Source organism: Massilia sp. Se16.2.3 (assembly GCF_014171595.1).
Lineage (GTDB): Bacteria > Pseudomonadota > Gammaproteobacteria > Burkholderiales > Burkholderiaceae_D > Telluria.
In genome coordinates, this window is sequence record NZ_CP050451.1 from 618,270 (window position 1) to 675,940 (window position 57,671).

The window sequence follows — 57,671 nt, forward strand, 5'->3', positions numbered from 1 at the left end:
CGCTGGAAGCGAAATTCTGGGGTGTGGTCCTGTTTGGCTCCTCGGTCGTGATCCTGGCCCTCCTGCCGTGGCTGGATCATTCGCCGGTGAAGTCGATCCGCTACCGTCCGAGCTGGCACAAGTGGGTGTACCTGGTGTTCGGCGCTGCTTTCGTGACGCTGGGCTACCTCGGCACCCAGGCGCCGACCCCGGCCGCTGGTGTCGTGTCGCAGGTGTGCACGCTGTTGTACTTCAGCTTCTTCCTCCTGATGCCATGGTGGAGCGCCGCCGGCCAATTCAAGCCGGTTCCGAAGCGCGTGACTTTCCAGCCGCATTGATTCCAGGACTCGAGCACAAGGACAACCATGAACTTCATGAAGAAACTGATCGCAGTCCTGGCGCTGGTGCCGGGACTGGCCTGCGCGAGCGAAGGCGGCTTCCCGCTCGACCGCGCCCCTGAACGTAGCGACATGGCGTCGCTGCAAAACGGCGCCAAGCTGTTCGTCAACTATTGCCTCAATTGCCACTCGGCATCAGCGATGCGCTACAATCGCCTGCGCGATCTTGGCCTGAGCGACGACCAGATCAAGGCAAACTTGTTGTTTTCAGCAGACAAGGTTGGCGAGATGATGACCACGGCAATGCGCCCGGCCGATGCGAAGGCCTGGTTCGGCGCAGTGCCACCGGACTTGTCGGTGATCGCCCGTGCGAAATCGTCGCCGGCAGGCAGCGGTGCCGATTATCTGTACACCTACCTGCGTACCTTCTACAAGGACGACACGCGTCCGACCGGGTGGAACAATATGGTCGTGCCGAACGTGGCGATGCCGCACGCGATGTGGCAGCTGCAGGGCGTGCGTACCCCAAAGATGACGGAAATGCCGGACCCGCACGAGCACGGCAAGACCATCCACAAGTTCGCCGGCTGGGAACAGGTGGCACCGGGTGCGATGAATGCGCAGGAGTTCGACACCGCAACGGCTGACCTGGTTGCTTACCTCAGCTGGATGGCTGAGCCAGCGCAAGGAACGCGCAAAAAACTGGGGGCGATCGTCGTGATTTTCCTGGCAATCTTCTCCTTCCTGGCCTGGCGTTTGAACGAGTCGTACTGGAAAGACGTGAAGTAATTCGTTTTCATTGCCCGCTTGGCTATAATACGGGCAATCATTTTTCGGGGTGAGTCGCTTGGCGCTTCACCCCTTTGTTTCTTAAGGAACTATAAACCATGATGGTTCTCTACTCCGGCACCACGTGCCCGTTCTCCCAACGCTGCCGCCTGGTCCTGTTCGAAAAGGGCATGGACTTCGAGGTCCGTGACGTCGACCTGTTCAACAAGCCGGAAGACATCTCCACGATGAACCCGTATGGCCAGGTACCAATCCTGGTCGAGCGCGAACTGATCCTGTACGAATCGAACATCATCAACGAGTACATCGACGAGCGTTTCCCGCACCCGCAGCTGATGCCGGCCGACCCGCTGATGCGCGCCCGTGCCCGCCTGATGCTGTTCAACTTCGAGAAAGAACTCTTCGTTCACGTGCACGTCCTCGAAGGCGACCGCAACAAGACGAACGAGAAGGCCCACGACAAGGCACGCGCGGAAATCCGCGACCGCCTGACCACGCTGGCCCCGCTGTTCCTGAAGAACAAGTACATGCTGGGCGACGAGTTCTCGATGCTCGACGTCGCGATCGCGCCGCTGCTGTGGCGCCTGGACCATTACGGCATCGAACTGTCGAAAACGGCAGCCCCGCTGATGAAGTATGCCGAGCGCATCTTCTCGCGTCCGGCCTATATCGAAGCGCTGACCCCGTCCGAAAAGGTCATGCGCCGCTGATTCCAGGGCAGTCAGGCGTGGTGCCGCATGCCGCGGCGCGCGCCTGTCGTATCCGTACTTCGTTTTACCCGCGTCACTGTTATTGTTACCCCAACCCGCAGGCGGCGACGCCTTGCGGTGAATCGCAGTAGACTGGCCCTACGCATCTTGCATAGCGCATCTTGCAGCAGCCTGCGCACGGCAGGCTTCAGGGCGACAGTCACGGCCCTTACCCGTTTGCCGGTTCATCCGCGGATCCTTGTTTACTGATTGCACATGCCTGATATTTCCACCAAACCCTACCTGCTGCGCGCCATTTACGAATGGTGCACCGACAGTGGTTTCACGCCGTATCTCGCAGTGAAGGTTGACGCGGCCACGACGGTTCCGATGGAATACGTCAGGAAAGGCGAGATCATCCTGAACATCAGTTATGGCGCGACCTCGGGCCTGAAAATGGACAACGACGCCATCCAGTTCCGTGCCCGCTTTGCCGGTGTCTCGCGCGAAATCTATGTGCCGGTACAAAATGTGCTGGCGATCTACGCCAACGAGAATGGCCAGGGCATGGCCTTCGACGTCAGCACCACCGCCGCCGAGATGCCGCCACCCGCCGAGGAAGCTGCCGCCTCCCCTGGCCTGTCGGCCGTGCCTGGTGTGACGAGCGAGACGCCGTCCACGACGCTGTCGCATTCCCCCGACGGCGACGACGAGCCGCCGAAAAAAGGCGGCCGCCCGACGCTGACTCGGATTAAATAGCGTTATAATTCCTGCCGTACAGATTACGCCGGCTTAGCTCATTTGGTAGAGCAGTTGATTTGTAATCATCAGGTGGCCAGTTCGAAACCGGCAGCCGGCACCACTAGCGTAGTCAAAAAGCCCAGCCCTTACCGGCTGGGCTTTTTGCTTATAGGGCTGCGCGCTTTCCTTAGCGCGGCAGGTACAGGTGGCTGGGCAGTACGAGGGCAGCGGCTGTGCGGGCTGTGGGGCAAATTCGGATGCTCGATCGTCGATACCGGGTATATCGTTTACGCAGCTCACGCCGCATATTGTGCAGCCCGTCGCACGGCGCGCGCAGCGCGCAAGGTAGCCCTTTACAGTGTTTCCATCGATTCCCATACGGAGACCACCATGAACAAACTGCTCGGCACCACCCTGATGGCATCGCTTTTCACGCTGAGTGCGGGCGCTGCCTGCGCGGCTGACCTGGTGCGCGAGACACGCGCCGTCGACACCCGCGTCACGCGAGTCAAGCTCGACGGCGTGGTCGACCTGCTTGTGCGGCAAGGCGCGCAGGCCTCGCTCGTGGTGGCGGGCGAGCGTGCCGATGTGGCGCGCGTGACGACCCGCCAGCGGGGAGAGACGCTGGAAATCGGCACCGAGAAACGCAACAACTATAGCCTTGGCCGCAATCCAAAACTGCGTGCCGAACTGACAGTGCCGAACCTTGCCGAGTTCGTCTCGGAAGGCGTGGGTGCAAGCACGGTCAGCGGTTTCGGCGGCGACAAGATCGTCGTCTCCCTGGACGGAGCCGGCGCTATCACGCTCAATGGCAACTACCGGAATATCGACGCCCGCCTGGGTGGCGTGGGCAGCATGACGATCGACGCGGCCAAGGCCGAGCGTATGGACCTGGCACTGCGCGGCGCGGGGCAGCTGGCCGTGACCGGGCAGACGCGCACCTTGCACGCCACCCTCGCCGGCGTAGGGGAACCTCGATGCGGAAAAGCTGCGCGCCGATACCGTGAACCTCGACCTGAGCGGCCTCGGCGGCGCAAGCGTGTATGCCAGCACGGCGGCGAACCTGAACCTGAGCGGCATGGGTTCGGCCACGGTGTACGGCAAACCGGCGCAGCGCAATGCCACGACCGATGGCATGGGCAAGGTGAGCTGGCGCTAAAGGCCCGCGTGGCGGCAGCTCCTGCAGTGTGAATGCAGCCCGCAAGGCCGGGCTGCCGCTGCGCTCGCCGCCATCCTGCGGTACGGCTATTTCAGCACGGTATTATTTCGCACCTCGCTCACGCCCTTGACCTGACGGGCGATCTGGACAGCGCGCTGCGCGCTTTCGCGCGAGGAAACGAAACCGCTCAGCTGGACCGTTCCTTTAAAAGTCTCGACCTGCACTTCGGTGGCCTTGACGGTGGGATCGGCCGCGAACGCGGCCTTGACCTTGCTGGTGATGAGGGCATCATCGATGTACTCGCCGGTGCCCTCGCGGTGCGCGGTTGGCGCGCAGCCGGCCATCAGGCACATCAGGCAGCCGGCCAGGATGGTGGTGAAACGCTGTGCAATTTTCATGGCAACGCTCCCGTGAGATGAATGGATATCGTCCCATTTTCGGAAGGGCGCGTCGACCGCGTTTGGTACTGAACAGAGGTACCAGCCCGGATGGCGGGTCAGGGCGCTTTGGGCACCGCATCGGCGGCGGCGAACCTGTCGCTGTCACGCAACGGCGTGCGCAGGACGAGTTTGCCGCGTGCCATGTCCTGGCCGAGGACCAGCCGCAGGTCGGTCGACGTACAGGTGACCACTTCGACCAGCTGAACATCGTCGAAGCGTTCAGCCAGGCGCTGTGCGGCATCGCGATGGGCGGGGCCGTGCTCGATGCGGGTGCGGCGTACCTTGAAGCCTTTTTCATTGCTCAGCCGCGTTACCTGCAGCCCATCGCCGTCGACCTGGCGCGACAGCGCACGTGCCATGCCGGTCACGCCGTTGCCGTTACGGATTTCCACCAGCACGACATCCGGCCGCGTACGCGGTGGCGGCGCCGGCAGCGGATCGGGCTCACGGGCTGGCAACGCTTGCGCGATCGCGCGCTGCGACGGCAGCCTTACCAGCTCGAGCATGCCGTCCGCCGTCGTGCGCACCTCGGTGGCGGCCCACTCGCGCTCGGCACGCACGGGTGCTGCCACCGCGACCTGGATCGCCGCCACGGCCGTACCGCCGGCAACCGTGTAGTCGCGTTGGAAATCGTGGTCGCGCAGTGCACTGGCCTGGCGGAACATCCGTTCGGCGCGCTCGTCCTGCCCGAGGCGACGCAGCGTTTCGCCCAGGTTGTGCCAGGCGCGGTGATCGAGCGGATCGAGCACGCAGGCTTTTTCGAGTGCGACAACGGCATTCTGGTAGTCGCCACCGAGCAGGTAGGCGTAGCCGAGGTTGGCAAACAGGTAGGCGCCGCCGGGGCCGCCGTCAGGCTTTAACTCGGCGGTGAGGCCTTGCCAGATCGGGATGGCGCGGGCGAATTCGCCCTGGCGGGCAAACGCGGCGGCCAGTGCGTTGCGGGCCTGCACGTGATGGGGAGCCGTCACCAGCGCTGCACGGTAGGACGCGATGGCGTCGTCGTAGCGGCCGGCGACATGGTGCGCGCGGCCCTGGTCATAAGCCAGATTGGCATCGACGCCGACCACGGGCTGTTCGACCTGGTGCGACATGTCGGCACAGGCAAGCAGCATGGCGCCGGCGCACAATACGGACATTTTCTTGAGGATTTTGCAGCTGGACATGATGGAGCTCCTGGTCGGTTCAACGCACACCGCTGACGTTGGCCAGCGTACGGCTCAGCTGGATCATTGCTGGTCCCAGCAGGACCATCAGCAGCGTCGGGAAGATACAAAAGATGAGCGGGAACAGCAGCTTCAGGCCGATCTTCGCGGCGCACTCCTCGGCCAGCAGGCGGCGCTTGTTGCGCAGGTTGTCGGCATACACGCGCAGCGAGTCGCCCACGCTGGTACCGAAGCGTTCGGACTGGATCAGCATTGCCACCAGCGTGTCGATGTCGTCGACACCGCTGCGCAGGGCGAAGTTGCGCAGCGCCTTTTCCTTGCTGAAGCCGGCGCGCATTTCCATCAGCACCAGCTGCAGTTCCTGCGCCAGCGTCACGCTTTTGATGTGGATTTCGCCGGCCACTTTGACGAAGGCGCGTTCCAGGCTCAGCCCGGCCTCGACGCACACGGTCAGCAAATCGAGCGCATCGGGCAGGGTTTCGAAGATCTCGCGTTTGCGCCGGCGCACGATGCGATTCAAGGTCATGTTCGGCAGGTAGTAGCCGACAGTGGCTGTCAGCAGCAGCAGGAACAACAGCTTGCCGCCCGAGAGCAGGATCACCGATGTCGCCACCAGCACGCCGACCGTGGCCGGACCGATCAAGGCGAGCAGCGTCTTCGATGCGAAGAACAGGGTCGGCGCCACGGGACTGCGCCAGCCCGCATTCATGAAGCGGGTGCGCAGCGCCGACTTTTCCCAGCCCTCGTCCGGCACCGACAGCTTGGTCAGCGGCTGCGAGACCTTGGCCACGCGCTCGACCCAGCCGTCGGACTCGAGCTGGGTGGTGTCGGACTTGCCGATGAAACGGCGCAGGCGTGTACGCAGCGCCCCTGGCGCGAACAGCATCATCGCCAGCCAGGCCAGCGCGCAAACGATGCCGAAGACGATCAACAGAAAGGATAATTGTGCGGCATTCATGGCAGCTCCTCAGATGCGGATCCGGATGACCCTGCGCAGCCAGACAACGCCGAACAGGATCATGCCGGCCGCGTACCAGAGCAGGCGTACCCCGCTGGGGTCGGTCCACAGCATGCTCACGTACTTCGGGTTGACCAGCACCAGCATCAGCATCACGCCAAACGGCAGCAGGCCCAGGATCCAGGCCGACATGCGCCCTTCCGCCGAGAGCACGCGCACCTGGGCCACCAGCTTCAGGCGGCCGCGGATGATGGTACTGATATTGCCGAGGATTTCGGCCAGGTTGCCACCGGACTCGCGCTGGATCAGCACCGCGATGATCAGGTAGCGCAGGTCGGTGAGCGGAATGCGCGCGGCCATGTTGTGCAGCGCCTCGCCCATCGGCACGCCGTAGTTGATTTCCTCACGCGCGATCCGGAATTCGCTGCTCAGCGGCTCGGGCAACTCGTTGCCGACGATCTGCAGGACGTTGGTGAACGAATGGCCCGCGCGCAGCGCACGGGCGATGAAATCGGCGGCGTCGGGTAACTGGTGTTCGATGCGGCGCAGGCGGCGCGTGCGCGCGCGCCGCACCAGGCAATACGGCACGCTCAGCGCCAGCAGCATCAACGCGAACCGTACCGGCCAGGGCATCGGCCAGCGCGCGCTGAGCAGTGCAACGAGCAGGAAGGCAGCCAGCGAGCAGCCGAGGAAGCGCGCGACCGTCAAGCCGCTGCCGGCCTGCACCAGCAAGGCATCGAGCCGCTTCAGCAAGCTGACCCGGTGCAGCAGACGATCGAAGCCTTCATGGGCACTGAATTTGCGCTGCTTGAGAATCGAGATGCGCTCGCCCGAACGTCCAGGTCCGCCCGACATGACCTGCAAGCGGCGCGCGATCCGCTGCGCTGCCTTGCCGTGGGTGCTCGACCACCACAGGTAGACGCCTTCGATCAGCAGGATCACGGCGGCGAACAGGAAGACGGTGAAGCTGTAGAAAAGCAGGTCCATGAAGCGGCTCCACTGCAGGCAAGGCCCGCAGATTCATTGGTAGATGCGGTCGGGATCGAAGGTGTCGTCCGGGATTTCGGCGCCGTACATTTTCAGGCGGTCGGCAAAGCGCGGACGCACACCGGTGGCGCTGAAACATCCCTGTACCTTGCCGTCGCGGTCGACACCCGTCTGCTCGAAGCGGAAGATTTCCTGCATCGAGATGATGTCGCCCTCCATGCCGGTGATCTCCTGGATGCTCACCACCTTGCGGCAGCCGTCGATCAGGCGCGACGCCTGCACCACCACCGTCACGGCCGAGCAGATCTGCTGGCGGATGGCGCGCGGGGTCAGGTTGGCGCCCGCCATGCCGACCATGTTTTCCAGACGTGCCAAGGCGTCGCGCGGCGTGTTCGAGTGGATCGTCGCCAGCGAGCCTTCGTGGCCGGTGTTCATCGCCTGCAGCATGTCGAGCGCCTCGGCGCCGCGCACTTCGCCGAGGATGATGCGGTCCGGACGCATGCGCAGGGCGTTCTTGACCAGCGCGCGCTGGGTGACTTCGCCCTTGCCCTCGATGTTCGGCGGGCGGGTCTCGAGACGCACCACGTGCGGCTGGCGCAGCTGCAATTCAGCCGCGTCTTCGATGGTGACGAGGCGCTCGTTGGCCGGAATGAAGCCCGACAGCAGATTCAGCAAGGTGGTCTTGCCGCTGCCGGTACCGCCCGAGATCAGGATGTTGATCTTGGCGATACCGAGGCCCTCGAGCACCTTGATCATCGGCGGCGTCATGCTCTTGTAGTCGAGCAGGTTCTGCACCGTCAGCGGGGTGGCGCTGAAGCGCCGGATCGACAGGATCGGACCGTCTACCGCGAGCGGCGGAATGATGGCGTTGACGCGTGAGCCATCGGGCAGGCGGGCGTCGACCATCGGGCTCGATTCGTCGACCCGGCGGCCGACGCGCGAGACGATCTTCTCGATGATCTTCATCAGGTGCGCATTGTCGTGGAAGGCGACGTCGGTCAGTTCCAGCTTGCCGCGGCGCTCGACATAGACGCGGTTCGCGGTGTTGACCAGGATATCGGACACGCTCGGGTCGTTCAGGAGCGGCTCGAGCGGGCCGAAGCCGAGCATCTCGTGCTGGATGTCGAGCACCAGGTTGTGGCGCTCGTGCTGGTTGAGGACGATGCGCTCTTCCTCGATGATGCGCTGGATCAGCAGCGCCAGCTCGTGCTTGAACTGCTCGGCGGTCAGGCGCTTGAGGCGCTCCAGGTCGATCCGGTCGAGGATCATCTGGTGCATCGACTTCTTCAGTTCCTGGTAGGCCTGGTTATTGGCCTCGGCCGGCAGGACGCCGGCCTTGCGGTCGTCTTCGGATACGGACAGGCGTTCACGCAGCGACATGGTCTCTCCTTCGTTTTCAGTAGTCGGCTTCGCTGCGGCCGAACAGGCGGTCGAACAAGCCACGCGACTCGGGCGGACGCCGCGCCGTCACCAGTTCGACCAGGTCGGCCAGGCTGCGCGCGGCCGCGCTCGAGCGCGACAGTTCGAGCACCGGGACACCCTGGTTGACCGAGTCGGTGACGGCCACGTAATCGTTGGGCACTGTATGGACGACTTCGCAGCCGAGCGCCGCGTGCAGGTCCGGCAGGCGCAGGCGCCCGCCCTTTTCGTAGCGATTGACGATCAGGCGGATGCTCTCGATCGGGTAGCCGAGCGAGCGGAAGATGTCGAGCAGGCGGCGGGCATCGCGGATATCCGGCAGCGCCAGCTGCAGCACCGGGTAGATGATGTCGGTACTGTCGAGCGCGCGCAGCGAGACGGCGTCGATCTGGCGTCCGACGTCGAGCACGATGTAGTCATAATGCTGGCGCGCCACGCGCAGGATGGTGTCGATGTGTTCCGGCTTGGCTTCCTTTGCATGGGCCGGATCGTCGGCTGCGGCCAGCACGCCGAAACCCTGCGTCACGTGCACCAGGCACGAATCGAGAAAGGGGCCGTCGATGCGTGCGATCTGTTCGCACACGTCAGACAGCGTCATGGTCGGCTTCTGGTCCGATACGTAGAGTGCGGCGTCGCCGAACTGTCCGTGCAGGTCGATCAGCAGCACCTTCTTCTCGGCCAGGGTCGCCAGCGCATAGCCGAAGTTGGTGGAGATGAAGGTGGCGCCGCTGCCGCCCTTGCAGGCGATGAAGGCAAGTACCTTGCCGTCGCGTAGCTGGGCGACGCCAGCGGCGGTGGAGATGCGGTCCATCGCCTCGTGGAAGGCACGGTGCACGAGCGGCAGTTGCAGCACCTCGCGCACGCCGGCGCGCATTGCCCGAATCAGGAATTCGGGCTGGTGCTGGCTGGTCAGCAGCATGAACTGGGCTTCTGGATACTGGCGTGCCAGGCGCTCGAGCAGATCGGCGTCATCGGGTGCACCGTCGCCCGCATCGACGATCACGAGGCCCGGCGCTTCACCCAAGGGGCGGTCGAGCGCCTCGCGCATCGAGACACGGCTGTTGGCCACGTTCAGCGGCGGCACCCGGGCCGCGCCTTGGGACGCAAGCTCGGCAAACAGCAGGCTGTCGCGGCTGATCAAAAGGGCTTTCATGACGATCCTCGTTGAGGCACTGATGGGGAAACGACGCTGCGGCCAGGCTCGACCCGCGAGCCCGGCGGGTGAGACCTAGCGTCCGCTGCCGAGCGTGTTGAGCATGGGGGCGCTGGCGGCGCTTTCGGGTTGGACGAACGAACGCTGGTAGCGTTCCTGCGCCGCCAGCGCGGCCGGTCCGTCGATGCCGGTCGTCGGGTTGGCGTTGGCCGCACCACGCGGGTCGATGGTCTGCGCCATCAGGTTGGCGCGCACCGCCGTGCCGAAGCTTTTCTCGAAGCGCGGGGCAGTCGAACAGGCCGCCAACAGCAGCAGCGCCGCGATCCATGCACAAGTCCTGGTTGCCATTGCTGTCTCCTATTTGAGTTCGAAACCGTCGACGCTCTGGGCCGTGCGCGCGACAGGCACTGGGTTCCTGGGCGCGCTCTCGAGCCGTCCTCCCAGCATCAGGGCGGCACGCGAAGGCGCATCGACGCCGTCGGTCGGCAGCGCGAAACCGGTCGCGGTCATGGGCTTGACCAGGCGCGCCGTGATCACGAATACCAGCTCGGTGCGGTCCTGCTGGAAGTCGGTACTGCGAAACAGCGCACCGAGTACGGGCACCTCGCCCAGGACTGGCAAGCCTTTCAGGTTGGTGATCAGATTATTCTTGATCAGGCCACCGATGGCGAAGCTCTGGCCGTCATACAGCTGGACCGTCGTGCTGGCGCGGCGTGTGGTGACGACGGGCAGAATCGACGCGCCGGAAAAACCTTGAGCGTTGATGCCGATGCCCTCGCGCGACAGCTCCGACACCTCGGGCGCGACGCGCAGGTTGATACGCCCGCCACTGAGCACAGTCGGGGTAAAGCGCAGGCCGACGCCGAACTCCTTTTCCTCGAGCGTGATCTTGTTGTTGTCCTGCGCGACCGGGATATAGAATTTGCCGCCAGCGAGGAAGCTGCCTTCCTGGCCGCTGATCGCCATCACGTTCGGCTCGGCCAGCACGCGCACCAATCCATCCTGTTTCTGGGCGTCGACGCCAAAGCCGTTGCCGTTTGGACGTACCGCTCTCAGTCCGCCTTTGGCGCTACCGCTCAGGAAGTTCGACGCCAGGGTGGCGGCCCAGCTGCCCGGGGAAAAGCTCCAGCTGGCGCCCGCCTCCAGTCTTTCCAGCAGCGTCTTCGACACCTCGGCGACTTTCACCTCGAGCTGAACCTGCTGGGGCGCAGCGACGCTCAGCAGATTCACCAGACGCACGGCCGGATTACTGGGAACGCCTCCCGCGGCGGCCCCGGTTGGCGCCAGCTCCTTCGGCACCGCGCCGAGCGCGTTCAGTGGCCGGCGCAAATAGGCACCGGCCAGTTCCGCCGCGCGCGCCACCGCGCTGGCATCGGAGACAGTCCCGGTCAGCACCAGCGAGTCGGCGGCGGCCAGCACCTTGATATCCTTCTCCTCGGGCATGACGGTCGCCAGGGTCGCCTGCAGCGCGCTCGGGTCCATAGCCACAGTGATGTCGAGTACGCTGCACAGGCCGCTGCGGCCTTGCACGATCATGTTGGTGGTGCCGACGTCGACCCCGGCGATATACATCGTGTCTGGCGCAACCAGCATCGCCTGGACGACAGCCGGGTTGCCGACACTGCGGTTCTGGACCACTTCGGGCATGCGCATCAGGGTCGACTTGCCCATCTGGAGCGCGACCTGGGCCGGGCGTGCCGCTTCGCCGCTGCAGCGCGGGCCCGCTTCGGCACGTGCACCTGCTGGCGGCGCCGCCTCGGCCTGGGGTCCCGGGCGCGCAGCTTTCGCAGTGCCGGCCAGCGCCAGCGCCATGGCGCCGAGCGCGACGTACAGCGCCGTGGGGCCGGACAGCGCGCGGCAGACTGGGCCGACGGGAAGGCCGGACAATTTCGTGGGGCGTGTATTCATGGTTGCACCTGGCACGGTAAGGGAATCAGAAGCACTCTTGCGAGGAATGCAGGCCGTTGATGACGTTGACACAATTGCGCCGTACGGGCGGCGTGGCGACGCGGTAGACGGCAGGCTTGTCCGGACGGCGCGGTGCGGCGGCCGGTTTCGCCGGTGCCGGCTTGACGACCGCTGGGGCGCCCGGCAGCAGCGTCAGTTTGGTGGCGCCGGTGGTCTGGGCCGACTGCGGGTCGACCTGGTTGCGCAGCGCCAGCGACAGCGTGCCGACACTGCGCGCCAGGTCCAGCGCTTCGGCCTGTTCCGGCGTCACTTCCAGTGTGACGGCATTGACCACACGCGGCTTGGTCTCGTCCCGATTGACTTCCTGCGCCACCGCCAGCACCAGGATCCGCTCGAGCACGATCTTCGAGATATTCTGTTCACGCGCATTCGCTTCCGGCCCGGGATCCTTCTCGGTACTGACGATGATGTCGACGTAGTTACCCGGCAGCGCGAAGCCGGCCACGCCGATGACGTCGTTGACGCGCACAGTGATGGCACGCTTGCCCTCGGTGATCAGGGCAGACAGCCCCCCCAAGGTGCCAACCGGCGCCAGCTTCGCCTCGCTCAGCGGCTCGCCAGCCAGCAGGCTGGTCTTGAGCACCCTGCCCACCAGCTTCTGCGGGTCGGTGAAGGCGCCTTTCGGCATGCTGTCGGCGGGCCACTCGGCCAGTTTCAGCATGTCGGACGTGAGGCGTTGGCCGAGGCTGGTGTCGGCGGCGGCCACTACGATATGTCCGGCACTGGCGGTGGGCTGCAGCAGCAGCCAGCGCGAAGCAAGGACCACGGCCGTCAGGCCGAACAGGATGGCGACTGCCATCACGACAAGGGCGCGCTTGTTTTTCATGGTTCGATTCCTGCGACGTGGCACGAGGCCGGGGCGCTGCCGCTGGGGGAGATGCTGTTCCACGCCTGCTCCAGGGCAGCAATCGTCAGGCGCGGTTCGGTTCCGGCGAAGCCGGCGAAATCGAGCACACGGCCAAGCAGCTCGTGCGGATAGCAGGCCAGCAGCGGCGTGCCGCTGGCGCGATGCAGACGCATGACCGGTGGTCGAGCACGACCTCGTCGCAGTCGATGCCGCGCAGCCGGCAAGCCCGCCGCAACACGGCGCGGTACGCCGGTTCAGCCAGCGGGCCCAGGCCGATGCGGTAGCCGATGCGGCGCAGGAAGGCGGGATCGAACACGCTGGCCGGCGCCAGGTTGGTGGCAAAGACCAGCATGGCGTCGAACGGCACCGTGTCGCCGCTGCTGCCACCGAAGCCAAGACGCATCGGCGCACCGTCGAGGGCGCTCAGCCAGCCGGCCAGCATCTCGGCCATGGGACGGCGCTGGCGGCCCGGGTCATCGATGACGAAGATGCCGTTGTTGGCTTGCAGCTGTGCCGGCGCATGGCAGGTGCCGCTGTCCGGATCCTGGCGCAGCGCCAGCATGCCGGATCGAGCTCGGCGCCGACATGCACCAGCGGACGCTGGCAGATTGCCCAACGCGCATCGCAGCTGCGCCGTTCTTCCTGCTGGCGCCCGATCGGCAGCGGCGCCGGGTGCAGCAGGGGGTCGTGCATCCGTACGATCTTGCCTTCGACCAGGATGGCGTAAGGCAGCGCAACGGCGCCCGGTAACAGGCGTCCGAGCTTGCGCGCAAGTGTGGTCTTGCCCGAACCGGTAGGACCATGCAGCAGTAAGGGACGCTGCGCATGGAGGGCGGCCCCCAGCAGTTCGCGCTGCGCCGCGTCGAGGCAGTCGTCGGCCAGCACCGCGGCCAGTTCGGCCGGCGTCGCACGGCGCGCCTGCGGCTGGCGCAGCGACTGACGTTCGACCATGGTGCGATAGGCGCCCAGCGTGACCGGCGTCGGACCGATGTAGCGGCACTCGGCCAAACTGGCAAGGGCGGCACGCTGGCCAATCGCGGTCAACTGGTACTGGACGTCGATGTCCGAGTCGCCCGACCACGCCACCTCGACCTGCTGTTCGTTCCCTAGTCCATTCAGGACTTCGCGCAGGACACTGATCGACAGCCGCAGCTTCCCGGCCAAGAGGGGCAGCGGCGCGCGGCCAGTTGCGTGCAGGGTTTTCAGGACCAGGGCGCACACCAGACGCGGTTCGAGCCCGGTATCGCTGACCGTTTTTGGCTGGCGCGGCAGGATCGCCGTCACTTCCGGGTCAGCCGACGCCATGCCCGATGCCGTACCGGGCACCGGGGAAGCGGCGCCTGGCGCGGTACGGGACGACAGCATGTCGATCATGGCGTTTCTCCTTGTATCCACTGGAGAGCATTCCCCAGGAATATTGAATTCATTCTAGCGACCGGTCCTTGCAGGCCATTGAGCCGCAGCAAGCGTTTACATGTAGACATGATTGCGCTGCGCCAGCAGCCAGAGCGTGGTCAACGCGATTGCGACCCCGTAAGGCATCGAGCCGACGCTGCGGCGCGACTGTGGGCTGTCCGGCATCGGCCCCATGCGTAGCAAGATCGGCAACAGCATGTCGCGCAGGTTCGCGTAAGCCGCCGCCCAGCGCCCCGTAAATACAATGATCAGCAAGGCCATCACGCCGCCCACGCACCAGGTCAGCACGCAGGCCGTGATGGTTTCCGACGGTCCCAGAAACAGGCCGACGGTGGCCATCAGCTTGACGTCGCCCGCAGCCATGCCGCGTACCGCGTACAAGGGCATGAACAAGGCGAAGCCGACGAGTGCCCCGAGCAGGGCATTCGGCAAGCCACCCGCCGCGGTATTCGTCAGGTGCAGGCCAAGCAGCGCAGCCCATCCGGCCATCAGTAATTTGTTCGGAATCTTGCGCACCGCAAGGTCGGTGACGGCGGCAATCACCACCACCGCCAGCAGTACCAGGTCGAGCTGGAGTTGAAGAGTCATGTTCGCCCGCTCCAAAAAAAAAGCCCTCCGGACCAGAATCCGGAGGGCGAACCTACGCTCTTACTTCAACGCAGCAGCCAGCTTGTCTTTCACCGCATTGAAAGTCGCCTCGATCTGAGTGCCCAGGAGCGTTGCCGCACCCGCCATTGCGACACCGATCAGGGCGGCGATCAGGCCATACTCGATGGCGGTCACACCGTCTTCGTCAGCAGCGAAGGCTTGCACAGCAGAAAAGATCGTTTTCATGACAAACTCCATATGGTGGTTTATAAGAACAACCCTGAAGCGGCAGGAGACTTCCCTTGACTCCGCTAACTGCGCTTTGTCGTTTCCGTTTCAGTGAGTTCACTATAAAAGATAATTCTTCAGAGCAAGTTGATTGATAGCAAGCTTTCTTAGTGGAATCAATTCGCACCGTCCGGGCTTGATCCAGATCGGTCCGCACCAGACTAGCGGAGGGCGCCGATTAAAAAATGCTATGTGAATATTGCTTGGGTCCGGAAAAGCGACTATCCTGTTTCGCTTGCTCTTCAGAAATTCGAAGCACACCGAAGCCACCGTAGAGCAGCAAGTTGGCTGATACTCTTTCTCAGAACGACATGGATTCCCTTCTGAAACACATGGTGGACATGACTGGCCACCGCGACCATGCGATGCTCGACATCTCGGTGGTGGCGGCGGTGCAGGAACTGGCCACTGCCGCCCAAACGCGGGTGTTATCCATCTCCATCCTCAATGGCCAGGCCTACCTGCGCTCACGCGCCAGCGTCGGCGCCGATGGCCGTGCCCGTATCGACGAGAACCACGACAGCGCCACGCCGGGCGAGCCCCTCGCCGGCTATCCGGAACTGGTCAACTGCCTGGAGAACCGCGCGGCGAGTGCCGAAGCCTGCGGTCCGGATGGCGGACGCACGCTATGGCTGCCGATCTGGTGCGGCGACAAGGCCGATACCTGCTTCGAGATCGTGCGCGACGCGCCCTTCCCCGCCGCCACCATCCACATGATTACCGGCATCGTCGGGGTGTATCGGAATTTCCAGAACCTGCTCGACTACAGCGAACGCGATTCGCTGACGGGCCTGCTCAATCGCAAGACCTTCGAGGACCAGCTGACGCGCATGCTGCAATCGGCACACGAGCAGCTACCGCCGCAGGCCGGCCGGCCGGAGCGGCGCTGCAACCGGGGCGATGAACAGCAATGGCTGGCGGTGATCGACGTCGACCATTTCAAGATGGTGAACGATACCTTCGGCCACCTGTACGGCGACGAAGTGCTGATCCTCATTGCCAATCAGCTGCAAGGTTCGTTCCGCTCGCAGGACCGGGTATTTCGCTTCGGCGGCGAGGAATTCGTGGTGCTGCTGCGCTCGACGACGCTGGACAACGCGCGCCGTATCATCGACCGCTTCCGCAGCAATGTCGAGGCCTATGAATTCCCGCAGGTCGGCCGGGTGACCGTCAGCGTCGGTTTCGTCAGCATCAACCCTTTCGATTCGCCCGTCGTCACGCTCGGCCACGCCGACCAGGCGCTGTATTACGCCAAGACCCACGGGCGCAACCAGGCTTGCCACTACAACGAGCTGGTCGAGCTCGGCCTGCTGCGCACGGTTACCTCGAACGATACCGCCGAGTTTTTCTAGACCCCTCAGGGCAGCAGCATGAACTTGTCCGCATCCACCCGCCATTTCTCCGGCGACTCGTGGCGCACGATCTTGTCGCCGCCACCGAAACCGAGCGGGCGCGACAGGTCCAGCAGCTCCGGACGAATGTAGGTCTGGCTCTTGGTGTTGAAGAACACATTGACCTTGGGCGTGAGCAGATTCGTCTCGTGCGGCTCGACGACGACGCCCAAGCGGCCCGATTCCAGCATTACCATGGTGCCAACTGGATAAATGCCGACGCAGCGCATGAATTCCTGGGTCAGCGAGGGGCTGAAGTGGAATTTGCTCCACTCATAGATCTTGCGCAATGCATCGGCCGCCGACATGCCCTTGTGGTAGCAACGGTCCGAGGTGATGGCATCGTAGACGTCGACGATCGCCGCCATCTGCGCCAGCTCCGAGGTTTGACCTTCGTTCTGCAGGTCCGGATAACCGCTGCCGTCGCGCCGCTCGTGGTGGTGCAGCGTGATATCGAGCGGAATCTGGCCGATATCGGCCGACTTGAGCAGGATGTCGTAACCATCGCGCGGATGCTTCTTGATGATCGCGAATTCCTCGTCGGTCAGGCGCCCTGCCTTGTTCAGGATATGGTCCGGCACCAGCGCCTTGCCGGTATCGTGCAGCAGGCCACCGATGCCGGCTTGGTAGGTCGTTTCCTCGTCCATGCCGCGCGAACGGCAGAACGCCACCAGCAGCGTGCATACCGAAACAGAATGCAGGAAAGTGTAGTCGTCCTTGTTCTTGATACGCAACAGGCCCAGCAGGGCGCCGGAATTGCGCAGGACCGATTCGGTGATGTTTTGTACGACCGGCGACACATTGTTCAGCTCGACCGCCTTGCCCAGGCGCGCGTCCTGCATCACCGTGCGTACCAGGCTCACGGCCTGGCGCCGGATGCCGACTGCGCGCTGCATCTCGTCGGCCAGCGCCGCGCGCACCGGCTTGACCGGCCTGGCGGCAATCGCCGTGACTTCCGCCTCGGTTGTCGCCTGCGCTTCGGCCAGCGTGGGTGCGGCCACATCGAGCCCTTTGGCGCAGTCGATGATGACGACACGGATGCCGGCATGGATGATCTTGCGGATCTCGTCTTCGCTGCCAAGAACGAAGCGGGAACGGACAAACGGATGCTCCATCCAGCCGCAATCGAGGTCGTGGATGGCCATGCCCACGCGCAGCTGGGAGGAATCGATTTTCTTGAGCATGTTCCGGTCCGGCGATATGGTAATCTCCGCCACCACGGCGGTTATGCAGTATATCAACTCTATTTCCAAGCATAAACTTTTTGCCCCTAATTTGTTGCACCTTGACACAACATAGTTCTACATGGAATTACGTCAACTGCGCTATTTCGTCGCTATCGTCGACCACGGCTCGCTCTCGCGCGCCGCCCTGGTCCTGCACGTGGCGCAGCCGGCGCTGACCCAGCAGCTGCGCCAGCTCGAGGAAGAGCTCGGCGCCCAGCTGCTGCACCGCTCCGCCCACGGCGTGCTCAGCACCGACGCCGGCAAGATTTTTTATGAACATGCCCAGGCGATCCTGAAACAAGTTGCCGATGCCCGCTCGGCCGTGACGCAATCGACGACGCGTCCCTCGGGCAGCGTCTCGCTCGGGCTACCGCACAGCATTTCCGGCGCGCTGGCGCTGCCCTTGCTGACCGCCGCCCGTGCCACCTATCCGGAAATCACGCTGCAATTGACCGAGGAAATCTCCGGCAGCCTGGTCGAGCAGCTGAAATCGGGCCGCCTGAACCTGGCTGTCCTGTTCGACGACGGCCAGCTCGGCGGTTTCGCCTCCTCCGCCCTGGTCGAGGAAGACTTGATGTACATCTGCCGCGCCGGCTCGGCCTCGGTGCCGCCCGGTCCCGCCATTCCCCCGGCTGCGGCGCTGGCCACCACCCTGATCCTGCCGGCGCGCCAGCACGGCGTGCGGCCGCTGATCGAACAGGTGGCGGGCGGCGCCGGTTCTGGCGCTATCGAACGTGATCGAGATCAATTCGCTGGCCATCCTGAAGTCGGCGCTGCTGGCCGACATGGGCGCGACCCTGCTGCCGCTGGCACCGCTGCGCGCCGAGATCGACAGCGGCGAACTCATCGCCACGCCAGTGCACAGCCCCGCGATCCGCCGCACCGTCACCCTCTGCGCCTCGCGCAATATCCCACTGACGAATGCAGCCGCCGCTATCAGCCGCCTGGTGCGCCAGGTCACCGAGATGCTGTGCACGAATGGGCAGTGGCCAGGTGCTCAGCTTCTTGAATAACTGCTATCAGTTTTTCTTATACCCCCATCCGCAAAGCCTATTTCCCCTATGACGGGGAAGCCCCTACACTCCACGCGGACCGATGAACCGCAGGGTTCATCCGCATAACAAGGCGCCGGCCACCGCCGGCCACTCCCGACCACGACAGCTGCCTACCCGGCAGCTCGGCTGGCCGGAACCACCCAATACCAGCCTGGAGACTTTCATGCCCGATACCGTCGCGCCGCAATCCGCCGCGCAGGATCTGCCTTCCCGCCTCACCACCGTCACCCTCGACGACAAGTACCTTGCCAAGACCGGCAACATCTTCCTGTCGGGTATCCAGGCCCTCGTGCGCCTGCCGATGATGCAGCGCGAGCGCGACGCCGCCGCCGGCCTGGATACGGCGGGCTTCGTCTCCGGTTACCGCGGCTCGCCGCTGGGCGGCCTGGACGAAACCCTGTGGAAGGCAAAAAAACACCTGGAAGCGAACCACGTGCAGTTCGTGCCGGGCGTGAACGAAGACCTGGCCGCCACCGCCGTCTGGGGCACGCAAACCGTCGACCTGATCGGCCCGACCAAATACGACGGCGTATTCGCCATGTGGTATGGCAAGGGCCCGGGCGTGGACCGCTGCGGCGACGTTTTTAAGCACATGAACCACGCGGGGACGAGCAAGAACGGCGGCGTGCTGCTGGTGGCCGGCGACGACCACGGCGCCTACTCGTCGACCCTGCCGCACCAGTCGGACCACATCTTCTCGGCTTGCATGATCCCGGTGCTCTACCCCTGCAACGTGCAGGAATACCTGGACCTGGGCGTACACGGCTGGGCGATGTCGCGCTTCTCCGGCTGCGCCGTCGCTTTTAAAGCGCTGGCCGACACGGTCGAATCGAGCGCCTCGGTCGACGCCAACCCGCACCGCGTGCAGGTGAAACTGCCCCAGGATTTCGCGATGCCCGAAGGCGGCCTGAACACGCGCCTGTCGTCGATGCCGCTGGGCCAGCAGGCGCGCACGCAGGAAGCGCTGATGCAGGACTATAAAATCTACGCGGCGCTGGCCTATGCCCGTGAAAACAAGCTCAATCACACCACGATCGACAGCCCGAACGCCAAGCTCGGCATCATCGCCTCCGGCAAATCCTACCTGGACGTACTGGAAGCGCTGGAAGAACTGGGCATCGACGAAGCCATGGCGGCCAAGGTTGGCCTGCGTCTGTTCAAGGTTGCGATGATCTGGCCGCTGGAACCGGAAGGCGTGCGCGAATTCGCGCAAGGGCTGGAAGAAATCCTGGTCGTCGAAGAAAAGCGGCAGGTCGTCGAATACCAGTTGAAAGAACAGCTCTACAACTGGCGCGACGACGTGCGTCCGCACATCATCGGCAAGTTCGACGACAAGGGCGAATGGGTCGCGCCGCGCGGCGACTGGCTGCTGCCTCCCAAGGCCGACTTCTCGGTGGCGCAGGTGGCGCGCGTGATCGCCGGCCGCATCGCCCGTCTGGTCACCGACGACACCACCCGTGACCTCATCAAGGCACGCCTGGCCTTCCTCGATGCCAAAGACGCCGTGCTGCAAAAGGCGATCACGACCCCGTTCCGCCCGGCCTTCTACTGCTCCGGCTGCCCGCACAACACCTCCACCAAAGTACCGGAGGGCTCCTTCGCGCTGGCCGGCATCGGCTGCCACGTGATGGCAACGTCCATCTACCCGGAGATGAACAAGCTGACCACCCACATGGGCGGAGAGGGCGCGCCATGGATCGGCCAGGCCGCGTTCTCGAAAGTACCGCACGTGTTCCAGAACCTGGGCGACGGCACCTATTTCCACTCGGGCTACCTGGCCGTGCGCGCCGCCGTCTCGGCCAAGGTGAACATCACCTACAAGATTCTCTACAACGATGCGGTCGCGATGACGGGCGGCCAGCCGGTCGACGGCCAGACCTCGGTGCCGATGATCGCCCAGCAGATGGCGGCCGAAGGCGTGAAACGCATCGCGCTCGTCACCGAGGACCTGTCGCGCTATGCCGACCGCTCCTCCCTGCCGGGCATCGTCACCCTGCACGACCGCAAGGAGATGGACGACATCCAGCGCGAACTGCGCGAGCTGCCCGGCGTGTCCGTCATCATCTATGACCAGACCTGCGCCGCCGAGAAGCGCCGCCGCAGGAAAAAAGGCGAATTCCCCGACCTGCCCAAGCGCATGGTCATCAATGAAGCCGTCTGCGAAGGCTGCGGCGATTGCGGCATCCAGTCGAACTGTGTCTCGATCCTGCCGAAAGAGACCGACTTCGGCCGCAAGCGCACCATCGACCAGTCGTCCTGCAACAAGGACTATTCCTGCACCAAGGGCTTCTGCCCGAGTTTCGTCACCGTCGAAGGCGGGACCCTCAAGAAGAGCACGACCGGCGTCTCCAAAGGTGACGACGATGGCTGGGGTCTGCTGCCGGAGCCCGTGCTGCCAAGCGTCGAGCATCCGTACAACATCCTCATCAACGGCATCGGCGGCACCGGCGTGATCACCGTCGGCGCCCTGATGGGCATGGCCGCGCACCTGGAAGCGAAAGGCGCGTCGGTGCTGGACATGACGGGCATGAGCCAGAAGAATGGTTCCGTCACCTCGCACGTGAAAATCGCGGCGACGCCGGAGCGCCTGCGCGCCCAGCGCATCGCCACCGGCGAAGCGGACCTCGTACTCGGCTGCGACATGCTGACCACGGGCGCGGCCGACGCGATCTCGAAGATGCGTCCGGGACGCACGCTGGCCATCGTCAACCTGCACGAGCAGCCAACCGGTACCTTTGCCCAGAACGCCGACTGGCAGTTCCCGGCCGAGGACGTACGCGGCCTGATCGTGGAAGCGGTCGGTGGCGAAGGTGGCGCCGATTTCGTCGATGCCACAAAATTAGCCACCGCCCTGATGGGCGACTCGATCGCGACGAACCTCTTCCTGATGGGTTACGCCTGGCAGAAGGGCCGCATTCCATTGACCGAGGCATCGCTGATGCGCGCGATCGAACTCAATGGCGTTGCCGTCGCCTCGAACAAGAAGAGCTTCCTGTGGGGCCGCCGCGCTGCAGTCGACTTCAAGCGCGTCGAAAAGACGGCGACGCCGACCCAGGCGGTGCTGGTGCAGATGCCGCAAAGCCTGGACACGGTCATCAAGAAGCGCGTCGAGTTCCTCACGAGCTACCAGGATCTCGCCTACGCCGGCAAGTACGCGCTGCTGGTGGAGAAGGTGCGCGCCGCCGAAAGCGCTGCGGGGCTGGGCAACAAGCTGTCGATGGCGGTCGCCAAATACTACTTCAAGCTGATGGCCTACAAGGACGAGTACGAGGTGGCACGCCTGTACACCGACGGCCGCTTCCTCGATCAGGTGAAATCGCAGTTCGAAGGCGATGTCAAATTCAAGTTCAACCTGGCGCCGCCGCTGTTCGCGAAAAAGGATGCCAAGGGTCAGCTGGTGAAGAAGGAATTCGGCAGCTGGATGCTGGGTGCCTTCAAGGTGCTGGCGAAGCTGAAAGGCCTGCGCGGCGGTGCCTTCGACGTGTTCGGCCACACCGCCGAGCGCAAGATGGAGCGCGCCCTGATTGTCGAATACCGTGAGATGATCGAAGGCTTGCTGCCGATGCTGAACGCTGCCTCGTATGCCGATGCCGTCGAGCTGGCCAGCCTGCCGGAACAGATCCGCGGCTTTGGCCATGTGAAGGAAAAGGCGGTTGAAAACTTCCGCCTGCGCAAGGCTGAGCTGCTCAGCGGCAACATCAAGAAACGCGCCGCGTAATGTAGGGTAGGCGGGTTCCCCGCCTACGCGTTCAGCCGGTTTTCGATACTGCGCGAATGCTTTGACATCTGTTGAACGCGTAGGCGGCAGAGCCGCCTACCCTACGAACCTTACGCCCAACTTGACGTTAACGTTAACGTCATATACCGTACAAATCGAACCTGTCCGCTTCCGACTTCCTGAAGGAACCCCATGAACGACATCACCCCCGCCGCCAAGCTCGAGCTGCCTGAGCAGCAAAAGCTGGCCAACAAGGTGCGCTTCGTCACCGCCGCTTCGCTCTTCGACGGCCATGACGCCTCGATCAACATCATGCGCCGCATCCTGCAGTCGAACGGCGTCGAGGTCATCCACCTCGGCCACAACCGCTCGGTCGACGAAGTCGTCACCGCGGCGCTGGCCGAAGACGTGCAAGGCATCGCCATCTCCAGCTACCAGGGCGGCCACGTCGAATACTTCAAATACATGATCGACCTGCTGCGCCAGCGCGGCGGTGCCCACATCAAGGTCTTCGGCGGCGGCGGCGGCGTCATCGTCCCGTCCGAAATCGAGGAACTGCATGCCTACGGTGTCGCGCGCATCTTCAGCCCGGAAGACGGCCAGCGCATGGGCCTCGTCGGCATGATCCGCTCGATGATCGAAGCCTGCGACATCGACCTGTCCGGCTACGCTCCCACCAGCATCGATGCCCTGCAGCTTGGTAACGCGGGCGACATCGCCGCGCGCCACCGTCCGCTGGCCCAGCTGATCACGGCACTCGAAAACGGCAAGGTCGAAGAAAGCCTGCGCACGCAGGTGCTGGAAACGGCCGACACCTTGAAGGTGCCGACGCTGGGCATCACCGGCACCGGCGGCGCCGGTAAATCCTCGCTGACAGATGAACTCATTCGCCGCATCCGCCTCGACCAGGGCGACCGCCTGAACATCGCCGTGATCTCGATCGACCCGTCGCGCCGCAAATCCGGCGGCGCCCTGCTGGGCGACCGTATTCGCATGAACGCGATCAATCCGTGGAACGGCCAGCACCGCGTCTTCATGCGCTCGCTCGCCACCCGCGAAGCCGGCTCGGAAATCTCGGCCGCGCTGCCAAGCGTGATCGCCGCTTGTAAAGTCGCTGGCTTCGACCTGGTGATCGTGGAAACCTCGGGCATCGGCCAGGGCGACGCGGCCATCGTGCCGCACGTCGACGCCTCGATGTACGTGATGACGCCGGAATTCGGCGCCGCCTCGCAGCTTGAGAAAATCGACATGCTCGATTTCGCCGACTTCATCGCCATCAACAAATTCGACCGCAAGGGCGCCCAGGACGCGCTGCGCGACGTGGCAAAGCAGTACCAGCGCAACCGCGAACTGTGGAGCATGAGCCCGGACCAGATGCCGGTATTCGGCACCCAGGCATCGCGCTTCAACGACGATGGCGTCACCGCCCTCTACCACGGCCTTCTGCCGAAGCTGGCCGAACTCGGCCTGCGGGTCGAGCCGTCGCGCCTGGAAGCGCCTGGCCAGAAGCATTCGAGCGGCAAGAATGTCATCGTGCCGCCAGCCCGCGCGCGCTACCTTGCCGAAATCGCCGACACCGTGCGCGGCTACCACCGCAACACGTCGAAACAGGTAAAACTGGCACGCGAGCGTCAGCAACTGAGCGAGACGAAACGCATGCTGGCCGCCGCCAACCGTGAAGTGATCCTGGACGACCTGATCACCGAACGCGAAAACGCGATGGACGGCAGCGCCAAGAAACTGCTGGCCATGTGGCCCGACATGCAGGCGGCCTACGCCGGCGACGATTACGTCGTCAAAATCCGCGACAAGGAAATCCGCACCAAACTGGTGCAAAAAACCCTGTCCGGCACCACGATTCGCAAGGTGGCGCTGCCGAAGTACGAAGACCACGGCGAAATCCTGCGCTTCCTGATGCTGGAAAACGTGCCGGGCTCCTTCCCGTTCACGGCCGGCGTGTTCGCTTTCAAACGCGAAGGCGAAGACCCGACCCGCATGTTCGCCGGCGAAGGCGATGCCTTCCGCACGAATAAACGTTTCAAACTGGTCTCGACCGGCATGGACGCGAAACGCCTGTCCACCGCCTTCGATTCCGTGACCCTGTACGGCGCCGATCCGGCACTGCGCCCGGACATCTACGGTAAAGTGGGCAACTCGGGCGTATCGATCGCGACCCTGGACGACATGAAGGTGCTGTACGACGGTTTTGATCTGTGCAGTCCGTCGACTTCGGTCTCGATGACGATCAACGGCCCGGCGCCGACCATCCTGGCGATGTTCATGAACACCGCCATCGACCAGCAGATCGACAAGTTCGTGGCCGACAACGGCCGCCAGCCGACCGACGACGAAGCGCAGAAGATCCGCGAGTGGGTGCTGGCCAACGTCCGCGGCACCGTGCAGGCCGACATCCTGAAGGAAGACCAGGGGCAAAACACCTGTATTTTCTCGACCGAGTTCTCGCTGAAGGTCATGGGCGACATCCAGGAATACTTTGTCCATCACCAGGTGCGCAATTTCTACTCGGTGTCGATCTCGGGCTACCACATCGCCGAAGCGGGCGCGAACCCGATCTCGCAGCTGGCCTTTACGCTGTCGAACGGCTTTACCTTTGTCGAAGCCTACCTCGCGCGCGGCATGCACATCGACGACTTCGCACCGAACCTGTCGTTCTTCTTCTCGAACGGCATGGACCCGGAATACACGGTGCTGGGCCGCGTGGCGCGCCGCATCTGGGCTGTCGCCATGCGCGACAAGTACGGCGCCAACGACCGCTCGCAGAAGCTGAAATACCACGTGCAGACTTCGGGCCGCTCGCTGCACGCCCAGGAAATCGACTTCAACGACATCCGCACCACGCTGCAGGCGCTGATCGCGATCTACGACAACTGCAATTCGCTGCACACCAACGCGTATGACGAAGCCATCACCACGCCGACCGACGAATCCGTCCGCCGCGCACTGGCGATCCAGCTGATCATCAACCGCGAGTGGGGCCTGGCGAAGAACGAGAACCCGAACCAGGGCGCCTTCATCATCGACGAACTGACGGACCTCGTCGAAGAAGCGGTGCTGCAGGAGTTCGAGCGCATCGCCGAACGCGGCGGCGTGCTCGGTGCCATGGAAACCGGCTACCAGCGCGGCAAGATCCAGGAAGAGTCGATGCTCTACGAGCACAAGAAGCACGACGGCTCGCTGCCGATCATCGGCGTCAACACCTTCCGCAATCCGAAGGGACTGGGCGCCCCGGCCACGATCGAACTGGCGCGTTCGACCGACGACGAAAAGCAGTCGCAATTGACGCGCCTGGAAGCTTTCCACGCCCGCAACGCAGACGCGGCGCCGGCAGCACTGGCGGCACTGCAGCAGGCGGCGATCGACAACCAGAACGTGTTCGAGAAGCTGATGGACGCCGTGCGCGTCTGCTCGCTGGGCCAGATCACCACGGCCCTGTTCGAGGTGGGTGGGCAGTACCGCCGCAACATGTAAGCGACGCAGTCTTTCGCAGCAAGACGGGCGCCCTTGGGTGCCCGTTTTTTTATGCCGCGCGGGTCATCACGCCACCTGCCCTACGGCCTCCCCCGTCCGCTCCACCTGGCGCCGGAAAAAGAACAGCGTCACCAGCACCAGCGAGATCGGCACCAGCGTCAGGTAGAAGGCGAAGTGCCCGCTGAAATTGCCGAACACATAGCCGGTGATGAAGGAACCGGTGGTGCCGCCCAGCGCCGAGAAGATCACCAGCAGGCCCGTCATGCAGGAATGCTGGTTCTTTGGCAGGGAACTGAGCATGACCGAATTGATGCCCGGGTAGATCGGTGCCATGAACAGGCCGATCAGCGGGAACAGGAAGGTCGCCAGCGGTGCCGTCGACCAGCTCACGTCGGCGCCAACGGCCAGGTCGCGCGTGAGCGGCAGCGCCAGCAGCACCATGGCCGCCATGCCGATCACGCAGCCGTTCATGACCGTGTACCAGTGCACCTTGCGCATTACCACGCCCGCGGACAGGCGCCCCAGCGCGAGGCAGGCGGCAAAGATGCTGGCCACCTGCACGCTCATCGCCGCCGGCAGTTTCAGGATCTCGTTGTTGAAGGTCGGCAGCCAGGTGCCGACGCTTTGCTCGATCAGCACGTAAAGGAAGGCGGTCAGCACGAACACGCAGACCAGCGGCTTTGCGAACAGCTTGAACATGGCGCAGAAATCCTCCCAGCGGCTGCGCCCGGCCGGCAGCCGGGCGTCGCGCTCGTCGAAGGGCGTACTTGCCAGCAGCACGAAGGTGAGCGCGCACAGCCCGCCCAGCACCCAGTACACCCCCAGCCAGCTGGGCGATTTCGGGTTCGCGGAATCGATGAACCAGGCGAACACCCAGTAGGCGCTCAGCACGCCCACCATGAACACGCCTTCCAGCGTATTCATGATGCTGGCATGGTGGCGGCGGTCGGTCGCGATCAGGCCAAGGGTCGAATACACCGACACCTTCACCAGGGCGAAAGCGATGCCGACGCAGAGGAACAGCAGCTTGGTCGTCGCAAAGCTGGGCAGCAGCGGCATGGCAACACAGGCGGCGCTGACGATCGCCAGCGCGACCAGCATCGCGTTCTTGTAGCCCAGCCGCGGCAGGAAGGACGCGACCAGGAAGGACACCACGGCGATCGGCAGGTCCTTGAAAGCTTCCAGGATGCTGGCGCCGGATTTGCTGACGTCGTAGTTGTTGATCACCTGCAGGATCACCGTGCCTACGCTGTTGAGCAGGATGGCGAAGACGAAGTAGATCAGGAACAAGGCCAATAGAATGCGCTGGTTTTTCACGCTGTCTCCCGTTTTTTATGATAGTGGGCGTGTCAGTAGTCTGCGAGGCGGAATTCAGTCAGGCTCGGGATCACGCGGTCGGCCTGGGTCAGCACGTCCGGGCTGCCTACGCCGACGGCGAACATACCCGCCGACTTGATCGAAGCCACGCCCGCCACCGCATCCTCCACGCCGAGGCAGTCTTCGGGCGCCACGCCGAGCGCCGCCGCCGCATTCAGGAAGATCTCCGGATGCGGCTTGCTGTTGGCGATCAGGGCCGCGTCGACCACGACATCGAAACGGTCGCGGATACCGAGGCGGTCAAGTACCGTAAAGGCGTTCTTGCTGACCGAGGCGAGGCCGATTTTCAGGCCCGCCGCGCGTACCGCCGCCAGCGCATCGAGGGGCCCCCGGCAGCAGGTCGGCCGGGCCCATGGTCGCGATCAGGTCCACGTACTGGCGGTTCTTGCGCTCGGCCAGCGCCAGCTTCTGTTCCATGGAGTAGGTCTTTGGCGAACCGGCCAGGATCAGGTTCAGGGACCCCATGCGGTCCACGCCTTTCAAATTTTCGTTGAACGCGTGATCGAAATGCACGCCTTCGGATTCGGCCAGTGCCTTCCAGGCCAGGTAGTGGTAATGGGCGGTGTCGGTGATAACGCCGTCGAGATCGAAAATGACCGCTTTGAATCGGCTCATGCCTGTGCCTCCATCGAAATGCGGGCCGACGGCGCCGCGCGGGTAAGCGACACCTCCTGGCCGAGGTGGGTAAAGACCAGCGCGTCGCCGGCCAGCAGCGTGTACTGCGCCGCCGCGCCGGTCACGCGCACCTGCAGCTGGGCGCCGCGCAGCTGGACCTTGAACTGGTAGTGCTGCCACTTGCGGGGAAGCGCCGGCGCGAAGCGCAGCGCGCCGTCGGCCACGCGCATGCCGGCAAAGCCGTAGGCCACGCCCATCCAGGTGCCGGCCATCGCCGCCGTGTGGACGCCGTAATGGGTATTGCCGTGGGTGTCGTCAAGGTCCAGGCGCGCCGTCTCCATGAAGTAATCGTAGGCCTTGTCGTGGTAGCCGACTTCCGAGGCAATGATGCTGAAAATGCAGGACGACAGCGAGGAGTCGTGGGTGGTGACGGCCTCGTAGTAGTCGAAGTCGCGCCGTTTGTCCTCCAGCGTGAACTCGTTCGACAGCAGCAGCAGCGCCAGCACCACGTCGGCCTGCTTGCACACCTGGTGGCGGTAGATCACCAGCGGGTGGTAGTTCAGCAGCAGCGGATAGTTTTCGCGCGGGGTGCTGGCGAAATCCCAGGGCTTTTTCGACAGGAAGCTGTCGTCCTGCTCGTGGATGCCCAGCTTGCCGTCGTACGGCAGGTGCATGCAGTCGGCGGCGCGGCGCCATTCGGCGGTTTCCTCGTCCGTCACGCCCGTGGCGGCGGCGATGCGCGCAAAGTCGGCCGGGCGCGCCGCGGCGAGCTGGCCGGCCATGTCGGCGGCAAAGCGCAGGTGCATGCGCGCCATCGCATTGGTGTAGTAGTTGTTGTTGACCAGCGCCGTGTATTCGTCCGGCCCGGTCACCTCGTTGATGCAGAAGCGTCCGGCGCGGTCGTAGACGCCGATGCCGAGCCAGATGCGCGCCGTCTCCAGCACGATTTCCAGGCCGGCCTGCGCCATGTAGTCGATGTCGCCGGTGGCCTCGAAATAGGACTTGATGGAATAAGCGATGTCGGCGTTGATGTGGTATTGCGCGGTCCCGGCCGGGAAATAGGCCGAGCATTCGCTCCCGGCGATCGTGCGCCACGGGTAGAGCGCGCCGCGCGCGTGCGACATCTGGCGCGCCCGCTCGCGCGCCTGTTCCAGCCCGGCGTAGCGGTATTCCAGCAGCTTGCGCGCGATCTCCGGCTTCGAGTACAGGAAGAAGGGGAAGATATAGATCTCGGTGTCCCAGAAATAGTGGCCCTCGTAGCCTTCTCCGGTGACGCCTTTCGCGGCGATGTTGGTACGGCCGTCGCGGCCCACCGATTGGAGCAGGTGGTATTCGTTGAAGCGGATGCCCTGCTGCAGGGCGTCGTCGCCCGCGATCTCGACGTCGGCGCCCGCCCAGAAGTCGGCAAGATAGGCCGCCTGCGCGGCGCACAAGGCCTCGAAACCGGCGGCCTGGGCCTGGGCCAGGGTCTGGCGCGCGCGCGCCAGCAGTTCGCCTTCCGGATAATCGCGCGACGAGTGGTAGCTGCCGTACTTGGTCAGGCGCAGGGGCTGGCCTTCGGCGGCCGCGGGGGCGAACACCTGGCCGGCGCGCTCGCCGTCGCGCCAGGCGCTGCCGGGCGCATCGTCCACCTGCGTTGCAATCGCGCTCACCAGCATGAAGCCGCTGTTGTGGGTGCGCTGCACCAGGGCCGAGAAGGAACCATCCTGCTCGACCGACAGCGTGCGCAGGGCCGGTCCCGATACCGCCGAGCCGACGCGCGGATCGTCGCCCGCTTCCTGGTTCTTCACCGCGCCGTCGATGAAGGACTTCAGGCCGATCGATCCCGAAAAATTCAGCGGCGTGATCTCGACCTCGATCGCGAACAGGTGTTTATTGGCGAACGAGACCACCCGGCGGCTGCGCAGCGCGATGCGCTTGCCGTTGGGCGCCGTCCACTCGAGCGCGCGCACCAGCACGCCGCTGCGCAGGTCCAGCACGCGTTCGTAGCGTCCGAGGGTGCCGGCCAGCGGGTCGAAACGCTCGCCGTCGATCGTGATCTCGACGCCCTTGGCATTCGGGACGTTGAGCATGAACTGGTTGACCTTGGCCAGCGCATGGGCCGACTCCGGATAGACGATCGGCTCTGACTCGTAGAAACCGTTCAGGTAGGTGCCGTCGAGCGACGTGCCGGCCGGGCCGGTATAGCCTTCTTCGCCGGTGCCGCGCAGCCCGATGTAGCCGTTCCCGAGCGCGAACAGGGTCTCGCGCAGGAAATGGGAAGCGGTGTCGAACGCGCTCTCGCGGATGCACCAGGGATCGGTTGGAAGAGGTGAGGTCGGGCGGTCTGCTGTCTGCACGGCGTGTCCTTAAGCGATGTCGTCGTCGAATTTTTGGGCGAGCCAGGCCAGCGGCGGGCGGCGCACGCCTGCCGGTTGCTGTCTCGGGTTGAATCAGGGTGAAATCAGGTCTGGCGCACGATCAGCCTCGTCGGCAGTACTTCGGAGGCAACCGGCTCCTCGTTGAGCAGCGCCAGCATCTTGCGGCCCAACAGCACACCGCCGTCGCGCAGGTCCTGGTGCACGCTGGTAAGCGGCGGGACGAAACTGGCGGCGCCGGGGGTATCGTCGTAGCCGATGACCGACACTTCGTCCGGAACCCGCAAACCGTGTTCGGCCAGGGCGCGGATTGCGCCCATGGCCAGCAAATCGCTGGCGGCGAACACGCCGTCGACGGCGCCGCTGCCCTTCTTCTTCAGCAGGCTCACCATGCTGTCGAATCCGGCTTCGAACGTGAAGGCCTTGGGACGGATGATATGGACGGTGCCGTGGCCCTGCATGGCCTCGATGAAGCCGGCGCAGCGCGCCTGCACTTCGGCGTGGTCGACGTCGCCCAGGAACACCAGCTTGCGGCGGCGCTGCTCGCGAAAGCGCGCGGCGGCACTGGCGCCACCGGCGTGGTTGTCGCTGCCGACCACCACGTACGAGTCGCTCGCCTCCGGCGCGCCCCACACCACCAGCGGCAAGCCGGCCTTTTGCAGGACTTTGACGGCCTCGCCATGCGAACCCTGGCCGAGCAGGATCATGCCGTCGGCACCGCGCACGGGTGCACTGTCGAGCAGTTGGCGCGAGGTCAGCACGACCGTGTAGCCGGCCGTCGTCAGTTCCTCGGTGATGCCGCCCAGTAGCGCCAGCGGATACGGATCCGACATCGGCCGCCCCTTCACGGGCGTCATCTCCACCACCACCGCTACCGAATTGCTGCGGCCCATGCGCAGGTTGCGCGCACTGATATTCAGGCGGTAGCCCTGCTCTTCGGCAATGCGGCGCACCTTCTCACGGGTCTTGTCGGTGACGAGCGGGCTGTTGCGCAGCGCGCGCGACACCGTGATCGTGGACACGCCCGCCAGGGCGGCCAGGTCTTCCATCGTGGTGCCGGCTTCGCTCTTGCGTGCCGCGGTCGTCGCGCTTGTCTTGTTGGTCGCCATGCGTGCTCAGTGAGAAAAACAGCTCTGCGGCAAATTATGACAGATTTAATCCGTGATGGAAGCCTAAATGACATCGATAACAATTTTATTGACATCGATGTCACTCCTTGATTCAATGACACATATTGTCAGGAGTCCTGCAGCCGACGGGGCCCGCCAATGCCACGCCACACCACTGTGACAATAGCGCGTTCAACGGCCGATCGCTCGGCCCGGATGTCCAGGAGACGGATTTTGAACCATAAAAAAGAGAGCAATCACATGACCCAATCCAAGCAGTTCATGCTGTCCGCCACCGCCCTGGCCGTGCTGGCCCTCGTCGGCCAGGCCCGGGCCCAGACCACTGATCAAACGGCCGCACAGGACGCGCCAAGCGCTGCCGTGACCAGGGAAATCCAGCAAGTGGTCGTCACCGGCACGGCATCGGCCAGCGGCACGCGCAAGATCGACACCGCCTTTTCGATCACCACCGCCAATGAAGAGCAGCTGAAATCGGCTTCGCCGAGCAGCACCGCCGATGTCCTCAAGCTGGTGCCGGGCGTCTACGCCGAGGCGACCGGCGGCCAGTCGGGTGCCAATGTCGAGGTGCGCGGCTTCCCTTCGGGCAGCGATTCGCCCTTCGTCTCCGTCCAGCTGAACGGCAATCCGATTTACCCGGTGCCGGTGCTGTCCTTCTTCGAAGGCACCTCGGCCTTCCGCCTGGACGACACCATCGAGCGCGTCGAAGTGCTGCGCGGCGGCCCGAGCACGATCTATTCCGTCGGCCAGCCGGGCGCGACGATGAACTTCATCCTGAAAAAAGGCGACGACGTTGCCGAGCGCAGCATTCGCCTGACCACCGGCACCGGGCGGCTGCGTCGCGGCGACCTGTTCGTGGGCGGCAAGATCGCCGACGGCTGGTACGGCAGCTTCGGCGGCTTTTATCGCAAGACGCAGGGTGTGCGTGATCCGCAGTTTGCCGCCGACGACGGCGGCCAGCTGACCGGTACCCTCACCCGCAAGCTCGAGGGCGGAGAGTTGACCTTCTACGTGCGCGCCACCGACGACAAGAACGCCTTCTATACCGGCGTGCCGCTCATTTCCAGCAACGAAGGCCGTTCCATCAGCGCCTTCCCGGGCTTCGATCCGCTCACCGGCACCCTGATGAGCAACGAAATGCGCCACTTCACGATCGACGCCGCGCCGGGCAAGACGCTCGAGCGCGACCTGGCCGAGGGCCGTGGCATGAAGGCGGCCGTCTGGGGCGCCAACTACGAACAGCGGATCGCCGGCTGGGACGTGTCGAACAAGGCAAATTATTTCAGCGGCGACCTGAACACGATTTCGATGTTCACCGGTAACAACCCGCTCAGCGCTGGCGCCTACCTGGCTGCCGCCAACGCCACCCATAACCCGGGCGCACCTGCCACTTCCGGCAGCATGACCTATGTCAACGGTGGCGCAGCGGTCGATCCGAACCAGCAAATCGTGCAGGCCGGCCTGTGGTCGGTGGAAAAGAAGCTGAGCTCGTTCACGAACGAACTGCGCGTCAGCCGCGAACTGTTCCCGGGCCATACCGTCACCGCCGGCGGCTACTACGCCAACTACAAGTCGGACGATGAGTGGTACCTGGGCAATAGCCACCTGATGACGGCGACACCAAACGCACGCCTCATCGACGTCAGCCTGAGCAACGGGACGATCGTGTCGCGCGGCGGCAAGGAGGGCAATGTGTTCTACGCGCCGGTTGCTCACTATAAAGGCAACAACCTGGCCCTGTTCCTGGCCGACGAGTGGAAGATCAGCGACCGCCTGCGCGTGGACGCCGGCCTGCGCCGCGAACGCCAGAGCCTGGAAGGATCGGTCTCGAACCTGACGTCCGGCGACACCGACAACAATCCGCTGACCGTCTACAACAACGGCACCTCGATGGCGACCGGCAACTACACCCGGCTGGAGCGCGACGACAGCGTCAATTCCTTCACGGTCGGCGGCCTGTATAAGCTGACCAAGGATGCCAGTGTGTTCGTGCGCGCCAATACCGGCCACACTTTCATCTACTTCGACGACATGCGCAACGCCGGCACCCAGGCCGCGCTGAACGACCGCAACGGCGTGCCGAATCCGAAGGTCACGCAATACGAAGTCGGCTTCAAGACCGCCAATTCGCTCTACAGCGCCTACATCAACGCCTTCTATACCGACTTTACCGGCATCTCGTTCCAGCAGATCACGACCGATGCCGTGCTCAATTCGGTGAGCGGCTCGCGCGGCCACGGTGTCGAGTTCGAACTGGCGCTGCGTCCGGTCAAGAACCTGCAGCTGACCCTGACCGGCGACTACCAGAAATCGACGTACCGCGACAATCCGGCCATCAGCGGCAACGAAGTCCAGCGCCAGCCGAACCTGCAGTTCCGCTTCACGCCGAGCTACCGCATTCCGTTCGGCGAGAACGCCGTCAAGCTGTACGGCACCTACACCCATGTTGGCGACCGCTGGGCCGACCAGGCCAACCTGTCCTACCTGCCCTCCTACCAGACCGTCGACATCGGCGCCCTGGCCACGTTCGGCGACAAGTGGGAACTGCGCCTGTCGGCCACCAACCTCACCAACGAACTGGGCCTCACCGAAGGCAATTCGCGCCTGACCGGCGCCCAGAGCAGCGGCCCGATCAACGCCCGTCCGATCTTCGGCCGCGCAGTGGAAGCCTCGCTGTTGTACCGCTTTTGATTTGTAAGCTGCAGAGCTGTACGTTTGGGAGCGGCTTGCCGCTCCCTTTTTTTGTTCCGTCGCGCCGCACGGCAGCGCGCCGTCCTCTCCCGCGCCTGGCCTACAATGGATCCGACCCATCATGGAGCCCTGCATGCCGATCAAGCCGGAACACCTTGCCGCACTGATGCACGAAGTCGAACAGGAAGACCCGATCGATTTCGCCGACCTGCCCTTTGCCGAGGAGGATATGCGCCAGCTGGTCGCCAGCCACCTGTGCGAGATGGCCGCTTCGATGGAAAACTTCAGCACCGAGGACCGCTTGATGACCCTGCTGGCCGTCTCGGCCAAGCTGGTGCTGGAAAACCTGGTGCTGCACGTGCAGCTGCTGCGCCGCCACGGCTTGCCGGTCGGCGACAACGTCGAAGCCTTGCTGAGCCGCTTGCGCAAGGGTAAGGACGAGTAGTTTCAACGTTCACCATCACGCCTGGCCAGGGCGGCGCCAGGCAGGCTCCACGGGTGAGCACCTGCAGGTTGCCGCACGGTATGAGGGCGCGCGCCGTATCGCTTGCCCGCTGGCCGAAACGGGTCTATCCTCCATCGCAGCTCTTTTGCTCAGGCCGCTTTAACAGCCGCTGGATCCCCATGCGGCCTGGCCGGGCGGGCCCTACGGGGCGTCGTGGCCTGCTCCAGCGTTGTCATTCCGTAAAGAAATAGCACGCCTGCAACAGTGCGCGATTGTGTGAGAACCAACCCATTCCATGAGGTATTATTGTTAGTGAGGAAACTCGTCGACCGGCTACCGGACGGCGTCTGCACTGCGTAAAACCTGAGGAACCCATGTCCCGTATTACCTCCAAGATGAAACTCACCACCGCCGTGGTGTCCGGCGCCCTGCTGCTGTCCGGCTTGGCCGGCTGCAACCGCGACCAGTCGACCGCCAGCCTGCTGGCCGAGGCCAAGCAATACCAACAGAAGGGCGACCGCAAGGCCGCACTGATCCAGCTGAAGAACGCCGTGGCGAAGAGCCCGCAGGATGGCGAGGCGCGCATGGCGCTGGGCACGCTGTATCTGGAAACCGGCGACAGCGTCTCGGCCGACAAGGAGCTGCGCAAGGCGGCCAGCCTCGGCATTCCTGCCGAGCGCACGCTGCCGCTGCTGGCGCAGGCCATGCAGGGACAGGGCAAGTTCAAGGAAATCCTTGCTGAAATCAAACCAGAGATGGCGGCGAAATCGGCGCCCCTGACGGCGCTGCGCGGCGATGCCATGCTCGCCACCAACGATCTCGACGGCGCCAAGGCGGCCTACGAGGCGGCGCTGGCGCTGCAGCCGAACAGCGGCGCCGCCTTCACCGGCCTGGCGCGCCACGCGCTGCTCAAGCGCGACGTGACCGCCGCCGAGCGCTACACCGCCGAGGCGGTGGAAAAAGACCCGAAGAATGCGGACGCCTGGATGTTCCGTGGCGGCATGCTGCGCGGCATGAACAAGCCGGACGAGGCCCTGGCTTCGTTCGACAAGGCGCTGGCACTGCGTCCGTATGACCAGAACGCCAACCTGGAAAAGGCGTATATCCGCATCAACCAAGGCAAGTACGACCTGGCCACGACCGAGATCGAGGCCGCGCGCAAGATCGCGCCGAACGGCCTGCTCGTGACCTATGCCCAGGCCCTCCTCGACTACACGCAGGGCAAGAACGCGGCCGCGCGCGAATCCGTGCAAAAAGTCCTGAAGGTCGCGCCGGAGCACCTGCCGAGCATCCTGCTGGCCGGTGCCATCGAGCTGAACCTGGACTCGGCCCAGCAGGCCCAGTCGCACCTGCGCAAATACCTGGAAGCCGATCCGGGCAACCTGCACGCACGCAAGCTGCTGGCCCAGGCGCTGCTCAAGGGTTCGCAGCCGAACGACGCCGTCGCCACGCTGGCGCCGGCCCTGAACGACAGCAAGGATCCGCAGCTGCTGGCGCTGGCCGGCGAGTCCTACATGCAGGCGCACGATTACAACAAGGCCACCACCTATTTCGAAAAGGCTGCCCAGCTGGCGCCGGAGGCGGCCGTGGTGCGCACCTCGCTCGGCCTGTCGCGCCTGAACCAGGGCGACACCGCCAAGGCCATCGGCGAACTCGAGCGCGCGACCGAACTCGATCCGAAATCGGACCGCGCCCTCACGGCGCTGGTCCAGGCCGAACTCGGCCTGAAGCACTACGACAAGGCCCTGGCCGCGGTCGGCAAGCTGGAAAAAATCAAGCCGGAAGACCCGCAGACCTACAACCTGAAGGCCACCGTCCTGCTGAGCAAGGGCGATGTGCCGGCCGCGCGTGCCGCATTCGAAAAGGCACTGCAGGTGAAACCGATATTCTTCCCGGCGACCGCCAACCTGGCCAAGCTGGACATGATGGAGAAGAAGCCGGAAGCGGCGCGCAAGCGTTTCGAAAGCCTGCTCGAGAAGGACAAGAAGAACTTCGGCGCGATGTCGGCGCTGGCCGAACTGGCTGCGCTGGACAACCGTCCCAACGACGCCACGACCTGGCTCGAGAAGGCCCAGGCCGAGAACCCGGACGCGATCCCGCCGGTGCTGAAGCTCGGTAGCCATTACCTGGCCACCAAGCAGGAAAAGAAGGCGCTGACGCTGGCGCGCAAATTCCAGGCATCGAACCCGGGCAATGCCGAACTGCTCGACCTGCTCGGCAAGGCCCAGCTGGCCACCGACGACGGCCTGGGCGCCCTCGATACCTACAGCAAGCTGGTCAACGTGGTGCCGAAGTCGGCACTGGCGCAGATGCGCCTGGCCGAGGCCCATGAGAAGCTGAAGAACGATGCCGCCGCCGCCGAAGCGCTCAAGCGCGCCGTCGCACTGCAGCCGGACTGGTGCAGGCACGCGTGGCCCAGATCGGCGTGGCCACGCGCCGCGGCCGCACCGACGAGGCGCTGGCAATGACGCGCGAGGTGCAGCAGCAGAATCCGAAGTCGCCCATCGGCTTCCTGCTCGAGGCCGACCTGTATCGCGCACAGAAGAAGCCCGAGCTGGCATTGGCCGCCTACGACAAGGCCCTGGGCGTGACCAAATCGGGCACGATCCTGATCCGCAGCGCCGAACTGCTGCGCCAGATGGGCAAGAACAAGGAAGCGGAGGCGCGCGTACTGCAGTTTGCCAAGGCCAATCCGGACGACGTCCCGGTCCATATGTACCTGGCCGAGTCTTACCTGGCGGCCAAGGAATACAAGCCGGCCGCGAGCGTGCTCGAGGAGATGGTCAAGCGCAACCCGAACAATGGTGCGGCGCTCAACAACCTGGCCTGGGCCTACCAGCAGTTGAAGGATCCACGCGCGCTGGCCACCGCCGAGCAGGCCTACAAGGTCGCGCCGACGAATGCGGCCGTCCTCGATACACTGGGCTGGATGCTGGTCGAACAGGGGAATACGGAGCGTGGTTTGCCGCTGCTGCAAAAAGCATTGGCCGGTGCATCGGCGTCCCCGGAAATCCGCTATCACGTGGCGCTTGGTTTGCATAAATCGGGCGACAAGAAGGGGGCGCGCAAGGAGCTTGAAACCCTGCTCGCCCAGAACCGTCCATTCCCCCAGTTGGAGGAAGCCCGTTCGTTGCTAAAAACCCTGTAACGGTCTACTATTTGACAAACTAGGATGAATCCGGACCGCGCTTTTCCTGTCCCGGGCAAAAGCGCGGCATAGCGTCACAAGGTGCCACCAGTGCAGCGGCGGTGCCGCTAAACCGAGGTGTTCTGCGATGACGAATCCCGACGACGTGCAGGGACGTGAAGACCGTTCCGACGAATTCCTATCGAACGCTCATGTTTCGGAAGATCGCGATAATATAGCGAGCTCAGAATTAGAGGATGTTATCGTGAACCAAGATTCATATGGAATCCGGCTTACCGATACGGCGAAAGGACGTAATTCGGCCAGCATGCTGGTCAATAAAATGTATGCCTGGCGCGGCTATGCCGGCTCGCATCAGTTCAGCGACGATCCCAATCGCATTACCCTGACCGCCACCGACAAGGGCGACGTGGTAGGCACCCTGACGCTCGGTATCGATTCCCCCATCGGCCTGATGGCTGACCAGATCTTCAAGGAAGAACTCGACGCGCACCGTGCGCGCGGTGCCAAGCTGTGTGAATTCACCAAGCTGGCGTTCGACCCCACGGTCCGCTCGAAAACCTCGCTGGCCAACCTGTTTCACCTGGCCGTAATTTACGCGCGCGATATCCACGATTGCACCGATATCGTCATCGAAGTCAATCCCCGCCATCGCCGCTTCTACGAGCATATGCTCGGATTCAAGCGCGAAGGCGATTTGAAAGACAATCCGCGCGTGAATGCGCCGGCCTATCTGCTGCGTATCGAGCTGTCGTATGTCACCGAGCAGATTCAAAAACTCGGAGGCACCTTCAGCGAAGGGATGGCCGAACGTTCGTTTTATCCGTATTTTTTCTCCCCGCGCGAAGAGCAAGGTATCATCAACCGCCTGCGCCGCATCGACGAACAGCAAGTCGCATAAATCCGCCCGACGCCGGCGCCTGGCGTGCCGGCGGCCCTCCTTTTTCACGGCTTCCCCGCTTTTGATCAAATGACCACTCCTTTTCGCTACGAGCAGGCTTTTTCTCGCAATATTGGCTGGGTAACCCGAGACGAGCAGGCGCTGTTGCGAAACAAGCGGGTCGCCATTGCCGGCGGCGGCGGTGTCGGCGGCGTGCACGCGCTCACGCTGGCACGCCTGGGCATCACGAAATTCCGGATCGCCGACTTCGATACCTTCGACGTTCCCAACTTCAACCGCCAGGTCGGCGCCATGGTGTCGACCCTGGACCAGCCGAAGGTCGAGGTCATCCGCCGCATGCTGCTCGACATCAACCCCGAGTGCGAGGTCGAGGTGTTTGCCGAGGGCATCAACGACGGCAACCTGGAAAGCTTCCTGAAGGGCGCCGACATGTACGTCGACGCGCTCGACTTCTTCGCCTTCGACATCCGCCAGAAGACCTTCGCCCTGTGCGCGCGGCTCGGCATCCCGGCCAGCACCGTGGCGCCGCTGGGCATGGGCGCAGCCCTGCTCAACTTCCTGCCAGGGCAGATGACGTTCGAGGAATATTTCCAGTGGGGCGATCTGCCGGAAACGGACAAGGCCGTGCATTTTGTCGTCGGCCTGGCGCCGGCCGGGCTGCACCGCCCGTATCTGGTGGTACCGGAAGCGGTCAATTTTGCCGAGCGGCGCGGCCCGTCGACCATCATGGCTTGCCAGTTGTGCGCCGGCGTGATGGGCACCGAAGCGCTGAAAATCCTGCTGGGCCGCGGCCGCGTGCTGGCCGCGCCCTGGGGCATCCAGTTCGACGCCTACCGTAACAAACTGGTACGCACCTGGCGGCCGGGCGGCAACAGGAATCCCCTGCACCGCCTGATGATCAGGATCGGCAAGAAGCAACTGGCCAAGGACCTGGCCGCGGCACGGGCACAGGCAGGCACACAACCGGGAGCAGCATGATGAGCGGACCGAACATCGCCGAACAGATCCTCGAGCTGGCGCGCTGGGCGCCCAGCGGCGACAACATGCAGACCTGGCGCTTCGAAATCGCCGCGCCCGAGCACATCGTCGTGCATGCCTATGACACGCGCGACCATTGCGTCTACGACCTCGACGGCCATCCGAGCCAGATCGCCTTCGGTACCCTGCTCGAGACGATCGCGGTTGCCGCCAGCGGCCACGGCCTGCGCGCCGATGTCACGCGCCGGCCGGAGGGACGCGACACCCATCCGATCTTCGACGTGCGGCTGGTGACCGACCCGTCCGTCGGGCGCAGCCCGCTGATCGACGCGATCACGCAGCGCACCGTGCAGCGCCGGCCGATGCGCACCACGCCGCTCACGGCCGAACACAAGCGCCTGCTCGAAGCCACCGTCGCACCCGGCTACGCCCTCACCTGGCTGGAAAGCCGCGACCAGAAGTGGCAAGCCGCGCGCCTGATGTTCAACAACGCCAAGCTGCGCCTGACGATGCCGGAGGCTTTCGAGACCCACCGCAGCATCATCGACTGGGAAAACCGCAAGCACAGCCCGGACAAGGTACCGGCCGGCGCGCTCGGGGTCGACGCCATGACCCTGCACCTGATGAAATGGGCGATGGTCAGCTGGCGCCGCATGAATACCGTCAACACCCTGATGGGCACCTGGGCGCCGCGCCTGCAGATGGACCTGGCGCCCGGCATGGCCTGCGCCGCCCACTTCGTGCTCAAGGCAAAGCAGGCACCGAAGTCGATCGACGACTACGTCGCGGCCGGCCGCGCGCTGCAGCGCTTCTGGCTGACCATGACCACCCTCGGCCTCTACATGCAGCCGGAAATGACGCCGCTGATTTTCTCGAAATACGCGCGCGAAGGCACCCGGTTTACGGCTCGCCCCAAGCTGGAGGGCGCGGCGAAAGCCTTGCAGAAACAGACCGAAGCGCTGATCTTCAACGACGCGCTGCACCCGGTGTACATGGGACGCCTGGGCTACGGTCCCGCGCCCGACGCGCGCTCGGTACGGCGCCCGCTGGCGGAGCTGATGAAACGCTGAGCAGGTAGCACGGGCGACCAGGCGCGCACATCAAAAAAGCGGCGGTGACCCGATGGGCACCGCCGCTTTTCATTGTCCCCGCTGCCTGGCGCCATCGGCGCTTGCGACAATGAAAGGACAAAAGAAAAAGAGCGGGCAAGCCCGCTCTTTCTCATGCAGTCATGCAGTCAGAAGACTTAGGCCTTCTTTGCGCGCTTGCGGCTGACGACGCCAGCGCCCAGCATGGCGATGCCGAACAGGGCCAGCGAGCCTGGTTCTGGAACTTCAGCCAGTTTGAACTGACCGTTGTTCGAGACGAAGAAGTACTGGCCAGGAGCGTTGGCGTAAGCCGAGCCGTTGCAGCCGGCGCCGGTGAAGCCAGCGTATTGGCAAGCAACTTCAGCGACCAGGTTTTCGGTGCCGCTGCTGTTCGGGTTGTTCACTGGGTTAGCGTTGGTGAACGCGAACGACATGATCGATTCCATCGACAGGTCGTCGCCGTTGCCGCGGAAGAAGTAGCCTGGAGCCAGGTCGCCGGCGTCAGCCTTGGCGAACACGCTCACTTGACCGTTGGCGATTGGGCTGCCGCTTGCATCGACCTGGCCGCCGCCGCCAGCCAGCACGTCGAACGAAGCGATCAGGTTGCCCAGGTTCGCGCCGTAGAAGCCCTCGGTGCCGCCGTACTGGTTGTTGGTTGGGTTCTGGTACATGCGGATGGTGCCGCCGGTGAACGAGAACGAACCGTTGGTCGAGCCGCTGCCCAGGGTGCCGGTACCGAAGCCTTCGAAGGTTGCGGTGATGTTGCCGCCTGGGAAGTTCACTGGGAACAGTTTACCGTTGCTGTCAGCCTGGACGATGTTGAACACAGCGTGCTCGACGAACGAGAAGCTGTTGCCGCCGGTCGGGGTCAGCTGAATGAACGACTGGCCGTTGATGTCCAGGTATTCGCCGATTTCCTGGCCATTTTCGAAGCCGCCGCCGTTCGGGTTGAAGACCCAATCGTTCAGCACGACTTCTGCGTTAGCGGCACCAGCGAAAGACATTGCAACAGCAGCGGCGCAAGCCATTTTCTTCAGAAATTTCATAATTTTCAATCCTCGATTAAGTTGATCGGTTGGGCAAACACACTCAACATATAGCAAGCGCCGTGCCAGCTCATCAGGACTCTTTAAAATCAACCACTTAGCATAAGCATTTAGAGCAATATCAACAACAATGTAAAAACTTTCGACATAACATTTCTCAATTGAAACGATAATTGGAATTTCAAATTTTCTTAATGCAAGTTATTTCCGGGTGGCACGCCCATTTACTTTTCTTGGTGCAATTTGTTATTCAATTGCCCGATTAACTCGCTCGCTGCGCGTACGATTTGCGGCACGTCGAAGCCGGCACGGGTGAGTTCGCGGTAGAACGAGCGCGCCAGGATCCGGGCCGCCTCTTCGGGATTCCGGTACACGGTGCGCGCCGCACCCTCGGCCTCGGCTTCACGCGCCAGGGCCAGCTGGGCGAAACGCGAGTCGAGCAGGCGCTGCAACTGGGATACCTGGATGGTCTTGCCGATGAACTGGCAGATCACCTCCAGCAGCAGCAGGTCGGCCTGGCGGAAGGACATGCCGGACACATTCACGACGCCGACGATACGGCCATCGATCGGAATCGGTCCCGACATCAGGCTGCGCCCCGGTGCCAGCGGCCGCCGCGCCAGCAGGGCGTAGGGGGAACTGCCGATGTCTTCCACCAGCAGCGCGCGCCCGCTGGCGAGCACCTGGCCGCAAATGCCCTCGCCGCGGCCGATGCTCGATGCGAACACCGCATCCGGAACCGCTTCCGGCGCATCCTTTCCCTGCGCGAGGTTGGCACGCGCATGGACGCGCAGGCGCGGTGCCTCGCCGCTGCCACTACTGAGCAGCATGATCGAGCAGCTGTCGGCACCGAGCATGCGGGCGGTCTGGGTCGCCTGGCCGTCAAGATTGTCTTCGAGGCTGCCGCTGGAAAGAAACTGCTGCAGGTCGTGCAGGCGCACCAAACCCTGGTCGGCTGCTGCTTCGGCCGGGACTGCGGCCGGTGCCGCCGCTGTTTGGTCCTGCGGCCTGGCTGGTGCTTCCCGCTCTGCTTCCCGTTCTGCTTCCATTCGTCACCTCGTCGGTTCGGCACGGGCCTGGCCCGTGCATTACTGAATAGACAGCGCCCGCTTCACGGAGCCGCTTTGCAGGCCCGCATTGCGGACACAGGCAGCCGCTTGCGCTAGCGCACCGGCTCGGCGCGCGGCGCCAGGAATGCTTTATGAAACAGGTGGCGCGACAGCATCCATGGCGGCATGCGCAGCCAGTTACCGCGTATATATAACAGGCCATGGGCGAGCGGATCGAGCACGCCGGCACAGCTCGGATGAAACGGACGCAGCGCACGCGCGAACAGCGCATCCATTAGCGCGCGCAAGGGCCAGGCCGGACCTGCCGCTGCCAGCGCCGCGAAGGCCTGCGCCGGCACCGGGGTGCCGAGCAGGCGCGCGCAGTAGCGCAGCGCATAGAACAGCGGCCGCGCCAGCTCGAGTTCGTGCGCACGCGCCGGTAGCGCCGCCCAGAAGCCCGCTTCCTGCGCACCGAAGTGGCACAGCAGGCGGTGCAGGTCGAACAGGTCGCGCAGGCCATGGTGGTATTCGCCTTCGAAGAACAGGTGGGTGGCGCTGTGCAGCACCATGTCGCAGGGGGGGCCAGCACATACAGGCCGTCACTTCCGGCGATGGGCCGCGCCGCCGCCGCGCAGCCGCGCCGGATCGGGGCGTTGCGCCGCCGTCTGCGGCAGGATCGCATGATGTACGTCGATCACGCTGGCACGGCGCATGTGCTGCAAGGGCGGCAGTTCGTGCATCCATTCGCGGTAGTAGCGCTGGTCGTAGGCGTCGTGGTGGGTCCCGGCCCAGCCGTGCAGCATCAGGAGACTCTCGACTTCGTCCGGGCGCTCGCGCGGCACCGGGATGTCGATGTCGGAAAACAGCCGGCCCGCCGCCGCCGGCAGGCCGGCCGCGACATAGGCGCTCCCCTTCAGGATGATCAGGGGCAAGCGGGTACCGGCCAGCGCTCGCCGCACCTGGCCGAGTTCGAAGCGCACCGCGCGCGCATGGCGTTCCCGTGCAGTGCGGTCCCAGCACAGGCGGCGCCAGGCCAGCGGCGGCAGCGCGTCGGCCATGCCATGTTCCTCGGCCAGCAGGCACAAGGTGGCCCCATGCCGGCGGCGCGCGCCTGGCGCAGCAGCAGCTCCCATCCCGGCCCGTCCAGCGCAGCCATGCGCGCGGGGGTGCGCAGCACCTCGACCAGCAAAGGGAGCGGCCTCATCGGCGCTGCGCCAGCAGGCGTTCGAACACGTCCATGGCGTCGTCGAGCGCGCCATAGCGGAAATCAACAGTGCGGGTGGCCTCGATCAGGCGCGCCACCGTCTCGAAACCGGCCCCGCCGAGCAGGCTGTAGTTGAAGGCGTTCTCGGCCAGACGCAGGTGGGCGCGTGCCTGCGCTACCGGCACCAGTTCGGCCGGGGCATCGCGCTCCCACTTCGGGAACACGATCCAGGCCGGTGCCGCCGGCTCGAGCGCGCGTGCGACGCTCGTGCCTGGCGCACGCATGTGCGCAACCGTACCCTTCACCGTATCGCGCACGGGCACCGTCAATTCGGCCGCCGGCGCCCGGGCACGGATCACGTCGATCGAGCCGTTCTTCAGGCTGACCGGGCGCGGCAAGGGGTCGATGCGGCCGTCGTCCAGGCGGACGAGCGTCAGTTCGTCCGACAGCAGGCGCCAGCCGCGCGCGACCGGGGCGGCACACAGCGTGCTCTTGCCGGAACCGGGCGGCGCCGGCAGGATCGCCGCCGCCCCCTCCTTTTCGACGACGGCGGCGTGGATGACGAGCCAGGAATGGGCCTGGCTCGAGACGCACCAGTTCATTGCCCATTCGAACATCGGGAAGGCCTGCGCCAGCGGCAGCGGCTGGAAGGGCGCCATGCCCTCGTAATGGAAGTGGACCTGGGGCCGCACCGGGCGCCGCAGGCCCTGCGAGCCGGACAGGCGCACGTCGAAATCGGCAAAGCTGTCGCCGTCGCGCACCGGGTAGTCGGCATACATGCTGGCCAGGGTATCGGCCAGGGAGGGAAGCGCACTGCGCACGCAGGTGACGAAGGGGCCGGTCTGCAGCCGCAGGCCGGGGCCGCGCAGGCGCGCGGCCAGTTCGCGGCGGCCGAGCGTGGCGACGGTGGGCAGGCCGGTGCTCAGCAAGGCAGTGCGTCGATCAGGTAGAGCGCCGCCAGGTCGGCCAGCACCTCTTCCAGCTCCGGAAGGGATGCCGGATCGGCAGCGGCAAGCGCGGCGGCGGACTGCGGCGCGTCGCGCAGCGCCTGCAACAGCGCGAGGGCCGGTTCGGCCAGCAGGTGGGTGTCGCCGGAAAGGTCGTTGAAGAGCACGCATTCGCCGTCGTGGCAGCGGTGCATCAGGCGCTGGCCGGGGGCCAGGCGCCAGGTCGGATCACTTCTCATGCGTACCAGCAACGCGCCACGAGGGCCTAGCGGAAGGTGGTTTCGAGGTAAGCGGCCAGCTGTGCGCCGGTCCATGGGGTGGCGCTGCCGGTCGGACGGTACGAGCCCTTCAGGCTGAATTCGTCCCAGATCGCCACCACTTTGTCTTCTGCCAGCACGCTCGGGATCCCGGACATGGCCGAGGAACGGGCATTGAGCAGCGCCGTGACGATTTGCATGGCCACGTTGTTGCGGTCGATGGCCTTGACCGGGTTCGGTTGCTCGAGGATTTCCAGCAGCGTGAAGTTCTTCAGGCCGGAATAGCTGCCGCGCGCAGCCAGCACGTCGGCGAAGCGCGTGGTCGGGCTGGTGCCGGTACGCGATTTCCACGCGCTGGAATGGGTTTTCCAGTAGCCGTGCGAACGATTATTGCTGCAGGAATTGGCCGGGTTGTGGCTGGCGGTCTTGATCGACATGAAGCCGGACGGCGAAGCGCAGGTGGCCAGGCTACCGGCCGCCATGCCTGGCTGGCTGTGCAGTGTCAGGATGACGCCGCCTGCACCGAGCCCAGCGCGGGTAAAGCGACGGCGCGCCGCCCCTTTTGGATCAAGGGCCGGCAGTTCGCCAACTGCCTGCGGAGCAGGCGACATCTCTGCAGTTTTATGTTGATCTTCCATAATGCGTTCCTGAGTCCTCGAAAGTAGGCCATACCCAAGCGGGCACAGGTCTTTCCACTGCTTAAGCAAACCTCGTACCAGTTAGCCTATATTACTCATCAATTGATCAATTGCAACAAAAAATCAATCACTTAGCCCCGTAGACAGTCTGGTACGCCCAAACGACGACGGCGCCACCCGGCGCCGTTGTAAGAAAACCCGACAGGGTTCTATCAGAAGAAGCTTTCCGGAATCACCAGAATATCACCCGGGCGCATCGGCATGTTCGCCGAAATATCGCCTTCCTTGATCAGGTCGTCAAGGCGTACGTTGAGTTTTTCCTGCTTGCCGCCGACGTTGCGGATGATGCTCGCCTTGTTGCCGGAAGCGAATTCGGTGACGCCGCCGACCGCGATCAGGACATCCATCAGCGACATGTCGCGGCGGTAGGCCAGCGCCTGCGGCTTGGCGGCCTGGCCGATCACGCGGATCTGCTCGCCGTAGTTACCGACGAAACCAGTGACGACGACGGTGACGACCGGTTGCTGGATGAACTTGGCCAGCGCCTTCTCGATGTCGCGTGCCAGCTCGGTCGAGGTCTTGCCGGCGGCAGGCAGGTCTTCGACCAGCGGCGTGGTGATCTTGCCGTCCGGACGCACCGGCACCGACATCGATACCTCGGGATTGCGCCAGACGATGATATTGACGGCATCGCCCGGGCCGATCAGGTAATCGGCAGGCGCGGCGCCCGCCAGGGCTGCGGCCGATGGTGCCGCCGCCGGCTTGTTGAACCACGCGCAGCCCGACAGGGTCAGGGCGCAGGCAGTAGCCAGGGCCAGTTTGGTCAAATTCGTCATGATCTTGCTCACGTCATTCCCCTTCAGACAAGCAGCGAGCGCGCGGCCCAGACTGTTGTTGTTGCAAATGTAAAATTGTGTTTTAGCCATCAAACCGACGTATTGTATCTTAATCATGCATGCCAAAAAGGCGTGCACGATTGAAATATTGTTATTTTTTACTCCGCTGGCAACAGTTCCCCTCCCTGTCATCAACGGGCACCGGCGAGCGAACAACACGGTCGGCCTGCCTGGTGGACAGTGCCCGATCAGCCAAGCCGCAGTAAACAGCAAGCGGCAACGCGCTGGCAGACCCTATCTATCAGAAGCTCGACTGCATCGCCCTCCTTGTACCGCATTGCTTCAGAAGACCTCGGCACTTTCGCAAGTCCGCAAGCCTGCGAGGGGACGAAACACCCCGACGCCGGAGACTGCAACAGGCGCAACGCCAGCAGGCATGCGGGCTCCGGCAGACAGGCGCTAACGGGCGCGTCCGGAGCGCATTCATTATTTCGGATAGGAATCAATCGTGCAGCCCTTTTGTAATTTAGACATTACAATACAAGGGTTTGATGTTGAGCAAAGGCTGCGGCCGGGTCTGGAAGTGGAAGATTGGCCCGCGCATCTGCCTTGACGTAGTGCAACATTTAGGCTCTGCGGTAGTTTGCTTGTTGATAACAATAGTGCTTCAAGTAGATGCCTTGGGGATTTTTATGCATTGCAGCTAGGAACTTGTGTTGTAAGCGGTGCCATTTTGTCGCCTTACTTGCTCAATTTTCTGGCACGCAATTGCAATTGCACAAACAACAAGCGATGATGCGTGTTCTTTGTTGATTGTTACAGTCCGGCTCCTGGCCGGGCCTTCATGGCGAGACTGACGAGATGGCAGAAATAACAGCCCTTATCCTGAATTTCCTTAAGGCCATCGGTAAATACCGTTGGCATGCAGTGACCATCACCTGGCTGGTGGCGCTGATTGGCTGGGCAATCGTGCTCAAGCTGCCGAACCAGTACGAGACCACCGCGCGGGTCTACGTCGATACCCAGAGCATCCTGAAACCGCTGCTGTCGGGGATGACCTCGTTGCCGAACCTCGATCAGCAGGTGCAGTTCATGCGCCAGACCCTGATCAGCCGTCCGAACGTCGAGCGCGTCATGCGCATGACCGATCTCGACGTCAAGGCAAAGGACGCCGACGAGAAGGAAAAGATGATCGACAACCTGATCTCGAAGATCACCATCGCCGGCACCGAACGCGACGACATCTACACGATCAGCTACAAGGCCACCGACCCGAAGCTGGGCAAGGACGTGGTGCAGTCGCTGCTGACGATCTTCGTCGAGGGCAGCTTCGGCGGCAAGAAGCAGGAATCGGACAAGGCTGTCCAGTTCATCGACGACCAGATCCGCAGCTACGAGGAAAAGCTGGCCGCCGCCGAGGACAAGCTGAAGGAATTCAAGATCAAGAACATGGGCCTGCTGCCGCGTGAAGGCGCCGACTTCGGCAGCCGCGTCAACGCTGCCAACGACGCCCTCAGCCAGGCCAAGCTGGAACTGGCCGAAGCCGAGCAGTCGCGCAACGCCATCCGCCGCCGCATGACCGGCGGCAGCACCGCCGGCGGCACCGTCATGGCCGATCCGGAACTGGAAAGCCGCATCGCGACCGCCCAGAAGAACCTCGACACGCTGCGCCTGCAGTACACCGAGCAGCACCCGGACATCATTGCCACCCGCCGCCTGCTCGACCAGCTGCAGGCGCGCAAGCGGGAAGAAGCGAAGAAGGGCCGTCCCGACCCGGGCGCCGCCGCCAGCCCGATGATGCAGCAGCTGAACGTATCGCTGTCGGACGCCGAATCGCGCGTCGCCAGCCTGCGTGCCCGCGTGGCCGAGTACCAGCAGCGCGTCGCCACCCTGCGCACCCAGAGCACCACCGCGCCGGAAGTCGAAGCCCAGCTGGCCCAGCTGAACCGCGATTACGCGATCAACCGCGAGAACTACCAGAAGCTGGTCGAGCGCCGCGAACAGGCCAAGCTGTCGGGCGACCTCTCGTCGGCCACCGACATGCTGACCTTCCGTGTGATCGAGCCGCCAATGGCACCGCTGGTGCCGACCGGTCCGAACCGCCCGGTGCTGTTCAGCGCCGCCTTCATCGTGGCGCTGATCGCCGGCCTGGCCGGTGCATTCCTGATGAGCCAGTTCCGCCCGACCTTCCTCAGCCAGACCGCGCTGCGTGAAGTGACCGGCGTGCCGATCCTGGGCACCATCAACATGCACTGGACCGATGGCCAGAAGGCGCAGCGCAAGAAGCGCCTGTACGGCCTGGCTGCCACCCTGCTGCTGCTGTTCGGCGTGTACGGCGCCGGCTTGGCGACCATGATGGCCCGTCCGGGCCTGTAAGGAAGAACGTTAGGAGCGAATGTGAGCATTATCGAAAAAGCGGCCAGCCGCATTGACCACACCCGCGCACCAGCGCCAGCCCCGGTCGTCGAACACGACGACCAGGCCATCGTCCTGGAACCGCACGCGGCCCCGGCCTCCGCACACGCTGCACCGGCAATCGAAACCTTCGAACCGACGCCGGCCGAAGCGGCCGCCCTCGCCGCTGCCGCCACGGCAGCGCCGGCGCACGCACCAGCCCCTGCACGGGCCGCAGCAGCGCCAGTGCCACCCGTGCAGGCCCGTAGCGGCGGCCATCGCCCTGGCGCAAAAACGAGCGCCCGCAAGGTCGACCTCGACCTGGCGCGCATGCGCGACGCCGGCATGGTGACCGCCGCCGGCGGACGCACCAACCTGCTCGAGGACTTCCGCGTGATCAAGCGCCCGCTGCTCAAGCGCGCCTTCAGCGAAGCCTCGGCCCCAGGCCGCCCGAACAACCTGATCATGCTTACCAGCTCGCTGCCGGGCGAAGGCAAGACCTATTGCGCCATCAACCTGGCCATGAGCATTGCGATGGAACTCGACCACACCGTGCTGCTGGTCGACGCCGACGTCGCCCGTCCTTCGGTGCTGCGCACGCTCGGCCTGCCGGCCCAGCGCGGCCTGATGGACATCCTGCTCGACGACAAGCTCGACCTGTCGGACGTGATGCTGCGCACGAACGTCGACACCTTGAGCATCCTCCCGGCCGGCACTAGCACGCCGCGCGCGACCGAACTGCTGGCCAGTTCGACGATGACGAGCCTGGTCACCGAGATCGCGCACCGCTATCCTGACCGCGTCATCATTTTCGATTCGCCGCCGCTGCTGCTGACGAGCGAATCGCGCGTCCTGGCCAGCCACATGGGCCAGATCGTGATGGTCGTCGAAGCCCAGGGCACGACCCAGCACGCCGTCAAGGAATCGCTGCGTCAACTCGAAGGCTGCAGCAACGTGAACCTCATCTACAACAAGGCCCGGGACATCCCCGGCATCGAAGAGACGTATGACTATCACTACGGCTAAGCGTTCGCAGCTGCCGTCGCCGCATTTGCCACCGTACGCGTTGCGCCTGGCGCCGCTGGCGGCGGCGCTGCTGGTGGCGCTGCCGGCCCATGCGGACCTGGGACGTCACCCCGACGTTCACCCTGAGCGAAACCTACAGCGACAACGTCAACCTGCGCGCCGACAATGACAAGCGCGCATCCTGGGTGACCGAAGCAATACCGGGCGTTTCCGTGGTGGGCAAGAGCTCGCGCGTGGACTTCGCCGCCAACGCCCGCCTCTACTACTACGCCTACAGCGAAGACGACGTTCCGGGCGTGCGCACCAGCCAGCACGAGTACAACGCCAACGGCCGCGTGAAGGTGGTCGATGAGCTGTTCTATGTCGACGCAGGCGCCAGCAGCAGCGCGCGCAGCATCTCGGCCTTCGGCCCGCTGGCCGAAGATGCCAACGGCAACCGCTACAGCCGCGAAAACCAGACCGACGTCAGCACCTGGCGCATCAGCCCCTACGTGACCCACCGCTTCGGCAACCTGGTCACCGGCACCGCGCGCTATACCCACGACGTGGTGAAATCCGATTCGCGCAGCCTGTTCGGCGACAGCTCGGCCGATGGCGTGGCCATCGACCTCGTCGGCGGCCCGGGCTTTCGCAACGTCGGCTGGAGCCTGCACGCGGCGCATCAGACTGTCGACAACGAGAACTTCGGCGACACCTCGTCGCAAAACATCCTGCTCAATGCGAACTACCGCCTCGGCCCGACGTTCGCGCTGACGGGGTCGGCCGGCTACGACAAGTTCGATTACCAGGCCCTGGGCGGACGCACGGCCGGCGCCAGCTGGACGACCGGCTTCATCTGGGCACCGTCGGCGCGCACCAACCTGCAGATGTCGATCGGCCGCCATTACCTCGGCAACACCGGCATGCTGGCCGCCTCGCATCGCAGCCGCCACAGCGTCTGGAGGCTGAGCTATTCCGACGCCGTCACCACCAGCCGCCAGCAGTTCACGCTGCCGTCGGCGATCGACACCGCGTCCATGCTCGATGCGATGTTCCAGGCCACGATTCCCGATCCGGTGGTGCGGCGCCAGGCGGTGGAAAACTACATGCGCTACGCCAACCTGCCGCCTACGCTGGCCGACAACATCAACTACCTGAGCAACCGCTACATGCGCCAGAAGCTGCTGCAGGCATCGAGCGCGTTCAACTGGCGCCACAGCACCGCCGTGCTGTCGGCCTATGCCAGCGAGCGCGTCGCCCTGTCCTCGTCGGAAGCCGACAGCGGCCTGCTCGGCAGCCAGCTGCGCAGCCTGAACGACAGCGTGCGCCAGGTTGGCGTGAACGCCTCCTACAACTACCGCCTGAGCGCGCGTTCGAGCGCGCAGGCCTCGGCATCGGCATCGCATACGCGCTCGCTCACGACCGACCTCGAAGGCAACCAGCAATCGTTGCGCCTGGGCCTGACCCACCGCTTCGGCCGCTCGGTGCGCGGCAGCCTGGAAGTGCGCCGCCTCGTCGGCGAGAGCGAAATCCGCCACGACTATACCGAAAACGCCGTCTCCGCCACCCTCACGGTCCAGCTCTAACGGAGTAACACGATGTACGAAACCTATTACGGACTCTCGGCCAAGCCCTTCCAGCTGCGCCCCGATCCCCATTTCTTCTTCGGCAGCAAGGGCCACAAGCGTGCCATGGCCTACCTGGAATATGGCCTGTCGCAGGGTGAGGGCTTCATCGTCATCACCGGCGAAATCGGCGCCGGCAAGACCACGCTGGTGCGCAACCTGTTCAGCAAGCTGCCGTCGGACCAGATCGTCGCCGCCCACATCGTCAATACCCACCTGGATCCGGACGACACGCTGCGCATGGTGGTGTCGGCCTTCGGCCTGCCCTATGAAGGCGCCAGCAAGACCGACATGCTGACCCGCCTCGAGCACTTCCTGCGCAGCGTCGACCGCCAGGGCCAGCGCGCCCTGCTCGTCATCGACGAAGCCCAGAACCTGAGCCCGAAGACGGTCGAGGAACTGCGCATGCTGTCGAACTTCCAGACCGACGACAAGTCGCTGCTGCAGACCTTCCTGCTCGGCCAGCCGGAGTTCCGCGCCACCCTGCACAGCCCCAGCATGCAGCAGTTGCGCCAGCGCGTGATCGCCAGCTACCACCTGGGCCCGATGGACGCGCAGGAAACCCGCGCCTACATCGAGCACCGCCTGCACACGGTCGGCTGGCAGGGCGACCCGGCTTTCGATGACGGCGCCCACGCCGCCATCTTCGGCTACACCGGCGGCATCCCGCGCAAGACCAACACCCTGCTCGACCGCGTGCTCCTGATGGGCTACCTGGAAGAACTGCACGAGTTCAACGAGGGGCACATCCAGACCGTCATCAGCGACATCAGCGAGGAATTCCAGGCACCGAACCCGGTCGGCACGCCGGCCGCCGACACGCTGCGCATCGAATCGATCGAGGACGGCCTCGGCCTGCCCGAGCGCCGCGCCAGCGCCGAGGTGCTCGACGAGCGTATGATGCGCCTCGAGAAATCGATCGTGTCGGTGCTGTCGATCCTGAAGAAAATCGTCGCCACCCCGCCGCAGGGGAACCCGGCGCATCACCACGTGGATACCCAGGAATGAAAATGCAAGCTCCCGCAGCCCGGCCGCAGCGCCAGCCGGGTGAGCGTATCCGCAACGCCATGACCTGCGACGTCGAAGACTACTTCCAGGTCTCGGCCTTCGCTCCCTACATCAGCCGCGACAGCTGGCCGGCGCGCGAATGCCGCGTCGAAGCCAATGTCGATCGCATCCTGGCGCTGTTCGAGCGCCACGACGTGAAAGGCACCTTCTTCACGCTGGGCTGGATCGCCGAGCGCTATCCGCAGATGGTGCGCCGCATCGTCGCGGCCGGCCATGAACTGGCCAGCCACGGCTACGGCCACCTGCGCGCGTCCGACCAGAGCCGCGCGGAGTTCGACAACGACATCCGGTCGAGCAAGGCGCTGCTGGAAGACATCGGCGGCCAGCAGATCATCGGCTACCGCGCCCCGAGTTTTTCCATCGGCCATGGCAACCTGTGGGCATTGGAAGCGCTGACGCAAGCCGGCTACCGCTACAGCTCGAGCATCTACCCGATCGCCCACGACCATTACGGCATGCCGGACGCGCCCCGTTTCGCCTTCTATCCGAACGGCCCGGACGGGCTGCTGGAAATCCCGATCACCACGGCCATGCTGGGCGGTCGCAAGCTGCCGGCCGGCGGCGGCGGCTATTTCCGCCTGCTGCCCTACGCGCTCTCGCGCTGGATGGTCAAGCGCGTCAACGAGATCGACAACGAGCCGGCGCTGTTCTACTTCCACCCGTGGGAAGTCGATCCTGGCCAGCCGCGCCCCGAAGGCCTGGGTGCCAAGGCGCGCTTCCGCCACTACATCAACATCGAGCGCATGGAAGGGCGCATTGCCGCCCTCGCCCAGGATTTCGCGTGGGACCGGATGGACCGCATTTTCCTGGAACGGCCATGAATTCGATCATCGAGGGCGTGCTGCAAAAGAAGGCGGCGGCGGTCGCGGAAGCCGCCAAACCCGACCTGCTGCTGCTGGTACACCGCATCCCCTACCCGCCGAACAAGGGCGACAAGATCCGCTCCTACCACCTGCTGAAGCACCTGGCGGGCAAGTATCGCGTGCATCTGGCGACCTTTGTCGACGACGAAGCCGACTGGCAGTACGTGCCCAACGTCGAGGCCCTGTGCGCGAGCAGCCATTTCGCCCGGCTCGACCCGAAAAAGGGCAAGCTGCGCAGTGCCGGCGCGCTCGCCACGGGTAAATCGCTGTCGCTGGCCTACTACCGCGACGCCGGCATGCAGCAGTGGGTGACGCACACCATGCGCGAACACGGCATCGCGCGCGTGATGATGTTCTCGTCGGTGATGGCGCAGTACGCCGAACAATTCCCGGCCGCGCGCCGCGTGATCGATTTCTGCGACGTCGATTCCGACAAGTGGCGCCAGTACGCCGAGAAGAAAAAGTGGCCGATGAGCTGGGTGTACCGCCACGAGGCGAAGAGCCTGCTCGACTACGAGCGCCGCGTCGCCGAGATCTGCGACGCTTCCCTGTTCGTGTCCGAGCCGGAAGCGGAACTGTTCCGCGGCCTGGCGCCGGAAAACCGCGCCAAGATCGGCTTCTTCAACAACGGCGTCGACACCGAGTACTTCAGCCCCGAGCGCAGCTACGACAATCCGTTCGCGGCAGGAGAACAGGCCATGGTCTTCACCGGCGCCATGGACTACTGGCCGAACATCGATGCCGTCAAATGGTTTGCCGCCGAGGTGCTGCCGCGCGTGCGCGCCGCCGTGCCGCAGGCGCGCTTCTACATCGTCGGCTCGCGTCCGGCACCGGAAGTGCAGGCACTGGCGGGCGACGCCATCGCGGTGACCGGCACCGTGCCCGACGTGCGCCCCTACCTGGCCCACTGCAGCGTGGCGGTGGCACCCCTGCGCATCGCGCGCGGCATCCAGAACAAGGTGCTCGAAGCGATGGCGATGGCCCGTCCCGTCGTTGCCTCGCCCCAGGCCTCACGAGGGCATCGACGCCGCCAGCGGGCGCGAACTGCTCGTCGCCGACGCCCCTGAAGCCTACGCCGACGCCGTGATTGCGCTGCTGCGTACCCCGGACGACACCATGGGCCGCGCCGCGCGCGCCAGCGTCGAACGCCGTTACAGCTGGCCGGCCCACCTGTCCCAGATCGAAACGAGGTTCGAATGCTGATGAACGACAACCCGGCAATCGCCGGTGCCGGCGCGGGACGCCTGTCGGTCCCGAACGCGGCCATCATCATCGCCGCCCCTGCTCGCGCCCTTCCTGCTGTACTGGAGCACCGCCGCCTCGATCGTCTCGGTCTGGAACAGCTCCGAGACCTTCGCCCACGGCTATGCCATCCTGCCGATCAGCCTGTGGCTGGTGTGGCGCCGGCGCGAAGTGTTCGCGCGCATTCCAGCCGCGCCCGGTGGCCGGCCCCGGGTTTGCTCGCCCTGTGCGGCGCCGGCTGGCTGGTGGCGCGCGCCGGCGAAGTGCAGGTGGTGATGCAGTACGCTTTCGTCGCCATGCTCCCGGTCGTCGCGCTCGCGCTGATGGGCCGGCGCCTGGCCGGCTCGCTGACCTTCCCGCTGCTGTTCCTGCTGTTCGCGGTCCCCTTCGGCGAAGTCTTCGTCCACCCTTTGATCAACTTCACCGCCGACTTCACGGTGGCGATGGTGCGCGCCACCGGCATTCCGGTGCTGCGCAACGGCACCCAGTTCGAACTGCCGACCGGCAGCTGGTCGGTGGTGGAAGCCTGCAGCGGCGTGCGCTACCTGATTTCCTCGATCACGCTGGGCTGCCTGTATGCCTACCTGAGCTACCGCTCGGCCAAGCGCCGCGCCCTGTTCATCGGCCTGTCGGTGATCGTGCCGATCGTCGCCAACGGCCTGCGCGCCTACATGATCGTCATGATCGGCCACATGAGCGGCATGGAACTGGCCACCGGTGTCGACCACCTGATCTACGGCTGGCTGTTCTTCGGCCTGGTCATGTTCATCATGTTCTGGATCGGCAGCTACTGGCGCGAAGACGAGGCCGACACGGCACCGACCGCCGCCGATGCCGCTGCCGGCGCGCCGAGCGTGCGCCCTGCCCCGACCCGTACGGTGGCCACCGCGGCGATTGCATCGGTGCTGGTGTGCGCCGTGTGGCCGCTGCTGGCCGCGCTGAGCGACAAGGCCGCCCACAACCCGGCGCCGGTAGTGCTGGACGGATCGAACCTGGCGTCGCGCCCTGCCGGCGAGCCGACCTGGAGCCCGGAATACATGGCGGCCGACGCGACCCTGAAGGGCGCCTACACGGCGGCCGGCGCCCCTGTGGACCTGAACGTCCTGTACTACCGCAACCAGGGTCCCGAGAAGCGCCTGATCAGCTCCGTGAACCGGGTCGACCTGCGCAAGCAGGGCTTCCGCCACGTGGCTTCCGAAGGCCGCGTCGAGGAGTTCAACGGCCGGCAGCTGGCGCTGCGCGAAACGCGCGTCAAGGGCCCGCAGGGTAACTACCTGGTCTGGCACTGGCACTGGGTCGATGGCCGCTTCACCGCCAACGACTACCTGGGCAAGCTGTGGCAGGCGAAAGCCAAGCTCATGATGCATGGCGACGATGGCGCCCTCCTCATGATCGCCACCCCGGTCGGCGAGCAGCCGGAAGCGGCACGTGCCGCCCTGCGCGCCTTCCTGCAATCGAACCTGGCGCCGCTGCAGTCGACGCTCGAGGCAACGCGGGAACGGTAATCATGGCTGTAACGAAGAACCGGCCAGCGCAGACGCCGCTGGTCGTGCACCTGATCTACCGGCTCGACTTCGGCGGGCTGGAAACCCTGCTGGTCGACTGCATCAACCACATGCCACCCGAGCGCTACCGGCACGCCGTCGTCTGCCTGACCGGCTACACGGCGTTTGCCGAGAAGATCACGCGTCCCGGCGTCGAACTGTATTCGCTCGACAAGCAACCGGGCCTGGGCCTCGGCATCCACGTCAAACTGTTCAAGCTGCTGCGCCAGCTGCGCCCGGCCGTCCTGCACACCTATAACTTCGCCTGCGCGGAGTATGCGGTGCCGGCCCTGGCTGCCGGCGTGCCGGTGCGCATTCACGCCGAGCATGGCCGCGACGCCAGCGATCCGCAGGGCCTGAACCGCAAGCACAACTTCCTGCGCCGCGCCCCGGTGCCCTTCATCGACCGCTACGTGCCGGTGTCGCACGACCTGGCGCGCTGGCTGACGAACGTCGTCGGTATTCCGGCCGCGAAGTCCGAGCTGATCATGAACGGCGTCGACACGGTGCGCTTCGCGCCGCAGCTGGCCGCGGCCGGCACGCCGTGGCCGGCAGACACTTTCGTCATCGGCACCGTCGGCCGCCTGCAGGACGTGAAGGACCAGGCCACGCTGATCGAGGCCTTTGCCCTGCTGTGCGCGGCACGCCCGGAGGGGCGCTCCAGGCTGCGCCTGGCGGTCGTCGGCGACGGCCCGCTGCGCGAGAAGCTCGCGCAGAAGGCGGCTGACGCCGGCGTGGCGGACCTGGTCTGGTTCCCCGGCGCGCGCAACGACATTCCCGAACTGATGCGCGCTTTCGATGTCTTCGCCCTGTCCTCGATCGCCGAGGGCACGCCGGTGACGCTGCTCGAAGCGATGGCCTGCGGCCTGCCCGTCGTGGCCACAAGCGTCGGCGGCATCCCGGAAGTAGTGCAGGAGGGCGTGAACGGTGCGCTGGTCCCGGCCAGCAACCCGCAGGCGCTGGCCGCCGCGCTGGGCCGCTATGTCGACGAGCGCGCACTCGTGGCCGCGCACGGCGCCGCGGCCCGCCTGAACATCGAACGCCATTACAGCGTTGCCGCGATGGTCGGCGCCTACACGGCGCTGTACGACCGCCTGTGCAACACCAAGACAACCCTCAAAGAGATGACCCAACCATGTGCGGAATCGTAGGCATTTTTGACCCACGGGGCACGCGTGTATTCGACCGCGGCGCACTCGAACGGATGAACCAGACCCAGTTCCATCGCGGCCCTGTCGAAGGCGACGTGTACCTGGAACCGGGCGTGGGCTTCGGCCACCGCCGCCTGTCGATCATCGACCTCGCGGCCGGCCAGCAGCCGCTGTTCAACGAAGACCACACGATCGTCACCGTGTTCAACGGCGAGATCTACAATTTCCGCGAACTGACCGCCGAACTCACAAGCCTCGGCCACACCTTCCGCAC

At 64.6% G+C, this 57,671-nt stretch carries 49 protein-coding genes, 1 tRNA gene and 4 pseudogenes (2 of these 54 cut by a window edge); 28 read left to right on the forward strand and 26 right to left on the reverse strand.

Features of this window, described 5'->3' with window-relative positions:
- From G4G31_RS02945 to G4G31_RS27380, 7 genes and pseudogenes are all read left to right on the forward strand, one after another.
- Positions 1–317: the 3' portion of a cytochrome bc complex cytochrome b subunit gene (locus G4G31_RS02945; RefSeq protein WP_182990225.1), read on the forward strand. 1,093 nt of this gene lie to the left of the window's left edge; 317 of the gene's 1,410 nt are visible here — the last part of the coding sequence; the start codon falls outside the window, past its left edge; the stop codon is at positions 315–317.
- Between the two features lie 27 nt (positions 318–344).
- Positions 345–1,106, forward strand: a complete 762-nt coding sequence (locus tag G4G31_RS02950; RefSeq protein ID WP_182990226.1) for a cytochrome c1 — start codon at positions 345–347, stop codon at positions 1,104–1,106.
- A gap of 98 nt (positions 1,107–1,204) precedes the next feature.
- Positions 1,205–1,816, forward strand: coding sequence for a glutathione S-transferase N-terminal domain-containing protein (locus G4G31_RS02955; RefSeq protein ID WP_182990227.1), 612 nt, complete (start codon positions 1,205–1,207; stop codon positions 1,814–1,816).
- A 255-nt stretch (positions 1,817–2,071) separates the two neighbouring features.
- Positions 2,072–2,554 carry a ClpXP protease specificity-enhancing factor gene (locus tag G4G31_RS02960; protein ID WP_182990228.1) on the forward strand — a complete coding sequence of 161 codons (483 nt, stop codon included), beginning with the start codon at positions 2,072–2,074 and terminating at the stop codon, positions 2,552–2,554.
- 27 nt (positions 2,555–2,581) lie between these two features.
- Positions 2,582–2,657: transfer RNA gene (locus tag G4G31_RS02965), tRNA-Thr, on the forward strand.
- A 296-nt stretch (positions 2,658–2,953) separates the two neighbouring features.
- A pseudogene (locus tag G4G31_RS27375) lies at positions 2,954–3,382 on the forward strand (GIN domain-containing protein); the annotation flags it as partial.
- A gap of 157 nt (positions 3,383–3,539) precedes the next feature.
- Entirely contained in the window at positions 3,540–3,695 is a 156-nt protein-coding gene (locus G4G31_RS27380; RefSeq protein WP_267873684.1) for a hypothetical protein, read from the forward strand.
- 86 nt (positions 3,696–3,781) lie between these two features.
- Here G4G31_RS27380 and G4G31_RS02975 read toward each other — a convergent pair whose 3' ends face one another.
- The 13 genes from G4G31_RS02975 to G4G31_RS03035 all read right to left on the reverse strand — a co-directional run bounded on the left by G4G31_RS02975 (position 3,782) and on the right by G4G31_RS03035 (position 14,880).
- Positions 3,782–4,093 (reverse strand): BON domain-containing protein, encoded by a 312-nt coding sequence (locus G4G31_RS02975; RefSeq protein ID WP_182990229.1) that lies wholly within the window; start codon positions 4,091–4,093, stop codon positions 3,782–3,784.
- Between the two features lie 98 nt (positions 4,094–4,191).
- Positions 4,192–5,298 carry a LytR C-terminal domain-containing protein gene (locus G4G31_RS02980; RefSeq protein WP_182990230.1) on the reverse strand — a complete coding sequence of 369 codons (1,107 nt, stop codon included), beginning with the start codon at positions 5,296–5,298 and terminating at the stop codon, positions 4,192–4,194.
- Between the two features lie 19 nt (positions 5,299–5,317).
- Positions 5,318–6,256, reverse strand: a complete 939-nt coding sequence (locus G4G31_RS02985) for a type II secretion system F family protein (protein WP_182990231.1) — start codon at positions 6,254–6,256, stop codon at positions 5,318–5,320.
- Between the two features lie 9 nt (positions 6,257–6,265).
- The gene (locus tag G4G31_RS02990; protein WP_182990232.1) at positions 6,266–7,243 is read right to left on the reverse strand and encodes a type II secretion system F family protein; all 978 of its coding nucleotides are present in this window, start codon (positions 7,241–7,243) and stop codon (positions 6,266–6,268) included.
- 33 nt (positions 7,244–7,276) lie between these two features.
- Positions 7,277–8,623, reverse strand: coding sequence for a CpaF family protein (locus tag G4G31_RS02995; RefSeq protein ID WP_182990233.1), 1,347 nt, complete (start codon positions 8,621–8,623; stop codon positions 7,277–7,279).
- 16 nt (positions 8,624–8,639) lie between these two features.
- Positions 8,640–9,815 (reverse strand): AAA family ATPase, encoded by a 1,176-nt coding sequence (locus tag G4G31_RS03000; protein ID WP_182990234.1) that lies wholly within the window; start codon positions 9,813–9,815, stop codon positions 8,640–8,642.
- 75 nt (positions 9,816–9,890) lie between these two features.
- The gene (locus tag G4G31_RS03005) at positions 9,891–10,163 is read right to left on the reverse strand and encodes a hypothetical protein (protein ID WP_182990235.1); all 273 of its coding nucleotides are present in this window, start codon (positions 10,161–10,163) and stop codon (positions 9,891–9,893) included.
- A 9-nt stretch (positions 10,164–10,172) separates the two neighbouring features.
- Complete coding sequence (locus tag G4G31_RS03010; RefSeq protein WP_229425307.1) at positions 10,173–11,723, reverse strand: type II and III secretion system protein family protein; 1,551 nt, start codon at positions 11,721–11,723, stop codon at positions 10,173–10,175.
- 25 nt (positions 11,724–11,748) lie between these two features.
- On the reverse strand, positions 11,749–12,609 hold the full coding sequence (cpaB, locus tag G4G31_RS03015; protein WP_182990236.1) for a Flp pilus assembly protein CpaB: 861 nt from the start codon (positions 12,607–12,609) through the stop codon (positions 11,749–11,751).
- Positions 12,610–12,694: 85 nt separating this feature from the next.
- On the reverse strand, positions 12,695–13,081 hold the full coding sequence (locus tag G4G31_RS03020; protein WP_182990237.1) for a hypothetical protein: 387 nt from the start codon (positions 13,079–13,081) through the stop codon (positions 12,695–12,697).
- Entirely contained in the window at positions 13,054–14,004 is a 951-nt protein-coding gene (locus G4G31_RS03025; RefSeq protein ID WP_182990238.1) for an ATP-binding protein, read from the reverse strand. Before G4G31_RS03025 ends, G4G31_RS03020 begins: the two co-directional genes overlap by 28 nt.
- A gap of 96 nt (positions 14,005–14,100) precedes the next feature.
- Positions 14,101–14,634, reverse strand: coding sequence for a prepilin peptidase (locus G4G31_RS03030; RefSeq protein WP_182990239.1), 534 nt, complete (start codon positions 14,632–14,634; stop codon positions 14,101–14,103).
- A 60-nt stretch (positions 14,635–14,694) separates the two neighbouring features.
- Positions 14,695–14,880 carry a Flp family type IVb pilin gene (locus G4G31_RS03035; RefSeq protein ID WP_182990240.1) on the reverse strand — a complete coding sequence of 62 codons (186 nt, stop codon included), beginning with the start codon at positions 14,878–14,880 and terminating at the stop codon, positions 14,695–14,697.
- A gap of 353 nt (positions 14,881–15,233) precedes the next feature.
- Here G4G31_RS03035 and G4G31_RS03040 point away from each other — a divergent pair, with 353 nt between their 5' ends.
- Positions 15,234–16,274 carry a GGDEF domain-containing protein gene (locus tag G4G31_RS03040; RefSeq protein ID WP_182990241.1) on the forward strand — a complete coding sequence of 347 codons (1,041 nt, stop codon included), beginning with the start codon at positions 15,234–15,236 and terminating at the stop codon, positions 16,272–16,274.
- A 5-nt stretch (positions 16,275–16,279) separates the two neighbouring features.
- Here the strand turns inward: G4G31_RS03040 and G4G31_RS03045 are convergent, their stop codons facing one another.
- Positions 16,280–17,497 (reverse strand): HD-GYP domain-containing protein, encoded by a 1,218-nt coding sequence (locus G4G31_RS03045; RefSeq protein WP_182990242.1) that lies wholly within the window; start codon positions 17,495–17,497, stop codon positions 16,280–16,282.
- 121 nt (positions 17,498–17,618) lie between these two features.
- On the opposite strand from G4G31_RS03045, the pseudogene G4G31_RS03050 reads away from it, so the two are divergent.
- From G4G31_RS03050 to icmF, 3 genes and pseudogenes are all read left to right on the forward strand, one after another.
- A pseudogene (locus G4G31_RS03050) lies at positions 17,619–18,552 on the forward strand (LysR substrate-binding domain-containing protein).
- Between the two features lie 205 nt (positions 18,553–18,757).
- Complete coding sequence (locus tag G4G31_RS03055) at positions 18,758–22,312, forward strand: indolepyruvate ferredoxin oxidoreductase family protein (protein ID WP_182990243.1); 3,555 nt, start codon at positions 18,758–18,760, stop codon at positions 22,310–22,312.
- Positions 22,313–22,504: 192 nt separating this feature from the next.
- On the forward strand, positions 22,505–25,801 hold the full coding sequence (gene icmF, locus G4G31_RS03060; protein WP_182990244.1) for a fused isobutyryl-CoA mutase/GTPase IcmF: 3,297 nt from the start codon (positions 22,505–22,507) through the stop codon (positions 25,799–25,801).
- Positions 25,802–25,867: 66 nt separating this feature from the next.
- Here icmF and G4G31_RS03065 read toward each other — a convergent pair whose 3' ends face one another.
- The 5 genes from G4G31_RS03065 to G4G31_RS03080 all read right to left on the reverse strand — a co-directional run bounded on the left by G4G31_RS03065 (position 25,868) and on the right by G4G31_RS03080 (position 31,259).
- A complete protein-coding gene (locus G4G31_RS03065) occupies positions 25,868–27,118 on the reverse strand; it encodes a sugar MFS transporter (RefSeq protein WP_182990245.1) in 1,251 nt (416 codons plus the stop codon).
- Positions 27,119–27,150: 32 nt separating this feature from the next.
- Positions 27,151–27,492, reverse strand: a complete 342-nt coding sequence (locus G4G31_RS25020; protein ID WP_308622190.1) for an HAD-IA family hydrolase — start codon at positions 27,490–27,492, stop codon at positions 27,151–27,153.
- Complete coding sequence (locus tag G4G31_RS25025; RefSeq protein WP_229425308.1) at positions 27,419–27,793, reverse strand: HAD family hydrolase; 375 nt, start codon at positions 27,791–27,793, stop codon at positions 27,419–27,421. The genes G4G31_RS25020 and G4G31_RS25025 overlap by 74 nt, the downstream gene beginning before the upstream one ends.
- On the reverse strand, positions 27,790–30,132 hold the full coding sequence (locus tag G4G31_RS03075; protein ID WP_182990246.1) for a glycoside hydrolase family 65 protein: 2,343 nt from the start codon (positions 30,130–30,132) through the stop codon (positions 27,790–27,792). The genes G4G31_RS25025 and G4G31_RS03075 overlap by 4 nt, the downstream gene beginning before the upstream one ends.
- 104 nt (positions 30,133–30,236) lie before the next feature.
- Positions 30,237–31,259, reverse strand: a complete 1,023-nt coding sequence (locus tag G4G31_RS03080) for a LacI family DNA-binding transcriptional regulator (RefSeq protein WP_182990247.1) — start codon at positions 31,257–31,259, stop codon at positions 30,237–30,239.
- A 261-nt stretch (positions 31,260–31,520) separates the two neighbouring features.
- Between G4G31_RS03080 and G4G31_RS03085 the strand changes: the two genes are divergently transcribed.
- From G4G31_RS03085 to G4G31_RS03110, 7 genes are all read left to right on the forward strand, one after another.
- Positions 31,521–33,968 carry a TonB-dependent siderophore receptor gene (locus G4G31_RS03085; RefSeq protein WP_182990248.1) on the forward strand — a complete coding sequence of 816 codons (2,448 nt, stop codon included), beginning with the start codon at positions 31,521–31,523 and terminating at the stop codon, positions 33,966–33,968.
- A gap of 133 nt (positions 33,969–34,101) precedes the next feature.
- A complete protein-coding gene (locus G4G31_RS03090) occupies positions 34,102–34,413 on the forward strand; it encodes a hypothetical protein (protein ID WP_182990249.1) in 312 nt (103 codons plus the stop codon).
- 374 nt (positions 34,414–34,787) lie between these two features.
- Complete coding sequence (gene prsT, locus G4G31_RS03095) at positions 34,788–36,881, forward strand: XrtA/PEP-CTERM system TPR-repeat protein PrsT (RefSeq protein WP_229425309.1); 2,094 nt, start codon at positions 34,788–34,790, stop codon at positions 36,879–36,881.
- Positions 36,824–37,561 (forward strand): tetratricopeptide repeat protein, encoded by a 738-nt coding sequence (locus G4G31_RS25030; protein ID WP_229425310.1) that lies wholly within the window; start codon positions 36,824–36,826, stop codon positions 37,559–37,561. Before prsT ends, G4G31_RS25030 begins: the two co-directional genes overlap by 58 nt.
- Positions 37,562–37,688: 127 nt before the next feature.
- Positions 37,689–38,462, forward strand: a complete 774-nt coding sequence (locus G4G31_RS03100; RefSeq protein ID WP_229425311.1) for an N-acetyltransferase — start codon at positions 37,689–37,691, stop codon at positions 38,460–38,462.
- Between the two features lie 69 nt (positions 38,463–38,531).
- Positions 38,532–39,440, forward strand: a complete 909-nt coding sequence (locus G4G31_RS03105) for a ThiF family adenylyltransferase (RefSeq protein ID WP_182990250.1) — start codon at positions 38,532–38,534, stop codon at positions 39,438–39,440.
- Positions 39,440–40,510 carry a molybdopterin biosynthesis protein MoeY gene (locus G4G31_RS03110; RefSeq protein ID WP_229425312.1) on the forward strand — a complete coding sequence of 357 codons (1,071 nt, stop codon included), beginning with the start codon at positions 39,440–39,442 and terminating at the stop codon, positions 40,508–40,510. Before G4G31_RS03105 ends, G4G31_RS03110 begins: the two co-directional genes overlap by 1 nt.
- A 176-nt stretch (positions 40,511–40,686) precedes the next feature.
- Here G4G31_RS03110 and pepA read toward each other — a convergent pair whose 3' ends face one another.
- The 7 genes and pseudogenes from pepA to G4G31_RS03145 all read right to left on the reverse strand — a co-directional run bounded on the left by pepA (position 40,687) and on the right by G4G31_RS03145 (position 46,505).
- Positions 40,687–41,574, reverse strand: coding sequence for a flocculation-associated PEP-CTERM protein PepA (pepA, locus tag G4G31_RS03115; RefSeq protein WP_308602571.1), 888 nt, complete (start codon positions 41,572–41,574; stop codon positions 40,687–40,689).
- A 224-nt stretch (positions 41,575–41,798) separates the two neighbouring features.
- On the reverse strand, positions 41,799–42,623 hold the full coding sequence (locus G4G31_RS03120; protein ID WP_182990253.1) for a GAF domain-containing protein: 825 nt from the start codon (positions 42,621–42,623) through the stop codon (positions 41,799–41,801).
- 113 nt (positions 42,624–42,736) lie between these two features.
- Positions 42,737–43,882 (reverse strand): annotated as a pseudogene (locus tag G4G31_RS03125) (nucleotidyltransferase family protein).
- A complete protein-coding gene (locus G4G31_RS03130) occupies positions 43,824–44,756 on the reverse strand; it encodes an HprK-related kinase A (protein WP_229425313.1) in 933 nt (310 codons plus the stop codon). The pseudogene G4G31_RS03125 and the gene G4G31_RS03130 overlap by 59 nt, the downstream one beginning before the upstream one ends.
- Positions 44,750–45,013 (reverse strand): HPr-rel-A system PqqD family peptide chaperone, encoded by a 264-nt coding sequence (locus G4G31_RS03135; protein WP_182990254.1) that lies wholly within the window; start codon positions 45,011–45,013, stop codon positions 44,750–44,752. Before G4G31_RS03135 ends, G4G31_RS03130 begins: the two co-directional genes overlap by 7 nt.
- A gap of 26 nt (positions 45,014–45,039) precedes the next feature.
- Entirely contained in the window at positions 45,040–45,642 is a 603-nt protein-coding gene (locus G4G31_RS03140; RefSeq protein ID WP_182990255.1) for a hypothetical protein, read from the reverse strand.
- Between the two features lie 239 nt (positions 45,643–45,881).
- Entirely contained in the window at positions 45,882–46,505 is a 624-nt protein-coding gene (locus G4G31_RS03145) for an XrtA/PEP-CTERM system exopolysaccharide export protein (protein WP_182991662.1), read from the reverse strand.
- 927 nt (positions 46,506–47,432) lie between these two features.
- Between G4G31_RS03145 and G4G31_RS03150 the strand changes: the two genes are divergently transcribed.
- The 10 genes and pseudogenes from G4G31_RS03150 to G4G31_RS03190 all read left to right on the forward strand — a co-directional run.
- Positions 47,433–48,881: an XrtA system polysaccharide chain length determinant gene (locus tag G4G31_RS03150; protein WP_229425315.1), complete on the forward strand. Its 1,449-nt coding sequence runs from the start codon at positions 47,433–47,435 to the stop codon at positions 48,879–48,881.
- Positions 48,882–48,902: 21 nt separating this feature from the next.
- The gene (locus G4G31_RS03155; protein ID WP_182990257.1) at positions 48,903–49,925 is read left to right on the forward strand and encodes an XrtA-associated tyrosine autokinase; all 1,023 of its coding nucleotides are present in this window, start codon (positions 48,903–48,905) and stop codon (positions 49,923–49,925) included.
- Between the two features lie 89 nt (positions 49,926–50,014).
- Positions 50,015–51,490, forward strand: a complete 1,476-nt coding sequence (locus tag G4G31_RS03160) for a TIGR03016 family PEP-CTERM system-associated outer membrane protein (RefSeq protein WP_182990258.1) — start codon at positions 50,015–50,017, stop codon at positions 51,488–51,490.
- A 12-nt stretch (positions 51,491–51,502) separates the two neighbouring features.
- Complete coding sequence (locus G4G31_RS03165; protein WP_182990259.1) at positions 51,503–52,537, forward strand: XrtA/PEP-CTERM system-associated ATPase; 1,035 nt, start codon at positions 51,503–51,505, stop codon at positions 52,535–52,537.
- Positions 52,534–53,418, forward strand: coding sequence for an XrtA system polysaccharide deacetylase (locus tag G4G31_RS03170; protein ID WP_182990260.1), 885 nt, complete (start codon positions 52,534–52,536; stop codon positions 53,416–53,418). Before G4G31_RS03165 ends, G4G31_RS03170 begins: the two co-directional genes overlap by 4 nt.
- Positions 53,415–54,527: a TIGR03087 family PEP-CTERM/XrtA system glycosyltransferase gene (locus G4G31_RS03175; RefSeq protein ID WP_229425316.1), complete on the forward strand. Its 1,113-nt coding sequence runs from the start codon at positions 53,415–53,417 to the stop codon at positions 54,525–54,527. Before G4G31_RS03170 ends, G4G31_RS03175 begins: the two co-directional genes overlap by 4 nt.
- Before the next feature lie 160 nt (positions 54,528–54,687).
- A pseudogene (gene xrtA, locus G4G31_RS25035) lies at positions 54,688–55,442 on the forward strand (exosortase A); the annotation flags it as partial.
- 30 nt (positions 55,443–55,472) lie between these two features.
- Entirely contained in the window at positions 55,473–56,207 is a 735-nt protein-coding gene (locus G4G31_RS25040) for an exosortase C-terminal domain/associated protein EpsI (RefSeq protein ID WP_229425687.1), read from the forward strand.
- Between the two features lie 2 nt (positions 56,208–56,209).
- Complete coding sequence (locus tag G4G31_RS03185) at positions 56,210–57,397, forward strand: TIGR03088 family PEP-CTERM/XrtA system glycosyltransferase (protein ID WP_182990261.1); 1,188 nt, start codon at positions 56,210–56,212, stop codon at positions 57,395–57,397.
- Positions 57,382–57,671: the start of an XrtA/PEP-CTERM system amidotransferase gene (locus G4G31_RS03190; RefSeq protein WP_182990262.1), read on the forward strand. It continues 1,663 nt past the right edge of the window; 290 of the gene's 1,953 nt are visible here — the first part of the coding sequence; it begins with the start codon at positions 57,382–57,384; the stop codon falls past the right edge of the window. The genes G4G31_RS03185 and G4G31_RS03190 overlap by 16 nt, the downstream gene beginning before the upstream one ends.

Coding starts and splice junctions, on each gene's coding strand:
- G4G31_RS02980 (WP_182990230.1), bottom strand. CDS start 5,298: ATGTCCAGCTGCAAAATCCTCAAGAAAATGTCCGTATTGTGCGCCGGC.
- G4G31_RS03005 (WP_182990235.1), bottom strand. CDS start 10,163: ATGGCAACCAGGACTTGTGCATGGATCGCGGCGCTGCTGCTGTTGGCG.
- G4G31_RS03100 (WP_229425311.1), top strand. CDS start 37,689: ATGACGAATCCCGACGACGTGCAGGGACGTGAAGACCGTTCCGACGAA.
- G4G31_RS03145 (WP_182991662.1), bottom strand. CDS start 46,505: ATGACGAATTTGACCAAACTGGCCCTGGCTACTGCCTGCGCCCTGACC.
- G4G31_RS03170 (WP_182990260.1), top strand. CDS start 52,534: ATGAAAATGCAAGCTCCCGCAGCCCGGCCGCAGCGCCAGCCGGGTGAG.
- pepA (WP_308602571.1), bottom strand. CDS start 41,574: ATGAAATTTCTGAAGAAAATGGCTTGCGCCGCTGCTGTTGCAATGTCT.
- G4G31_RS03085 (WP_182990248.1), top strand. CDS start 31,521: ATGACCCAATCCAAGCAGTTCATGCTGTCCGCCACCGCCCTGGCCGTG.
- G4G31_RS03140 (WP_182990255.1), bottom strand. CDS start 45,642: ATGTCGCCTGCTCCGCAGGCAGTTGGCGAACTGCCGGCCCTTGATCCA.
- G4G31_RS03035 (WP_182990240.1), bottom strand. CDS start 14,880: ATGAAAACGATCTTTTCTGCTGTGCAAGCCTTCGCTGCTGACGAAGAC.
- icmF (WP_182990244.1), top strand. CDS start 22,505: ATGAACGACATCACCCCCGCCGCCAAGCTCGAGCTGCCTGAGCAGCAA.
- G4G31_RS03025 (WP_182990238.1), bottom strand. CDS start 14,004: ATGATCGACATGCTGTCGTCCCGTACCGCGCCAGGCGCCGCTTCCCCG.
- G4G31_RS03160 (WP_182990258.1), top strand. CDS start 50,015: ATGCGGACCTGGGACGTCACCCCGACGTTCACCCTGAGCGAAACCTAC.
- G4G31_RS03010 (WP_229425307.1), bottom strand. CDS start 11,723: ATGAATACACGCCCCACGAAATTGTCCGGCCTTCCCGTCGGCCCAGTC.
- G4G31_RS03185 (WP_182990261.1), top strand. CDS start 56,210: ATGGCTGTAACGAAGAACCGGCCAGCGCAGACGCCGCTGGTCGTGCAC.
- G4G31_RS03055 (WP_182990243.1), top strand. CDS start 18,758: ATGCCCGATACCGTCGCGCCGCAATCCGCCGCGCAGGATCTGCCTTCC.
- G4G31_RS02995 (WP_182990233.1), bottom strand. CDS start 8,623: ATGTCGCTGCGTGAACGCCTGTCCGTATCCGAAGACGACCGCAAGGCC.
- G4G31_RS03030 (WP_182990239.1), bottom strand. CDS start 14,634: ATGACTCTTCAACTCCAGCTCGACCTGGTACTGCTGGCGGTGGTGGTG.
- G4G31_RS03105 (WP_182990250.1), top strand. CDS start 38,532: ATGACCACTCCTTTTCGCTACGAGCAGGCTTTTTCTCGCAATATTGGC.
- G4G31_RS03045 (WP_182990242.1), bottom strand. CDS start 17,497: ATGCTCAAGAAAATCGATTCCTCCCAGCTGCGCGTGGGCATGGCCATC.
- G4G31_RS03110 (WP_229425312.1), top strand. CDS start 39,440: ATGAGCGGACCGAACATCGCCGAACAGATCCTCGAGCTGGCGCGCTGG.
- G4G31_RS02990 (WP_182990232.1), bottom strand. CDS start 7,243: ATGGACCTGCTTTTCTACAGCTTCACCGTCTTCCTGTTCGCCGCCGTG.
- G4G31_RS03165 (WP_182990259.1), top strand. CDS start 51,503: ATGTACGAAACCTATTACGGACTCTCGGCCAAGCCCTTCCAGCTGCGC.
- G4G31_RS03020 (WP_182990237.1), bottom strand. CDS start 13,081: ATGGCCGAGATGCTGGCCGGCTGGCTGAGCGCCCTCGACGGTGCGCCG.
- G4G31_RS02950 (WP_182990226.1), top strand. CDS start 345: ATGAACTTCATGAAGAAACTGATCGCAGTCCTGGCGCTGGTGCCGGGA.
- G4G31_RS03090 (WP_182990249.1), top strand. CDS start 34,102: ATGCCGATCAAGCCGGAACACCTTGCCGCACTGATGCACGAAGTCGAA.
- G4G31_RS03135 (WP_182990254.1), bottom strand. CDS start 45,013: ATGAGAAGTGATCCGACCTGGCGCCTGGCCCCCGGCCAGCGCCTGATG.
- G4G31_RS25040 (WP_229425687.1), top strand. CDS start 55,473: ATGTTCTGGATCGGCAGCTACTGGCGCGAAGACGAGGCCGACACGGCA.
- prsT (WP_229425309.1), top strand. CDS start 34,788: ATGTCCCGTATTACCTCCAAGATGAAACTCACCACCGCCGTGGTGTCC.
- G4G31_RS03000 (WP_182990234.1), bottom strand. CDS start 9,815: ATGAAAGCCCTTTTGATCAGCCGCGACAGCCTGCTGTTTGCCGAGCTT.
- G4G31_RS02975 (WP_182990229.1), bottom strand. CDS start 4,093: ATGAAAATTGCACAGCGTTTCACCACCATCCTGGCCGGCTGCCTGATG.
- G4G31_RS02960 (WP_182990228.1), top strand. CDS start 2,072: ATGCCTGATATTTCCACCAAACCCTACCTGCTGCGCGCCATTTACGAA.
- G4G31_RS02985 (WP_182990231.1), bottom strand. CDS start 6,256: ATGAATGCCGCACAATTATCCTTTCTGTTGATCGTCTTCGGCATCGTT.
- G4G31_RS25025 (WP_229425308.1), bottom strand. CDS start 27,793: ATGAGCCGATTCAAAGCGGTCATTTTCGATCTCGACGGCGTTATCACC.
- G4G31_RS02955 (WP_182990227.1), top strand. CDS start 1,205: ATGATGGTTCTCTACTCCGGCACCACGTGCCCGTTCTCCCAACGCTGC.
- G4G31_RS03040 (WP_182990241.1), top strand. CDS start 15,234: ATGGATTCCCTTCTGAAACACATGGTGGACATGACTGGCCACCGCGAC.
- cpaB (WP_182990236.1), bottom strand. CDS start 12,609: ATGAAAAACAAGCGCGCCCTTGTCGTGATGGCAGTCGCCATCCTGTTC.
- G4G31_RS03080 (WP_182990247.1), bottom strand. CDS start 31,259: ATGGCGACCAACAAGACAAGCGCGACGACCGCGGCACGCAAGAGCGAA.
- G4G31_RS03120 (WP_182990253.1), bottom strand. CDS start 42,623: ATGGAAGCAGAACGGGAAGCAGAGCGGGAAGCACCAGCCAGGCCGCAG.
- G4G31_RS03175 (WP_229425316.1), top strand. CDS start 53,415: ATGAATTCGATCATCGAGGGCGTGCTGCAAAAGAAGGCGGCGGCGGTC.